The following is a 51,391-nucleotide window of genomic DNA, read 5'->3' as shown; positions in this document are numbered from 1 at the left end:
CGCACCCACGGCATGGTCACCAAATCCAACCTCATCCTGGGCATGGGCGAAACCCGCCAAGAGATCAGCGAAGCCCTCCAAGACCTCCACGACGCCGGCTGCGACCTGATCACCATCACCCAATACCTCCGACCCTCCGAACGCCACCTCCCCGTGGACCGCTGGGTCAAACCCCAGGAATTCGTCGACCTCGCCGACGAAGCCGAAGCCATCGGCTTCCTCGGCGTCATGTCCGGACCCCTGGTCCGCTCCTCCTACCGCGCCGGACGCCTCTGGGCCACCGCCATGCGCAAAAAAGGCCGCGACATCCCCGAAAACCTCGCCCACATCGCCGACAGCATCCAAGACTCCGGCACCACCCGCCAAGAAGCCCGCACCCTCATCACCACCCACAGCTGAGGTTCATCCGCTTCCGACGCCGGACGGCGGCACACGGCATTCTCCGTGTGCCGCCGTCCGGCGTTTCAGTACGCCCTCTCTGCTGGCTAGAATGGAGACACTATGGCTAAATCCACCGATTCCACCGTCACGAACGACGACGGCTCCACCAAGCGCGGCCTCTTCAATCGCAAGCCCCGGGCCAAGAAGAAAGGCCCCAGCCGACTGAAGCAGATCGGCGAGGTCTTCACCATGACCCGCCGCCACGACCCCCTGGTGGTCTGGCTCATGCTGCTCGCCTTCCTCGTGGTGGTCGGCGTCGGCGTCGGAATCGGCGCCCTCTTCAACAACTGGATCACCGGCCTGATCCTGGGCATCATGCTCGGTCTGCTGGCCGCGACCTTCATCCTGTCCCGCCGCGCCGAGCGCGCGGCGTTCGCGCAGATCGAAGGACAGCCGGGTGCCGTGGGAGCCGCTCTCGGCACCCTGCGCCGCGGCTGGATCGTGGAGCAGCAGCCGGTCGCCGCGAACCCGCGCACGCAGGACTTCGTGTTCCGCGCCGTGGGCCGCGCCGGCGTCGTGCTGGTCACCGAAGGCCCGCAGAGCCGCGTCCGCACCCTGGCTGACGGTGAGCGGAAGCGGCTGTCCCGCATCCTGCCGAACGTTCCGATCCACGTGATCCACGCCGGCAAAGAGGAGGGCCAGGTCCCGATCGCCAAGATCGGCGGCGCCCTCCGCAAGCTCAAGCCCACCCTGACCAAGGTGGAGGTGGGTGCCGTGTCCAAGCGCATCGCGTCCCTGGGCACCAAGCTCCCCATCCCGAAGGGCATCGACCCGTACAAGGCCCGCCCGGACCGCCGCGCGATGCGCGGCCGCTGAGCCCCGAACGCCGACCGGCCGCCGTCGTTCTCCAGAACATGGAGACGACGGCGGCCGGTTCCGTTTAAGCGCTGATCCCGCGTGCGCGTGAATCAGGCAAGCAAGCCTTCGGTGTCGCCGCCTGCGGTCAGTGCCGTTTCGATCTTGCGCCGGTGGGAGAGCTCCCAGTCGTCCAGCGGCTGACCGGTTTCCGCGGACTCGCGTTCCGCCGCCGACTGCAGAAGACCGGAGGCCCGGGCGGCTTCCAGCACCACGATCCCTTCCTCATCCGCCACCACGATGTCGCCGGTGCTGACGGTCACGCCACCGACCACGGTCTCACCCTGCGGCAGCACGACGTTCTTGCCGCCCGGCTTCGGGAAGACTCCCCGGGCGAACACGGGGAATCCCATCTCCCGGACCTCTTCCAGGTCGCGGATGTATCCGTCGACGACGAACGCCGCGATCCCGCGCCGCTGGGCGACGGCGCAGACGTTGCCGCCGGCCACCGCGAGGCGGGTGCCGCCGGAGTCGACGACGATCACGGAGCCGGGAGCCGCGCGGTAGATCGCGGTGTGCATCATCAGATTGTCACCGGGCGCGCACTGCACCACATGCGCGGGACCGGAGACGCGGGGCATGCCGTCCCAGAGCGGACGGATGGCGGGGTCCATGATCCGGTCCTCGGCCACCAGATCCGCGAGGGAGGTGGGCGAGACATCGGGGATGGGGTCGATCATCGGGTTCTCTCCTCCAGGGGCATCGGGACAGGCCGGCGCGGCCGCACGGACGATTCAGCGGCGGACCAGAACGGTCTTCATCGCCTTATCATGCAGACCGCGCTGATCGGGGTCGAAGATGATGGCGGGGATGACGAGGCAGAGCAGCGCGGCACGGACCAGCGCGGCGGGAATGCCTGCCGGGGATCCATCCAGGCGGACGACGTGGATGTTGGAGACCCGGTGGCCGATGCTGTAGCCCAGGGTGCCGACCAGGACAGCCTGCTCCGCGAAGAACACGGCCAGAGTGGCCCAGGAGTTGCCGTCGAAGAAGAAGTTGCTGATCAGCAGGCACAGGGCCCAGTCGATGCAGATCGCCAGGATCCGGCGCCCCGCACGGGCCAGCGAGCCGGGTCCGGATTCCGGCAGTCCGAGCCGCTCCCCCGGGTACTTGCTGATATGCGTCGTGTCGGGGCCTTCCAGCCAGGAACCTAGATCTCGTCGAGTCACCACCACTCAAGGGTATCCGCTGGGGCACTCCGACCGTGGCGGGCGCCTTTTCCGCCGGTCTGTCCACATCCCGGAGAGCCTGCCTCCGAGCGGCGGCGCTGTCGGTAGAGTGAGGAAGGTACGACCGGGAGCCACCAGGCCCCAGCGACCACCCGTCACATCTCCGTTGTAACCTCCCGGAAACAATGCAGACATTCCCGGGTAATGCCCGCCGCCTAGGCTGTTCACCAGTAGATGGCAGGGCGATCCGCTGGGTGAGGCCTGGCCGGAACCCGGTGCCGTCGCCTTCAGGCCACCGGCCCAATTCTGTTAGGAGCATGCATGTTCACCAGTGCGGACGAAGTCCTCAAGTTCATCAAGGATGAGGACGTCAAGTTCGTCGACATCCGTTTCACCGATCTTCCGGGCGTGCAGCAGCACTTCAACGTTCCCGCCAAGACGGTCGACGCGGACTTCTTCGTCAACGGCCAGCTCTTCGACGGCTCCTCCATCCGGGGCTTCCAGGGCATCGCCGAATCCGATATGCAGCTCATCCCCGATGTGACCTCCGCGTTCATCGACACCTTCCGCATCGAGAAGACCCTTGCGCTGAACTTCTCCATCGTGAACCCGCGCACCGGCGAGCCGTACCACCGTGACCCCCGTGGCGTCGCCGAGAAGGCCGAGGCCTACCTCGCTTCCACCGGCATCGCGGACACCGCGTTCTTCGCCCCCGAGGCCGAATTCTTCGTCTTCGACAACGTCCAGTACCAGTCCTCCCCGCAGGGCAGCTTCTACAAGATCGATTCCGAGGAAGCCCACTGGAACTCCGGTCGTGAGGAAGAGGGCGGCAACCTCGGCTACAAGACCCCGGTCAAGGGTGGCTACTTCCCCGTCGCTCCGACCGACAAGCAGGCCGACCTCCGTGACGCTATGTGCGTGGAGCTGGACAAGGCGGGCCTCGAGGTCGAGCGTTCGCACCACGAGGTCGGTTCCGCCGGCCAGGCCGAGATCAACTACAAGTTCACCACGCTGACCGCGGCGGCCGATGACCTGCAGAAGTTCAAGTACGTCATCAAGAACACCGCCGACGCCTGGGGCAAGTCCGTCACCTTCATGCCGAAGCCGGTCTTCGGTGACAACGGCTCGGGCATGCACTGCCACCAGTCGCTGTGGGCCGACGGTTCCCCGCTGTTCTACGACGAGAAGGGCTACGCCGGCCTGTCCGACACGGCCCGCTGGTACATCGGCGGCCTGCTGAAGCACGCCTCCGCCGTGCTGGCCTTCACCAACCCGACGGTGAACTCCTACCGCCGCCTGGTCAAGGGCTACGAGGCACCGGTCAACATGGTGTACTCGCAGGGCAACCGCTCCGCCGGCATCCGTATCCCGGTCACGGGTTCCAACCCGAAGGCCAAGCGCATCGAGTTCCGCGCTCCGGACCCGTCCTCCAACCCGTACCTGGCGTTCGCCGCCCAGCTGATGGCCGGCATCGACGGCATCCGCAACCGCATCGAGCCGCCGGCGCCGATCGACAAGGACCTCTACGAGCTGCCCGCCGAGGAGGCCAAGGACATCCCCAAGGCTCCGGGCTCCCTCGAGGAAGCTCTGGAAGCCCTTGAGGCCGACAACGAGTTCCTGCAGGCCGGTGGCGTGTTCACCCAGGACCTGATCGACACCTGGATCGCCTACAAGCGCGAGAACGAGATCCTCCCGCTGTCGCTGCGCCCGAACCCCTACGAGTTCGAGCTCTACTACGGCGTCTAGCAGAACGGCGCGGCTGACCAGCGCATAGCCCGCACACAGGCCGCGATCGCCACGCACGGAGAAGGCAGGGCCCGGAATTCAGTTTCCGAGGCCCTGCCTTCTCCGTGTTCCGGCCCACACGACGATGGTCAAGTCCTACGGGTCCAATCCGTGGTTTCCAGGTGGAGATCCCGGCGGATCGTGTCCACCAGACCGTGGGAGCCGCTGATCTTCGTGCCCTGGAGGTCGGCATCAGTCATCACGAACCACGAACGGTCCACAGGCCACCAGTTCGTGGGGGTGTTGTAGTAATCCTGGTCCTCGCGATCCAGAAGGGTCGGGAGATCGCCGAGTGCGCCCCTCCACAGGTGATACGGATCGTCCGGGTCCATGTGAACGGCCAGACAACCCATGAACGCGAAGCACTCCGTGTCGGCGCCCGCAGGTTCATGGGATGCGATGACGTCGATGAGGTCGGTGAACGTCTCGAAATCCATCGAACCTTCCGGCGGCGGCTGAATGGCCAGCGGAAAAGAAAACGCAGTGAACCACCGGAAGCACGGAGGAACCCCGAAAGGATCGCTCAGGCCGCGCCCTTCACGCGCCAGAAGGTCCGCCCAGGTCAATCGTGACCACCCGGGCCCGGGGTGCCCCACGTAGCCGAGCGGGATGCCGGTGTCGGTGGTCACGGCGTCCAGGTCGATGGCGCCCACCATCTCGCTTTCGCCCGTGGCGACCCTGAGCAGCCTCACGTCGTCGTAAGTGCCGGTGCCGTTGCGCTGCTGGTTCTCGTACATCGCATGGAGCACCCAGGTCGAGTCCTCCCATCCGACGGGGTCAAGTCCGGTGACGACGTCCATGCCCGGCTGCTCCAGCAGCCAGGCGAGCTCCCGCTCCTGATCGGGTACTCGGCGCATCCCCGCGAACGACCCGGCGTCCTCGCTCATTCGTCAGCCCCCATCCCCGACAGCTCGGGTGAACGTCGTCCGGGACTCTCCTCCCCCACGGGCCGGTCGGCCTGGGCGTCCTGCGACTGCTCCAGCATCCGGCCGAGCCGCGCCACCTCGGCGTGCAAGCGGTCCAGCTGGCCCCGGAGATCGGCGTCGGCCTGTTCCACGGCCACGGTGGCGGTCGCCGAGACCCGTTCCACCAGCCACGAGCCGATCGACGCGGTGACGACGCCCAGAACCGCGATCCCGGAGACCATGAGGGCAGCGGCCACCGCGCGGCCGATCAGGGTCACCGGGTAGTGGTCCCCGTACCCGACCGTGCTGATCGTGGTGAGGGACCACCAGATGGCATCACCGAATGACAGGATGTTCGCGCCCTCGGCGTGCTGCTCGGCGTCGAGCACCGCGAGGGAGGCGCAGTAGGTCAGGAAGACGGCGGAGACCACCACGAACGTCACGATCCTGCCGCGCAGCGCCTTGCCGGCCGTTCCATACAGGACCTTCAGGAGCGTCACCAGCCGCAGAAGCCGCAACGGTCGCAGCACCGGCAGCACCACCATCGCCAGATCCGGCAGATGTCCCGCGAACCAGCGCCAGCGCTGCGGAGCCAGGATCAGCCGCGCCACGTAGTCCACGGTGAAGGCACCCCAGGTGATCCACTGAATGAGTTCCAGCATCTGCGCCTGACGTTCCGAGACGTCCCCGATGACCTGCACCGAGTACGCCGCCAGGAAGACGAGCGCCGCGACCATGAGCGGCCATTCCGTGGCCTGCCGCCACCGTTCCGAAGTCATGGAGACAGACTATGCGCCCGCGGTCCGTCGCGGGAGGTCTCCGGCCTCTCCCTCCTGGCCCGCACTTGCTAGGCTCGGGGCATGTCCGAACTCAGCCCGGAAAGCATCGAATACTTCCGCACACTCCCCCGCCGACGCGTCGCCGCGGGTCTGGTGATCCGGGACGGCGAGGGCAGGGTCCTCGCCGTCGAACCGAACTATAAGGAAGGCTGGCTCCTGCCCGGAGGCACCGTGGACGCCGGGGAGGCGCCTCGAGCCGCCGCCCGCCGGGAGGGCCGGGAGGAGCTCGGCCTGGACATCGTGCCCGGCGCGCTCCTCATCATCGGCCACTCGGCCTTCCCGGATCCGGTGGGTGACGGCCTCAACTTCCTCTACGACGGCGGCGTCCTGCCCGAGGGCACCGACATCTCACTGCAGGAGGAGGAACTGCTCAGCTGGCGCTTCGTCGCCGAGCAGGACCTCCCCGAGTACTTCGGCGTGCACGGCGCACTGCACGTCTCCTCCGCCCTGAGGGCGCTCCGGGAGGAACGCGTCATCGAACTTCAGGACCGCGAAGAGATCCTCTGACAGACCCTCGCCAACAGCCTGGACGACGACGGCGGCCGCCTCCCTGTGCTGGGAGGCGGCCGCCGTCGTCGTCGATCAGGTCCGCACGCCTCGCGCGCGGACGCCCACGGCTCAGAGGACCTTGGAAAGGAAGTCCTTGGTCCGCTGCTGCTGAGGGTTGCCGAACAGCTCGTCGGGCGTGCCCTGTTCGCAGATGAACCCGTCCGCCATGAAGATGACCCGGTCGGCCACCTCACGGGCGAAGCCCATCTCGTGGGTCACCATGACCATCGTCATACCTTCGGCGGCCAGGTCCTTGATGACCTGAAGGACCTCCCCGACCATTTCGGGGTCGAGGGCCGAAGTGGCCTCGTCGAAGAGCATGATGTCCGGGCTCATCGCCAGCGCGCGGGCGATCGCCACACGCTGCTTCTGGCCGCCGGAGAGGGACACCGGGCGGGCGTCGGCCTTGGCTGCCAGACCCACGCGGTCCAGCAGCTCCAGGCCACGCGCCCGCGCCGCCGCCTTGTCCAGCTTCCCGGTCTCCACCGGCGCCAGCATGATGTTCTCGATGACGGTCATGTGCGGGAACAGGTTGAAGTGCTGGAACACCATGCCGATCTGGCGGCGGACCTGGTTGATGTCCACGTTCGCGCCGGTGAGGTCATAGCCGTTCACCTGCACTGTGCCGCCGGAGATGTCCTCCAGCTTGTTCAGGCAGCGCAGGAAGGTGGACTTGCCCGAGCCCGAAGGGCCGATGACGGCGACCACCTCGCCCTCATGGATGACCGCGTCGATGCCCTTGAGCACCTCGTTGCTGCCGAAGGACTTCTTCAGGCCCGTGACCGTGACCTTCTCGGCCCGGTCGTCGCGGACCGTTTCTGCACCCGTGCTCATTTGTTGAACTTCCTGTCCGCGTAGTTGGCCAGTTGCGTCAGCAGCATGATCACCACGAAGTACAGCGCCGCCACGATCACCAGAGTCTCGGTGATGCGGAAGTTGCCCGCGTAGATCTGCTGACCCTGGTACAGCAGCTCGGCGAAGCCGATGGCCAGGAGCAAGGACGAATCCTTCAGCATGATGATCAGCTGATTGATGAGGGACGGTGTCATGAGCTTGAACGCCTGCGGCACCACGACCTTCTGCATCGACTTGCCGTAGCCCATACCCAGGCTCCGGGCCGCTTCGAGCTGTCCCGGATCCACCGACTGGACGGCGCCGCGCACGATCTCCGTGATGTAGGCGCCCGAGTTGAGGCTCAGCGTCAGGACGCCGGCCACCCAGATGTTGATCGGCTGCCCCGTCAGCTGGGGGATGCCGAAGTAGAAGAAGAACGCCCAGACCAGCAGCGGCGTGCCGCGGAAGACGTTGACGAACGTGGTCGCCACCCCGCGAGCGACCACGTTCCTGGAGATCTTCAGGAAACCGAAGAACAGACCCAGGACCATCGCCACCGCGAAGGAGATGATGGTGACCAGCACGGTGTTCCGCAAGCCGCTCATGAGCGCCGGGAAGCTCTGGACGAGCAGGTCCCAGAAGCTGCTCGATGCCGCGGCCTCCGGCGCCTTGAGGTACTTGTCCAGCAGCTTCTGGTACTCACCGTCGGCCTTCATCTCGGACAGGCCCTTGTTGAAGGCCGCGAGAAGCTCCGGGTTCTTGCCCTTGTTGACGGCGAAGCCGTAGCTGCCGCCGGCGATCTTGTCCGTGACGGTCTTGAGCCCGTTGTTCTGGCTGATGCCGTACGCCAGCACGGGGTAGTCGTCGAACACGCCCACCGCGTTGCCGGACTTCACCAGTTCATACATCGTGGCCGACTGGTCCAGGGACTTCACCGTGAAGCCGTACTTGCCGGACAGTTCCTTGGCCGCCGTCTCCCCTTCGGAGCCGGTCTTGGCGGTGACCGTCTTGCCCTTGAGGTCCTCGTAACCCTTGATGTCGGTGTTGCTCTTGGCCACGGCCATCTGAACACCGGATTCGAAGTACGGATCGGAGAAGTCGTAGACCTGCTTGCGCTTGTCCGTGATGGACATGCCCGCGATCACACCGTCCACCTGGTTGGAGGACAGCGCCTGGAGCGCCGCGTTGAAGCCGAGTGACTTGATCTCCACTTCGAAACCACCGCGCTTGGCGATGTCCCGGATGAGATCCATGTCGATGCCGGTGAGCTCACCGGAGGGGTCACGGAACTCGAACGGTGCGAACGTGGTGTCCGTGCCGATCACGAACTTCTTGCCGCTCACGTCGTGCGGCGCTGCAGCGGAGGCTGCGGGCACGGCGAGCCCGACGACGGCGAGACATGCCGTCAGCAGTGCCACTCCGGCCCGTGCCAGGACGGTCAGCCCGGGCCGGGAGGTGTGGCGGGCCCGACCGCGTCGTGACCCACCCCCCTCTTTCTGCCGCGAGGTTTCCCACGGTGGACGATTCATCCCTTGATCCTTTCGTCGCGGACAGAGCGTTCAGCGCTGTCCGTAGAACTCCCGGTCGAAAACCGCCCGAGCGCGTCGCGTCAGGCGCAGGTACTGCTCCTCGAATTCGGCGGCGTGGGAAGCCGGGTGCCCGCACCAGCGGGACACGGCTTCAAGGTCCCGCCGTGCGGACGGCAGGAGGTCTGAGGCCTTTCCGGACCAGATGACATTGGCACTCCGGACGCGACTGGCGAGGCGCCAGGCATCGGCCAGCAGCGCGGCATCCTCCTCGGCCATCAGCCCCAGCCGGGCCAGCTGCGTGAGGGCCTCCAGAGTGGAGGTGGTCCTCAATTCCGGATGCCGGTGTGCGTGCTCCAGCTGGCGGAGCTGCACCAGCCACTCGACATCGCTCAGACCGCCGCGGCCCAGCTTGACGTGCCGCGAGGGGTCGGCGCCGCGCGGCAGCCGTTCCGTCTCCACCCGGGCCTTGATGCGCCGGATCTCCCGCTCCTCCTGGGGTGAGAGGTGTTCCGGGTAGCGGATCGGGTTGATCAGTTCCAGGAACGCCTCGCCCAGCAGATCGTCCCCGGCGATGGGCCGCGCCCGGAGCAGGGCCTGGGCCTCCCAGACGAGCGACCAGCGCTCGTAGTAGGCCCGGAAGGCGTCGAGCGAACGGACCATGGGCCCGTTCTTGCCCTCGGGGCGCAGATCGGCGTCCAGCGAGAGCACCCGTTCGGCCAGGATGGCGGGTTTGAGCGGCTGGGTGAGCAGACTGGAGATCTGGCCCACGATCTGAAGCGCCTGTTTCTGGGCGTCTTCGTCGGCGACGCCGGGGAGGGCCTGGTGCACGTACATGACGTCCGCGTCGGAGCCGTAGCCGATCTCACGGCCGCCCTGCCGTCCCATGGCCACCACGAGCACCCGGGTCAGGAGACCGCCCTGCGCCTCCGCCTGACGTTCGGCCACATGCAGCGCCCCGAGGATGGCGGCCCGGTCCGCGTCGGCCAGGGCGTGGGACACACCGTTCTGGTCGAGGATCCCCGCCGCGTCGGCGATCGCCGTGCGCAGGATCTCGCGGCGGCGGATCAGCCGGATGAGCCGCATGGCGCTGGAGGGGTCCTGATGCCGGGCCATCTTGGACCGGATCTCCTGCCACTGCGCCTCGAACGGCACCGGGGCGAGTTCCTTGTTGTTGCCCAGCCAGGCCACGGACTCCGGAGACACCTCCAGGAGGTCCGCGATCAGCCGGGAATCCGACAGGACGTGGCACAGCCGTTCGGCTGCCGCCTGGGAGTCCCGCAGGAGTCCTAGGTACCAGTGGGTGGCGCCGAGGGCCTCGCTGACCCGGCGGAACGCGAGCAGGCCGGCGTCGGGATCCAGGCCTTCGGCGAGCCAGCCCAGCAGCACCGGCAGGAGCTGCCGCTGGAGGGCGGCCCGACGGCTCACACCACTCGTCAGCGCGGCGATATGGCGCATGGCGCCCTCGGGGTCGCGGTAGCCGAGGGCCGCCAGGCGGGCGGAGGCGGCTTCGGGACTCAGGCGGGCCTCGTCCGAGCTCAGCGACGCGGCCGTGCCGAGGAGCGGGCGGTAGAAGATCTGCTCATGAAGCTCCCGGACACGCCGCTTCGTCTTCTGCCAGGACGTCAGGAGGCTGTCCGCCGTCGGGCGTGCGGTGCCGAGTGAGCCTTCGACGGCGCGCGCCAGGGCACGGAGCTCCTCCGGCTTCTCCGGCATGAGGTGGGTCCGGCGCATCCGCACCATCTGGATCCGGTGCTCGATCACACGCAGCTGCCGGTAAGCCCGATCGAATTCTGAAGCATCGGACCGGCCGATGTACCCGCCGTGCGACAGAGCCGCGATGGCAGAGGTGGTGTCGCGGACGCGGAGTGAGGGATCCGCCTTGCCGTGGACCAGCTGGAGCAGCTGGACCGTGAATTCGACGTCCCGCAGCCCTCCGGGACCGAGCTTGATCTGACGGGCCAGCTCGGCGGCGGGGATGTTATCCGTGACCCGGCGGCGCATGGCCTGCACCGATTCGACGAATCCCTCGCGTCCTGCGGAGGACCAGACCAGGGGCTCCACCATGTCCTCGTAACGCCGGCCCAGCTCCGGGTCGCCGGCCATGGCCCGGGCCTTCAGCAGGGCCTGGAACTCCCAGCTCTGCGCCCAGCGGGCGTAGTACTGCCGGTGCGATTCGAGCGTGCGGACCAGCGGACCGTCCTTGCCTTCCGGCCGGAGGTTGGCATCCACCTCCCACAGGCCGGGCTCCCGCCCGGGATGGGAGATGATCCGGGAGAGTGCCCCGGCCAGAAAGGTCCCGATCTCCACACCACGGACCTCGTCCAGTCCGTCGGAGTCGAGGACGTAGATGACGTCGACGTCGGAGATGTAGTTGAGTTCGCGGGCGCCGCATTTGCCCATGCCCACGATCGCGAGCCGGACGGCCTCCACCTCCAGGGGCGAGAACTTCTCGGCGGCCTCGGCCCGGGCGACCGCCAGCGCGGCGTCCAGCGCGGCGGCGGCCAGATCGGCCAGCTCCGCCCCCACCAGAGGCATGTAGTCCCGGGGGTCGGCGGCGCCGAGGTCCCGGATGGCCAGGTCGGTCAGGTGCCTGCGGTACCGGACCCGCAGCGCGCTCTGGGCCTGCTCTCCGCTCAGAGTGGCGACCGGCGTGGCCGCCCGGGGGTCTGCCCCGACGGAGGCCAGCAGGGAGGTGCGCAGCTCGTCACCCGGGATCCGGACCGGCTCGGGGCTGACCCGCACCCCGAGGAGACTCTTCTCCTCGGGGTTCCGGATCAGGAAATCGGCCAGCGCCACGGAGCTGCCGAGCAGCCGGTACATCGCCTCGGCGTCCTCCGGGTCCCCGGTCAGCAGCCGCCCCACGGGCCCCGGCCCGGGCTTCTCCTTCTCCAGGAGCCGGACCAGGGACAGGAGCGCCTCATCGGGGTTGGCGGACTGAACCAGCCCGCTGAACAGGAGATCACGGTCCACGCCGTCCAGCTCGGGAGCCGCCAGGAAACGCTCGGCCCGTTCCACATCGCTGAATCCCGCCGCGATGAGACGACGGGCGACACTCATCGCCACAGCGTTAGAGGATCCCCAGGTTGCGCTGGAGTTCGTACGGCGTCACCTGCAGACGGTAGTCGTTCCACTCGGCGCGCTTGTTCCGCAGGAAGTGCTGGAACACCTGCTCGCCCAGGATCTCCGCCATGAACTCGGAGTTCTCCATGGCGTTGATCGCGTCATGCAGGCTGGCGGGCAGCGGATCGTGGCCCAGGGCCCGGCGTTCGGCCGTGGACAGCGAGGCGATGTCCTCCTCGGACGGCGAGGTGAGGTCGTAGCCCTCCTCGATCCCCTTCAGACCCGCGCCCAGCAGGGCCGCATAGGCAAGGTACGGATTGGCCGCGGAGTCGATGCCCCGGTACTCCACCCGGGCGGAATTGCCCTTGCCCGGCTTGTAGAGGGGCACCCGGACCAGCGCGGAACGGTTGTTGTGGCCCCAGGAGACGTAGCTGGGGGCCTCTCCCCCGCCCCAGAGACGCTTGTAGGAGTTCACGAACTGGTTGGTGATGGCCGTGAACTCGGGCGCGTGGCGCAGGATGCCGGCGATGAACTGGCGCGCGGTGCGGGACAGTTCGTACTCGGCTCCGGCCTCGTGGAAGGCATTGGTGTCGCCTTCGAAGAGCGAGAAGTGCGTGTGCATCCCGGAACCCGGGTGCTGCGTGAACGGCTTCGGCATGAAGGTGGCGTAGCTGCCCTGCTGGAGCGCCACCTCCTTGATGATGGTGCGGAACGTCATGATGTTGTCCGCGGTCTGCAGGGCGTCCGCGTAGCGCAGATCGATCTCGTTCTGGCCCGGGCCGGCCTCATGGTGGCTGAATTCCACGGAGATGCCCACCGACTCCAGCATGGTGACCGCGGTGCGGCGGAAGTCCTGCGCCACGCCACCGGGGACGTGGTCGAAATAGCCGCCCTCGTCCACGGGCACGGGCAGACCGTCCGGACCCGGCTTGTCCGACTTGAGCAGGTAGAACTCGATCTCCGGGTGCGTGTAACAGGTGAACCCCATGTCCGCGGCCTTCGCGAGCGTCCGCTTGAGGACGTTGCGGGGATCCGCCGCGCTGGCCTGGCCGTCCGGGGTGAGGATGTCGCAGAACATGCGGCTCGTCTGCTCGGTCTCACCGCGCCAGGGCAGGATCTGGAACGTGGAAGGGTCCGGCTGGGCCAGCATGTCGGACTCGTAGACACGGGCCAGCCCCTCGATCGAGGAGCCGTCGAAGCCGAGGCCCTCGGCGAACGCGCCCTCCACCTCAGCGGGAGCCAGCGCCACCGACTTCAGAGAGCCCACCACGTCTGTGAACCAGAGCCGGACGAACCGGACGTCGCGCTCCTCAATGGTCCGGAGCACGAATTCCTGTTGGCGGTCCATGCTGCCCTCGCTTCCCTCTGGATCCCGGCACCGGCCGGGGCTGTACTGTGCTGCATGCAACTCTACCCAGGGCGGGCGCTCCGTGGGCCGTCATTCCCACGGCGTCCCGCAATTCGGCGCCTCCTGCGGTTCAGCATTAAGCTCGGTTGCATGACGCACAGTGAATCCGCCAGCTCAAGCACCCCGGGCGAGACGAGCGCCCCGTACGGCAGCGGCCCCGCGTCGTCGTCCGCCCCGGCCGGACGAGTGCGCCTGCACCATCTGCAGGCCGCCAAGGCGGAAGGCCGTCACTTCGCCATGCTGACCGCCTATGAGCAGTACACGGCCGAGATCTTCGACGAAGCCGGGATCGAGGTGCTGCTGATCGGTGATTCCGCGTCGAACAACGTCTTCGGCAATGAGACCAGCCTCCCGGTCACCGTGGACGAACTGCTCCCCCTGACCCGCGCTGTCGCCCGGGCCGCCAAGCGCGCCCTGGTGCTCGCGGATCTGCCGTTCGGCTCCTATGAGGCCTCGATCGAGCAGGCCGTCACCACGGGGGTCCGTTTCCTGAAGGAGGGCCTCGCTCACGCCGTCAAGATGGAGGGCGGCGCCTACTACGCGGACACCGTGCGCGCCATGGTCCAGGCCGGGATCCCGGTCATGGGCCACATCGGATTCACCCCGCAGAGCGAGCACGCCCTGGGCGGCTACCGGGTGCAGGGCCGGGGCGACGACGCCGCTCGGCTCGTGGAGGACGCCCTGGCACTTCAGGAGGCCGGCGCCTTCGCCGTGCTGATGGAGATGGTGCCTGCGGACACCGCCGCGCAGGTGGACGCCGCCCTCACGATCCCCACCGTCGGCATCGGCGCCGGCAACGTCACCACGGGACAGGTCCTGGTCTGGCAGGATGCCATGGGCCTGCGCGGCGGGCGCATGGCACGTTTCGTCAAGCAGTACGCCCAGCTCCGGCAGACCCTTCTCGAGGGGGCGCGGAACTATGGCGAGGAGGTCCGGGACGGGTCCTTCCCCGGCCCGGAACACTCCTTCTAGGTCCTTTTACAGGACCGAGGACGGCTCAGTCCTCGTCGCCCTTTTCCCAGGCTTCGTTGTGCCGCTGCACGCTCTCCGGGGCCTTCTCGGCCTCTTCACGCGTCTCGTAGGGGCCCAGGAGCTGGCTCCAATCACTCATGGCATCCTCTTCCACCTGGTGGGTGACCATGTTGTACCAGTACTGCGGCATGATTCCATTCCTCCTCGTGAGTGACGACTACTATCAAACGTATGCCACCAGTAGCTGAAACCGCACCTCTGGGTAAGCTCACCCCCGGAATCGTGAGCCCGCGTCGTCCTGTGCCGCCGAACATCGAGCGGCCCGAATATGTGGACCGGCCGGCTCCCGCCAAGTTCACCGGCAGCGCCGTGAAGACGCCGGAGACCATCGAGAAGATGCGGATCGCCAGCCGGATCGCGGCCCAGGCGATCGTGGAAGTGGGCAAGCACATCAAGCCAGGCGTCACCACGGACGAACTGGACGCCGTGGGCCACGAATTCCTGCTGGACCACGGGGCGTACCCGTCCACGCTGGGATACCGCGGCTTCCCGAAGTCCCTCTGCTCCTCCCTCAACGAGGTCATCTGCCACGGCATCCCCGACTGCACGGTGGTCGAGGACGGGGACATCCTCAACATCGACATCACGGCCTACATCCACGGCGTGCACGGCGACACCAATTACACCTTCCTGGTCGGCGACGTCGATGAAGAATCCCGTCTGCTGGTCGAACGGACCGAGGAGAGCCTGCGCCGCGCCATCAAAGCCGTGGCCCCCGGACGCGAGATCAACGTCATCGGACGCACCATCCAGTCCTACGCCAAGCGCTTCGGCTACGGCGTGGTCCGCGACTTCACCGGCCACGGGGTGGGCGAGGCGTTTCACACGGGCTTAATAATTCCGCACTACGACGCCGCACCGGCCTACAACACTGTGATCGAGCCGGGCATGACGTTTACGATTGAACCCATGCTCACGCTCGGCACCATCGAGTGGGATATGTGGCCGGACGACTGGACCGTATTGACCCGGGACCGCAAACGGACCGCGCAATTTGAGCACACCCTGGTGGTGACCGACACCGGCGCTGAGATTCTCACAGTGCCGTAGGCGCCTGCCTGCCCCCTGCAACCGTCCGCAGCACCGAAGGATCAGCGTGAGCAAGAACGAGAACACCGGTAAGAAGCACCCGGCCATGATCGGCGTCGACATCGGCGGCACCGGGATCAAAGGTGGAATCGTCAGCCTGAAGAACGGCAAGCTGGTGGGTGAGCGCTTCCGCATCCCCACGCCCCAGCCCGCCACTCCCGAAGCCGTCTCCGAAGTGGTCGCGCAGATCGTGGACGAGCTCTGCTCCCGTGAGGACGCTCCGGACGTCAAGGCGCCCGTGGGTGTCACCTTCCCGGGCATCATCCAGCACGGCGTGTGCCGCCTCGCGGCCAATGTGGACAAGTCCTGGATCGGCGTCGACATCAACGCGCTGCTCTCGGAGCGCCTGCAACGCCCCGTCGAGGTCATCAACGACGCCGACGCCGCCGGCCTGGCCGAGGTGCGCTACGGCGCGGGCGAGGACGTGGACGGCACCGTCCTGGTGATCACCCTGGGCACGGGCATCGGCTCGGCGTTCATCTTCGACGGCAAGCTGGTCCCGAATGCGGAACTGGGTCACCTGGAACTGGACGGTTTCGACGCCGAGTCCAAGGCCTCCGCGGTGGCCCGTGAGCGCGACGGCCTGAGCTGGGAGGAGTACTCGGTCAAGCTGCAGCGTTACTTCAGCCACGTCGAGATGCTGTTCTCCCCCGAGCTGTTCATCGTGGGCGGCGGGATCTCCAAGCGTGCGGACGAGTACCTTCCGCGGCTTGATCTGCGCACCCCCATCATCCCGGCCAAGCTCAAGAACGAGGCGGGCATCGTGGGGTCAGCCAGTGGCTGACAGGCCCTCTCCGTTGGGACCCGGTGCGGACGGCTTCCCCTCCGCCGGCACCGGGAGCTCTGTGGCCCCTCCTTTTCGGGGTTCAGTCCTTCTGGGACCTGAGCCGCGCGATCGCCTTCTCGAAATCGTCCAGCGAATCGAAGTCCTGGTACACGCTCGCGAAGCGCAGATAGGCGACCTCATCCAGGCGCCGCAACGGCTCCAGGATCGCCAGTCCCACTTCATGGGCCTTGATCTCGGCCGCACCGCTGGCGCGGACCGACTCCTCGACCTCCTGCGCCAGGACGGCCAGGTCGTCCTCGGTCACCGGCCGGCCCTGACAGGCCTTCCGGGCGCCGTTGATGACCTTGCTGCGGCTGAACGGTTCCGCCACGCCGGAGCGCTTGAGCACCGAGAGGCTGGTGGTCTCCACCGTGGTAAAGCGCCGCGAGCAATTGGTGCACTGGCGGCGCCGTCGGATGGACGAGCCGTCCTCGGTGACCCGGCTGTCCACCACCCGGGAGTCGGCGTTACGGCAAAACGGACAGTACACTACGCCTCCTCTATGGCTGAAGTCAGTTTAGAACTACATCTTGTAAAAATACAAGGATGTAATTACCACATCTTGTGGTTTCCGGCGTTCCAGCCACTCAGCGGAAGCGGATGGAGACCGCTTCCCCGTGCGAGGGCAGGTTCTCGGCCTCGGCGAGCTCCTCGATGTGTGTGCGGACCTCGGACAGGCCCTCCCGCGAGTACTCGATCTCCTGGACCGCACGCAGGAACGTGGTCACGTTCAGACCGGACGAGAACAACGCCGTGCCGGACGTGGGCAGCACGTGGTTCGACCCCGCGCAGTAATCGCCCAGGCTCACCGGCGAGTAGTCGCCGACGAAGATCGCCCCGGCATTCCGGATGCGGGCGGCGACCGCCGGGGCGTCCGCCGTCATGATCTCCAGGTGTTCGGCGGCGTAGGCATCGGCGACGGCGATCCCCTGTTCCATATCGTCCACCAGGACCACACCGGACTGGGGACCGGACAGCGCGGTCAGGATCCGTTCAGCGTGGCGTGCGGCGCCCGCCTGCCGGACCAGCTCCTCCCGCACGGCCTGGGCCAGCTCCACCGAAGTGGTCACCAGCACGCTGGAGGCGCGGGGGTCGTGCTCCGCCTGGCTGATGAGATCCGCGGCCACGAGGGCCGGCTGCGCCGTCGCATCGGCCAGGACGGCGATCTCCGTGGGCCCGGCTTCGGAATCGATGCCCACCACTCCCCTGACGAGCTTCTTGGCGGTGGCCACGTAGACGTTGCCGGGGCCGGTCACCAGGTCCACGGCCTCCAGGGCTTCCTCCTGGCCATCGGCCGGCACACCGTAGGCGAAGGCCACGATCGCCTGGGCGCCTCCGATCGCGTAGACCTCCTCCACGCCGAGCAGTTCGGCGGCCGCGAGGATGGTGGGGTGGGGCAGCCCGCCGAAGTCCTTCTGGGGAGGCGAGGCGAGCGCAACCGACTCCACCCCGGCGGCCAGGGCCGGGACGACGTTCATGATCACGGAGCTTGCCAGCGGTGCCAGGCCTCCCGGGACGTACAGGCCGACGCGGTTCACCGGGATCCAGCGCTGGCGCACGACGGCGCCCTCCGCCAGGACCGTCTCCACGTCCGCCGGCCGCTGAGCTTCCGCGAAGCGCCGGGCCCGGTGGATCGACTCCTCCAGTGCCGCGCGGACCCCGGAGTCGAGCCCGTCCAGGGCCTCCCGGAGCGCCTCCCGCGGGACGTGCACGCTCTCCTGGGCGACTCCGTCGAAACGCTGGGCGAGATCACGGAGCGCGCGGTGACCGCCCGCCCGGACCTCGGCGATGATGCCCCGCACGGCCTCCTCGGCCTTCAGGTTCGATTCCTCGTGCACCCGGGGAACCGCCGCCTTCAGCTCGGTCCGGCTCAGATGGCGACCGCGGAGATCCACGGTGCGGAAGAAGTCGGCTCGGTTCAGGGATGCGTCACGGGTGTCAGTCACCGTTCCAGTTTATCGATCCTGGAGACGGTCGCCGAAAGCGCCCACGTCACACGCCCGCCGCCGGCCCGCACGGGCCCCACGGCGGGCTGCGGCGGAGCGCCTACGCGTCCAGGCAGGCCGGACCCAGCAGCACTTTCAGATCGGCGTACAGGGACGGGTTCGGGTCCACCGTGAAGTTCCGTCCCAGGCGCATGAGCTCGATGCTCCGCGTGCCCTGCAGCTTGAGCCGCACCTCGGCACGCCCACTGTGGCTGCGGAGGACTTCGCCCAGGCGGGAGACCAGATCCTCGGTCGCCTTGTGCGTCGGCAGACTGATGATCAGCTGGCCGTTGCCCTCCGCCTGGCTCAGGTCCGGCACGCTCAGCTCCATGCAGTTGAGCGTCACGGAACCGTCGTCGCGCCGCTGCACACGGCCCTTGACCACCACGATCAGATCCTCCGCGAGGATGGTGGCGATCGGGCCGTAGACCTGGCCGAAGAACATGGTCTCGAGCGAACCGCTCAGATCCTCGATCTCCGCCCGGGCGTAGGCGTTGCCGCTGGACTTCGCCACCCGGCGGCTCAGCGAGGTGATCATGCCCGCGATGGTGACGATCGCGCCGTCGGGCGGGCCGTCGTCGCTCATCACGCTGGCCACGGAGGTGTCCGCGAGGCCGCTCAGCGCGGTCTCCATTCCCTGGAGGGGATGGTCCGAGACGTACAGCCCGAGCATGTCCCGCTCGAAGCTCAGCTTGTCCTTCTTCTCCCACTCCGGCAGATCCGGGATCTCCACGGTGAGCCCGGAGTCGGGCGAGGCGTCATCCAGGGCGCTGAACAGGTCGAACTGGTTGTTCGCCTCGTTGCGCTTCAGGGTGATGACCGAGTCGATGGCCTCTTCATGGATCATGACGAGGGACCGCCGGTTGCCCGGCATCGAGTCGAAGGCGCCGGCCTTGATGAGCGATTCGATGGTGCGCTTGTTGCAGACCACGGCCGGGACCTTCTGGAGGAAGTCCGAGAAAGTGGTGAAGGCGCCCTTCTCCTTGCGGGTCTCCACCATGGCATTGACGACGTTGGCGCCCACGTTCCTGATGGCGCCCATGCCGAAGCGGATGTCGTTGCCCACCGGGGTGAACGTCAGCTCGGACTCATTGACGTCCGGCGGGAGCACCGTGATGCCCATGCGACGGCATTCGTTGAGGTAGATGGCGGACTTGTCCTTGTCGTCCCCGACGCTCGTGAGCAGCGCCGCCATGTACTCCGGCGCGTAGTGCGCCTTGAGGTAGGCGGTCCAGTAGGAGACCACACCGTACGCGGCCGAGTGGGCCTTGTTGAAGGCGTAGTCGGAGAAGGGCAGCAGGATGTCCCAGAGGGTCTTGACCGCTTCCGCGGAGTAGCCGTTGTCCAGCATGCCCTGCTGGAAGCCTGCGAACTGCTTGTCCAGCTCCTCCTTCTTCTTCTTGCCCATGGCGCGGCGGAGGATGTCGGCCTGGCCGAGAGAGTAGCCTGCGAGCTTCTGCGCCACGGCCATGACCTGCTCCTGATACACGATCAGGCCGAAGGTCCCGCCCAGGATGTCCTTGAGCGGCTCCTCGAGCTCCGGGTGGATCGGGACCACCGGCTGCAGGCCGTTCTTGCGGAGCGCGTAATCGGTGTGGGCGTTGGCGCCCATGGGGCCGGGGCGGTACAACGCGAGCACGGCGGAGATGTCTTCGAAGTTGTCAGGCTTCATGAGCTTGAGCAGGGAGCGCATCGGCCCGCCGTCGAGCTGGAAGACGCCGAGCGTGTCACCGCGGGCCAGGAGCTCGTAGGAGGGCTGGTCGTCCAGTTCCAGCTTCTCCAGGTCCAGGTCGATGCCCCGGTTGAGCTTGATGTTCTCGATGGCGTCCGAGATGATCGTCAGATTTCGCAGACCCAGGAAGTCCATCTTGATCAGGCCGAGGCCCTCACAGGTGGGGTAGTCGAACTGGGTGATGACCTGGCCGTCCTGGATGCGGCGCATGATCGGCACGACGTCGATGATCGGGTCCGAGGACATGATCACACCGGCGGCGTGCACACCCCATTGGCGCTTCAGGCCCTCCAGGCCCAGCGCCGTCTCGAAGACCTTGGCCGCCTCCGGATCGGTCTTCAGCAGTTCCCGGAAGTCGCCGGCCTCGCCGTACCGCTTGGCCTTGGGATCCTCGATGTCCTTGAGCGGGATGTCCTTGGCCATGACCGCCGGCGGCAGCGCCTTGGTCAGGGTCTCCCCCATGCTGAACGGGTAGCCCAGAACACGGGAGGAGTCCTTGAGGGCCTGCTTGGTCTTGATCGTGCCGTAGGTGACGATCATGGACACGCGCTCGTCGCCGTACTTCCGGGTCACGTAGTCGATGACCTCCGGACGGCGGCGATCATCGAAGTCGACGTCGAAGTCGGGCATGGAGACGCGGTCCGGGTTCAGGAAGCGTTCGAAGATCAGGCCGTGGCGGAGAGGGTCGAGGTCGGTGATGCGCAGGGCGTAGGCCACCATGGAGCCGGCGCCGGAACCACGGCCCGGACCGACGCGGATGCCGTGGTCCTTGGCCCAGTTGATGAAGTCGGCCACCACGAGGAAGTAGCCGGGGAAGCCCATGCTCGTGATGATGCCGAGTTCGTACTCCGCCTGCTTGCGGACGTCGTCCGGGATGCCCAGGGGGTAGCGGTACTGAAGGCCCTTCTCCACCTCCTTGACCAGCCAGGAGTCCTCATTCTCCCCGGGCGGGCAGGGGAATTTCGGCATGTAGTTGTTGTGGGTGAAACCGACCTCGCAGCGCTCGGCGATCGCGAGGGTGTTGTCACAGGCATCAGGGAGATCGCGGAACAGCTCCCGCATCTCCCGTGGAGACTTCAGGTAGTAGCCCGTGCCGGAGAAGGCGAAGCGGGAGCCGCCCTCGTCGTAGCTCGGCTCCAGCAGCGTGGATCCGGACTGGATGGCCAGCAGGGCCTCATGCGCCTTGGCATCGTGCTGGTGGGTGTAGTGCAGGTCGTTCGTGGCCACGAGCGGAAGGTCCAGGTCCTTCGCCAGCCGCAGCAGGTCCTCACGGATCCTGGTCTCGATGGACAGCCCGTGGTCCATCAGCTCGCAGTAGTAATTCTCCTTGCCGAAGATGTCACGGAACTCCGCCGCGGCCTCAAGCGCCTCGCGGTACTGGCCCAGCCGCAGGCGGGTCTGGACTTCGCCCGACGGGCAGCCCGTGGTGGCGATCAGACCCTCGGCATACGTGTTCAGCAGTTCCCGGTCCAAGCGCGGCCACTTGCCGAACACGGAGTCCAGCGACGCGATCGACGAGGCCCGGAACAGGTTCCTCATGCCGGTGTTGTTGTAGCTCAGGAGCGTCATGTGGGTGTACGCGCCACCACCTGAGACGTCGTCGCTGCGCTGGCTTTCATCGCCCCAGCGCACCCTGCTCTTATCGGTGCGGTGGGTCCCCGGGGCCACATACGCCTCGACGCCGATGATGGGCTTCACCCCGGCGTCCTTGGCCTTCTTCCAGAAGTCATGGGCACCGAAAAGGTAGCCGTGGTCCGTGATGGCCAGGGCGGGCATCTCCAGCCGATTGGTCTCGGCGAAGAGCTCCCCCAGCTTGGCCGCACCGTCCAGCATGGAGTATTCGGTGTGAGTGTGCAGATGGACGAAGGAATCCTGATTTGCCACCCGTCCATCTTACGCGCAGCACCCCACCGGTGCGCGGCGCGACGCAGCCCGGATCAGAGTCCGTCGCGGAGCCGCTCCAGGGCGTAGGCGAGGTCCTGCGGGTACTCGCTGGACACCGTGACCCGTTCCCCGGTGCGGGGGTGGTCGAAGCTGAGCTGCTTCGCGTGCAGCCACTGGCGGGTCAGGCCGAGGTCGGCCGCAAGCCGCGGATCCGCCCCGTACGTCAGGTCCCCAGCGCAAGGGTGCCGGAGGGCCGAGAAGTGCACGCGGATCTGGTGGGTGCGGCCGGTTTCCAGATGGACCTCCAGAAGGCTGGCCCGACCGAAGGCTTCGAGGACTTCGTAGTGCGTCACCGAAGGCCTGCCGTCCTCGATCACGGCGAACCGCCAATCGTGGCCGGGATGACGGCCGATGGGCGCGTCGATGGTGCCCTTCAGTGGGTCGGGCAGCCCCTGGACCACCGTGTGATAGACCTTGTCGACCGTCCGCTCCTTGAAGGCACGCTTGAGCAGCGTGTACGCGTGTTCGGTCTTGGCCACCACCATCACGCCGCTGGTCCCGACGTCCAGACGGTGCACGATGCCTGCCCGCTCCGGAGCGCCCGAGGTGGAGATGCGGTAGCCGGCTCCGGCCAGGCCGCCCACCACGGTCGGACCGACCCACCCGGGTGACGGATGTGCGGCCACGCCCACCGGCTTGTCCACCACCACGAAGTCCTCGTCATCCAGCAGGATGTCCAGTCCGTCCACTTCTTCCACCACCACTTCCAGCGGGTCACGCTTCTCAGAGGGCTGCACCACCACGGTCTGCCCCGCGGACAGCTTGAAGGACTTCGCCGGGACGGCGCCGTCCACGCTCACTCGCCCTTCGGCCACGGCCTGGGCGACAGCCGAACGGGAGAGGCCCAGCAGCGCGGCCAGCCCGGCGTCGGCCCTCTTGCCCGCATATTCCTCCGGCACGACCACGGTCTGCGCCGCCGTCGTCCCCTCCTCCTCCGGCAGGCCGCTCATGAGTGGTCCCCTTCCGCAGAGCCGTCCTGTTTGGCGGCCGAGAGCTTGCGTCCATCCGCGCCGATCCCGCGCAGGGTCAGGATCACGATGATGGAGACGCCGCACACGACGGCCGAGTCGGCGATGTTGAAGATGGCGAAATTGGGCAACTGGATGAAGTCCACCACATGGCCCATGGCGAACGACGGCGGCCGGAACAGCCGGTCGGTCAGGTTGCCGAGTGCCCCGCCGAGCAGGAATCCGAGCGCCAGACCCCACCAGAGCGAGCCCACACGGCGGATGAAGATCAGCACCGCGACGGAGACGCACGCCATGATGATGGTGAACACCCAGGTGAAGTTCTCGCCGATGGAGAAGGCCGCGCCGGAGTTCCGGATGTAGTACCAGTGCAGGACCGGAGGCAGGACCGCGATCCGCTCCCCCTCCTCCATGGTGGTGCTGACCCAGTATTTGCTCAGCTGGTCCAGCACGTAGGCGAACACGGCGGCGGCCGCGAACAGACCGATCACCGCCTTGCTCACGCCGGAGACACCGCGCCGTCCGCCGTCGCGAACAGCGGCAGGGGCCGGCGTCGCCTCGGGTTCCTGGGACTCAGGTCCCTGTTCTTCGGGCCTGGTGCTCATGTGGGTCACATCCTCGGAAGTTCTCGCGTTCCAGGCGGGACCGTGCAGGCCCAGCCCCGGGTGAAGCGGTCCACCCGGTCAAGACACGGCAAGGCCGGTGACCGGAAATCCGGTCACCGGCCTGAATGCCGTGCGAATCAGCTCTCGGAGCTCTGTTCGCTGTTCTCAGCGGCGACCGAGCCACGGGACTCGAGGTCGCGGAGCTGACCCTCGATGTAGGTCTTCAGGCGGCTGCGGTAGTCGCGCTCGAAGCCACGCAGCTGATCCACCTTGCGCTCGAGGACGGAGCGCTGCTGCTCCAGAACACCGAGCACCTGACGGGACTTCTCCTGAGCATCGTTGACCAGAGTGCTCGCTTCGATCTGAGCCTCGGCGATGATCTTGTCACGCTGAGCAGCGCCGTCGGCGACGTGCTTGTCGTGCATCTGCTGCGCCATGGCGAGCAGGCCGGCCGCGGACTCCGCGGACGCCGGAATGGCGGACGTGACAGGAGCGGGCTCTGCGGCGGCTGCCACGGGAGCGGCCTTGGGGGCCTCCTCCTTCACGGGCTCCGGCTTCGGCTTCGGAGCCTCCTCTGCGACGGTCTCCTCCGTCACGGATTCCACCACGACAACGTCGCCGCCCTTGGCGGCGAGCTCCTTGCGGAGCTCCTCGTTCTCCTGGTTCAGACGGCGGAGCTCCACGACGATCTCGTCAAGGAAGTCGTCGACCTCATCCTGGTCGTATCCTTCACGGAACTTCGTCGGCTGAAAGCGCTTGTTGACAACGTCTTCTGGCGTCAAAGCCATCTGGTCACCTCATTGGTTCTTTTCGTCGTAGAGCGAATGGCCCTGACGACTACGTTACCTAAAGTGGGCTCACGGCTCGAATCGTCCATCAGATGGACTGAAGCCGCAGCCCACCCGAACGTCACCGGGGTCACCGGGGACGTTGCCTGGACTGATCTGAAACTACGCGAAACTGCTGGATATTGCCATAGCGATGCTCACCACGATGAACAAGACGATGAAGGCGAGATCCAAAGACACATTACCCAGCCTCAGAGGCGGAATGAGCCTCCGGAGGAACCGCAGAGGCGGGTCCGTGACCGAATACACAATGCTCGCCACCACCAGGGCCGCTCCACGCGGCCGCCAGTGCCGGGCGAACACCTGCACCCAGTCGATGACAAGCCTCACCAGCAGAGCCACCATGAACAGGAGAAAGGCGATGTAGATCAGGGCGAACAACAGGCCCATCAAGCAGCCCCTCCGTCAGGTGTGGTCATCTGGTCGCTTACCCCGCTCAGGGGGTCAGCTCTGGTTGAAGAAGCTGGCCTGGGACTCGGACTTCTTGTCCTCGCCCAGCACCTCCACGAACGACGGGGAGAGCAGGAACACCTTGCTGGTGACACGCTCGATGCTGCCGTGCAGGCCGAACACCAGACCGGCGGAGAAATCCACCAGGCGCTTGGCATCGGACTCGCCCATGTCGGTGACGTTCATGATCACGGGGATTCCATCACGGAAGCTCTCGCCGATGACCTTGGCGTCGTTGTAGGAACGGGGGTGGATGGTGGTGATCTGTCGCAAGTCTGCTGGCTCGTCTCGAACGGGGGCGATACGCTTGATGGGTGTGACGGGCGCGCGATACTCCGTCTCGGCAGGCGCCTCCCGGACTGCCTGCGGCTTCGCGGCGGGCCGTTCTTCGAACGGCGAGCCTTCGCGCTCCTCGGCCTCGTGATGCTGGGATCCTTCTGCGGGACGCGAAGGCAACTTGGCGTGCTCGGCATCGAGATGCTCATCCGCGTCCGTGAGGCCGAGATAAAGCATGGTCTTCTGCATGAAGCTGGCCATGGATCGACTCCGTTCCTAGTATCTGCGTGGCCGGCACTGGAATCCTTGATGGGCCAGAGCCCGGACTCCCCGTCTCTTCGACGCTACCCCATGGAAGGACGCGGACCGAGGACATCTGTGCCAATCCTCAGGTGTGTCGCACCACAGGCGATCGCGTCCTCCAGGTCATGACTCATGCCCGCCGACAGGAGGGCCGCCTCCGGATGGTCCCGGCGCAGCGCGCCGGACAGCTCGTGCAGCCATTCGAAGGCGGGCCGCGGATCCGCACCCAGTGGAGCGACGGCCATGAGGCCCCGCAAACGGAGTCCCTCGAGACCGGCCACCTGATCGGCCAGAGCCGGCAGGCTCGCCGGAAGCGCTCCGCCGCGCCGCGTCTGCTCCTCGGCGGCAGGATCCAGATTCACCTGCAGCAGGACGTCGAGGTCCGGACGGACACCACTCTCCCGCTCGGCCAGCACGGCCCGGGAGAGGGCCGTGGCGATCGAATCCCGATCCACCGAATGGACGGCCGACGCGTAGCGAACCACCGACTTGGCCTTGTTGCTCTGCAGCTGTCCGATGAAGTGCCAGCTGAGCCCGTCAAGACCTGCCAGCTCGGCCGCCTTGGCCGAGGCCTCCTGATCCCGGTTCTCGCCGACTTCGCGAACGCCCAGCGAGTACAGCCGCCGGACATCCTCCGCGGGGTGGAATTTGGTGACCACGATCAGCTCGGGCTTCTCCCGCGCCGCTTTCCGTGACGCTTCCTCGATGCGCTCATGGACCCGCTGGAGGCGGCCCGCCAGCTCGGCGGTCCGCTCGTCCGGCCGCTCATCGCGCTGAGCGCCGGTGACGGGCGATTGGGTGTTCATGCGTTCTCCCACCAGATCAATCCCGCCAGGCGTCCCTCGCCGGGGACCCGCCGGTGCGAGTACAGGTTGTCATTCTCCATCGTGCATTCGCCGCGGTACAGCACGGGGACGCCTGCGGCCGCAAGCTGGGCGCTCACGCCGGCCGGCAGGTCCAGAGCGGGTGTTCCCCAGCTCGTCTCGGCGAACGTCGCGGGCACCAGACCTGCCACGTCGTCCCGCAGCCCGGCCGGCACCTCGTAGCAGCGCCCGCAGACGCTCGGCCCCAGCCAGGCCTTGATGTTCCCTGCGCCCAGCTCACGCATGCGCTCCAGCGCGGCGGGCACCACGCCGGCGGCGAGCCCCGGCCTTCCTGCGTGGACCGCGGCCAGGACGGGGGCGCCGTCGGACTCCCCCGCCAGAAGGATCGGGACACAGTCGGCCACCATCACCGCCAACGGCAGACCACGGGAGACCAGGCCGTCGGCCACCGGGGCGTCGCTCCCCCGGGTGACGTTCTCGACCAGCGCCACCTCGTTGCCGTGCACCTGCGACATGTACTGCACCGGCCCGGTGCCGAGGCGGTCCTCAAGTGCGGCGCGGTGAGCCCGCACGGCGTCCGCGTCGTCGCCGACGTGGAACGCCAGGTTCCCCGCCTGCGTCGAGGTGAAGGCGCCCCGCACGCCCGGGATCAGTTCCGCCTGCCAGGCGAACATCGCTGGTCCTTTCCTCACGGACAGGGACCCGCAAGCCGGTGGCCTGCGGGTCCCTGACCTCGGTTCAGTCTGTCCGGTCTACTTGAGGAAGTCCGGGACGTCCAGTTCGCCGCCGCTGCTGAGGTCGGGCTCGACGACGGTGGGCAGCTCGGCCTGGAAGTCCGGCTCCTTCACGGGGCTGGAGGAGCGCTGGCCCCACGCGCTGAGTCCGGCGGCCGGGGTGGCCGCGGGTGCGGCTGCTGCGGGACGCTGGGCGGGCTGGGCCGGAGCGGGCTCCTGAGCCGGCACGGCGGGCTTGCTCTCCAGCGACGGCGAGGTGGCCTGGACATCGTCGAAGCCTGCGGCGATGACGGTGACACGGGCCTCGTCACCGAGGGCGTCGTCGATGACGGCGCCGAAGATGATGTTCGCCTCGGGGTGCGCGACCTCCTGCACCAGACGTGCGGCCTCGTTGATCTCGAACAGGCCGAGATCGCTGCCGCCCTGGATGGAGAGGAGGACGCCGTGCGCGCCGTCGATGGACGCTTCGAGCAGCGGCGAGGCGATGGCCAGCTCGGCCGCCTTGACCGCGCGGTCATCACCGCGGGCCGAGCCGATGCCCATGAGGGCCGAGCCGGCGCCCTGCATGACCGACTTCACGTCCGCGAAGTCCAGGTTGATCAGACCCGGGGTCGTGATGAGGTCCGTGATGCCCTGGACGCCGGAGAGCAGCACCTGGTCCGCGGAGCGGAAGGCGTCCAGCACGGAGACGTTCCGGTCGCTGATGGACAGCAGCCGGTCGTTCGGGATCACGATCAGCGTGTCGACCTCGTCGCGCAGCGCGTCGATGCCGTTCTCGGCGCTCGTGGCGCGGCGCTTGCCTTCGAAGGTGAACGGACGGGTGACCACACCGATGGTCAGGGCGCCGAGCGAGCGGGCGATCCGGGCGACGACGGGCGCGCCGCCGGTGCCGGTGCCGCCACCCTCGCCGGCGGTCACGAAGACCATGTCCGCGCCGCGGAGCACCTCTTCGATCTCGTCCGAGTGGTCCTCAGCGGCCTGGCGACCCACCTCGGGGTTGGCGCCGGCGCCGAGGCCACGGGTGAGCTCGCGCCCGACGTCGAGCTTGACGTCGGCGTCACTCATCAGGAGCGCCTGGGCATCGGTGTTGATGGCGATGAATTCCACACCGCGCAGACCAACGTCAATCATCCGGTTGACGGCATTCACGCCACCGCCGCCGATGCCGACGACCTTGATGACGGCCAAGTAATTCTGCGGTGCTGCCACGTTACGTGCCCCTTGGTTAGTTTCTTACGATGTCTGCTCTCAACCCAAACCTTAACCCTCTAGTTGAGGGTTATAGTTATGTCAAGTAACTCTGTCTTTGACGGTATGTGCTGCACTGCCCACAATCAATGACCCCGCCGCGCGTGTCGCCCAAGTCCGCCTGGGAAGTCACTTGGTGACCGGGTGCCGCGGTGCGCTCACATCGAAGGTCCGCACCGGATTCTCGGGATCCTCGGGCATCTTGAGCAGCGCCTGGAGAACCTTCGACTTCAGCTCCATGTCCTCCGCATTGCCCCAGATGACCTTGCGCCCGTCCTTCAGGTTGAGGGTGACGGAATCCACCGAGGAGGCCGTCGCATCGGAGAGCAGCGCCAGCACCGAGGGCGGAAGAGTCCCCAGCACCGAGGTGACCGTGGCGAACACGTCCGCGGACATCTTCTTGTCCGTCCCGTCCACGAGAGGCAGCTTCGCCGCCCCCGGATCCTTGACGGCCGCCAGCGGAGTGCCCTCGGAATCCACCAGGCTGAGCCCGCCGGCCTTCTTGAGCACCGCGACCGGGGCCCGTTCGACGACGTCGACCACGAGCGTGTTCGGCGGGCGGAAATGCATGTCCCAGGACTTGATCTGGACCACGGGCTGCAGGAGCCGCTCCACGTCATCGTGACTGATCTGAGGAAGCGGCTTGCCCTGCAGCGGCTTCAGCTTCTCCTGAACCAGCTGGGCGCCCACGATCTTGGTCCCCCGGACCGACACCTCCTTGAGCGCCAGGACCGGGCTGTACACCGCCACGAGCATGACCAGTGCGACGACGACCACGACGGCCCCCAGCGTGATCAGCAGATTGCGGCGCCGGCGGAGACGCGGCGGTTCCGGGAAGGCGAGGACGTCCGCGACGCCCTCTCCCGGCCCTCCGGTGCGCTGCTCAGCCATCGGCGTCCTTCACGGACAGCGCGTCCAGGATCTGCTCGCCATAGGCGGTCACGTCCCCGGCGCCGACAGTCAGGACGATATCGCCCTCCTGCGCGGTCGCGAGCAGCGCCTCAAGGGCTGGCGCTCCCGGAGCGCTCGGCTCGGTGCCCAGCGGGTCGGTGATCAGCCGGCTCGTGACGCCCTCGATGGGATCCTCGCGGGCCGGGTAGATGTCCAGCACGACGGCGGTGTCGGCCAGGCGCAGGCTGTCCGCGAACTCCTGGGCGAACTCCCGGGTGCGGGAGAAGAGGTGGGGCTGGAAGAGGACATGCAGGCGATGCTCCCCCGCCACGCTGCGCGCGGCGCTGAGTGCCGCCCGGACCTCGGTGGGGTGATGGGCGTAGTCGTCGTAGACCTTCACCCCACGCACCTCACCCTTGAACTCGAAGCGGCGCGCCGCGCCACCGAAGCCCTTCAACGCATCCAGCGCATCCTCGGCGTTGATGCCCAGTTCGAGCGCGACGCCGAGAGCGGCCAGGGCGTTCAGCTGATTGTGACGGCCCGGAACGGCGAGCTCGAGCGGGAACTCCTGCTCCCCCACCCGGACGGAGGGCTGCTGATCCGTGCCGAGCAGGCGCAGTTCGGCACGTTCCGATGCCCCGTACCGCAGGACCCGGGTGCTGCCCCGCGCGGTGACCCGCTCGGCCAGGGCGGCTGCGCCGTCGTCGTCCGCGCAGACCACCAGCAGCCCGTCCGCGGGCAGCAGGGCCGTGAAATCGTCGAACGCCTGGTACACGGCGTCGGCGGTGCCGTAGTGATCGAGGTGGTCCGCCTCCACATTCGTCACGACGGCGATGCGTGGCGCGTAGTTCAGGAAGGAGCCGTCCGACTCATCCGCCTCGGCCACGAAGACGTCATCCGCGCCGCTCGCCGCATTCACCCCGAGCGCCGGAACCGCGGCGCCGATCGCGTAACTGGGATCCAGCCCGATGCCCTTGAGGAGCACGGTGATCATCGACGTCGTGGTCGTCTTGCCGTGCGTGCCGGCCACCGTGACCACCCGGTCCTGGCCCATGAGCGCCGCGAGTGCCTGGGAGCGGTGCAGCACGGGAAGCCCGGCCTCGCGTGCGGCCAGGAGCTCCGGGTTGTCCGCACGGATGGCCGATCCGGCCACCACGGTCCGGGCGCCGCCCAGGTTCTCCGCGGCGTAACCGACGGCGATCCGCGCCCCCTGATCCGCCAGGTCCCGCATCACGGGAAGATCCTTGGCATCCGAGCCGGACACCTCGACACCACGCGCCACCATGATGCGCGCGACGGCGGACATGCCGACGCCGCCGATGCCGATGAAATGCACCGGCTGCTCCACCGGGATGCCCGCATAGGCCAGGTCAGGGGTACTCATACTCGTGCTGCCTCCAGAATCATGTCCGTCACGCGTTCGTCCGCATCGCGGATGCCCTGCTCTCGTGCCACCGCGGACATCGTCCGCAGCGCCTCCGCATCCTGCACGAGCGGAATGACCGTCCGTTCGAGATACAGAGCGTCCAGCTCGGCGTCCTTCACCAGCAGCGCACCGCCCGCCGAGACGAGCCCGGCCGCGTTGAGAGCCTGTTCGCCGTTGCCGATGGGGAGCGGGACGAACACCGCCGGCACTCCGACCGCGGACACTTCGCACACCGTTCCGGCGCCGCTGCGGCACAGCAGCAGATCGGCCGCGGCGTAGACGTTCTCCATGCCGTCCACGTACTCCACCTGGTGGTACCCCTCGGCGGCGAGGGGCGCCCCCGAGGCATCCAGGACGGTCTTCCCCCTGCCGGTGATGTGCAGGGTCTGGATCCCGGCCGCGGCCAGCGCCGGCAGGCTCCGGGAGATGACCGTGTTGATGCTCTGCGCACCGGAGGAACCACCCGTCACGATCAAGGCGGGGCGGTCCTGTTCCAGGCCGAGCGCTTCACGGGCGGCAGGGCGTGCCGATGACCGGTCCAGCTCGGCGATCCGGCGGCGCATCGGCATGCCGACGTGCCGCGAGCCCTTGAGCCGGGTCTCGGCGAAGGCGGTTCCCGTGGATGCGGCGGACATCGCACCCACGCGGTTCGCCAGGCCCGGGCGCACATTGGCCTCATGGACCACCACGGGAACGCCCAGCTGACGCGCGGCCAGGTACATCGGGGTGCAGACATAGCCGCCGACGCCGAAGAGCACGTCCGCCTCCGCCTCACGCAGGATGGCGCGCGCCTGCTTCACCGCGCCGAGCAGGCGCCCGGGGAGCCGCAACATGTCGAGGGAAGGCCTGCGGGGCAACGGCACACGGTCGATGGTCCTGAGCTCGTAGCCCGCCTCCGGGACGAGCCGGGTCTCCATGCCGCTCGCCGTTCCGACCGCCACCACCCGGGCCTCCGGGTGACGGGCTTTCAGAGCGTCCGCCACGGCGAGCATGGGGCTGATGTGCCCCGTGGTGCCGCCGCCGGCGATGACCACTGACAAAGACGGGCTGTTCACGATCGGGAGACTCTTTCCTGTGTGCGGGACGCGCGTGGCGTGGTGGGCTTCTTGCTGGTGCGGGCCCCGGGCTTCCCGGGACGGGACGGCAGGCGGAGGCCCTTCGCGCCCTTGACCCCCTTGCCGGAACCGCCTCCGGAAGCGGCACGGGACGGATCGGAATCGCGGGCCAGGGACAGGACCACTCCGATCGCGATCAGGGTCATCAGCAGGGCCGAACCACCATAGGAGATCAACGGGAGGGGCACACCGATCACCGGCAGCAGACCGGTGACCATGGCCATGTTCACGGTCGCCTGTCCCAGGATCCAGACCATGATGGAGCCACCGAGCACACGGTGGAACAGCTGTTCCTGGCGGATCACCACGCGGTAGATGTTGATGCCCAGAACGGCGAAGAGGACTAGCACCACGATCGCGCCGACCAGACCCAGTTCCTCGCCGATGATGGCGAAGATGAAGTCGTTGTGTGCCTCCGGGATCCAGGAGTACTTCTGACGGCTCTGACCGAGGCCGGTGCCCAGCAGGCCGCCGGAGGCCAGACCGTAGAGGCCGCCGGTGCTCTGGTACGCGGAGTCGTAGTCGTCGCTGCAGGCCTGGCCCGTGACCCAGGTGGTGACACGGCACATGCGGTTGCCGCTGGTCAGGGCGGCCATGCCGGCGAGGCCGATCAGGAGCAGCCCGAAGCCGCCGAGGATCCGGTAGTTCACCCCGGCGAAGAACAGGGCTGAGAAGAGGATGGACATGAGGATCAGCGCGGTGCCCAGGTCATGCTGGACCATCACGATGCCCACGATGACCCCACCGAAGATCACCGCCGGGATGTACACGTGTTTCCACTGATCCAGCAGCTTCTCCTTGCGGAAGAGCACGTGGGCCAGCCACACGGCCATGGCGAGCTTGGCCGCCTCCGACGGCTGCAGGGAGAATCCGCCGACGTTGATCCAGTTCAGGTTGCCGTTCACCTTCGTGCCGATCACGAAGAGCGCCAGCAGGAGGGCGACGGCCAGGAAGTACGCCGGCCACGCGATCCGGTGCCAGAACCGCACGTTGCTGCGCGAGATCAGCATCATCACCACGAAACCGAGCACCGCCACGACGCCCTGCTTGAGGCCGTTCGCGTAGGGCGACTCCCCCGCCGCGATCGACTCCACACTGGATGCCGAGACCACCATCAGGACGCCGATGGCCGTCAGTGCGACGGTCGATCCGAGGATCAGGTAGTACGCCGAATTGCCGGCGGCGCCGCGCCCTTCGATCCGGCGGAACAGGGAGTCCAGACCGTTCCGTAGACGGGGCCACCACCCACTGGCTTGCTGAGGCGTGTTCTGCACGGCCTACTCCTCGGTTTCGCCCGCCTGACCGAGAACGACGTCGCGGACCGCGTCGATGAAGGCCTGGCCGCGGTGGGCATAGGAAACGAATTGGTCCATGGATGCGGCGGCAGGCGCCAGAAGTACGGTGTCCCCCGAGGCCGCCTGGCCCCGCGCCATCGTGACGGCACGGCGCATGGCTGAGTCGCCGTCGTCGGCCGAGCCCTGGTCCAGGGTGTCCAGCACCGGGGTGTCCGGGGTCTGCCGTGCGAGGGCTTCGCGCAGTTCACGGCTTTCGGCGCCGATCAGCACCACGGCCTTGAGCCGGTCGCGATGGGCCAGCACGAGCTCGTCGTACTGGACCCCCTTGGCCAGACCGCCGGCGATCCAGATGACGTTCTTGAAGGAGGAGAGCGCGGCGTCGGCGGCGTGCGGATTGGTCGCCTTGGAATCATTGATCCAGAGGATCCCGTCCTGCTTGGCCACGGCCTGAATGCGGTGGCTGCCCGGCAGGTAGTCCTGCAGTCCCTTGCGCACCGCTTCTGGCGAGACACCGGCCGCACGGGCCAGCGCGGCCGCCGCCAGGGCGTTGGCCACCATGTGCCGGGGGGCCACAGGACCCAGATCGGCCAGCGAGGCCAGTTCCTGGGCAGAGCTGCGGCGCTCCTCGATGAACGCGCGGTCCACCAGGAGGTCCTCCACCACGCCGACCATGCTGAGACCCGGCGACCCGGTGGTGAAGGCGATCGCGCGGCATCCCTCGACCACGTCGGCGTCCTCGACCATCGATTCGGTCTCCCGCTGTTCGGCGTTGTAGACCGCTGCCACCTTCGTGTTGCGGTAGATCTTGGCCTTGTCGGCCAGGTAGGAATCGTAGGAGCCGTGCCAGTCCACGTGGTCTTCCGCCACGTTCAGGCAGACGCTCGCCAGCGGTGAGAGCGACTCGCTCCAGTGCAGCTGGAAGCTGGAGAGCTCGACGGCGAACACGTCGTACTCCACCGGGTCACGCAAGGCGTCCAGCACCGGCGTCCCCACGTTGCCCACTGCGATGGCTTTGAGCCCCGCGGCCTGGAGGATCGACTCGGTCATGCCCACCGTGGTCGTCTTGCCGTTCGTCCCGGTGATGGCGAGCCATTCCGGGGTCTTCCGGCCTTCACGCACCGAGACGCGCCAGGCCAGTTCGATGTCGCCCCACACCGCCACGTGACGGCGTGCGGCTTCGGCCAGAAGTGACTGATCGGGCCGCCAGCCGGGCGAGGTCACGACGAGTTCGGCGGGCTCACCGTTGACGAGCGGCAGGTGCTCCACGGCGTCCGGGCCGAGCAGCACGTCCGCCGCGCCGACGATCTTGAGCGTATCCGCCTGGGCGCGCGCGGTGTCCGAGGTGGCCGAATCGACCACCACCACCTGAGCCCCGAGTTCGATGAGCGTGTCGGCGGCCGCGAAACCGGAGACCCCGATGCCGGTCACGACCACGCGCAGCCCGGACCAGTCGGCATCCCAGGAACGCAGCGAATCGAGCCGCTCGGCCAAGGCTTCCCGCTGTGCGGCGGTCACGGGGCACTCAGCCAATCCGCGTAGAACACGCACAGGCCCAGGCCCACGAAGAGCCCGGCAAGGATCCAGAACCGGACCACCACGGTGGTCTCCTGCCAGCCCTTGAGTTCGAAGTGGTGCTGCAACGGGGCCATCTTGAAGATGCGCTTACCGCCGCTGAGCTTGAAGTAGCCCACCTGGAGGATGACCGAGAGGGAGATGATCACGAACAGGCCGCCGATCAGGGCCAGCAGCAGTTCGGTGCGCGTGAGGATGGCGAAGCCTGCGACGGCGGCGCCGATCGCGAGGGAGCCGGTGTCGCCCATGAAGATCTTGGCGGGCTTGGTGTTCCACCAGAGGAAGCCCACCAGGGCGGCGCTCATGATGGCGGCCAGGATGCTCAGATCCAGCGGGTCACGCACCTCGTAGCAGGGCACGCCGGGATCGATCACCGGGCAGGCGTACTTGCGCTGCCAGATGCCGATGAGGATGTACGCGCCGAACACCATGATCGCGGCGCCGGACGCCAGGCCGTCGAGCCCATCCGTGAGGTTCACACCGTTGGACGCGGCGGTGACCAGGAAGTTGGACCAGATCACGAACAGCACCGCGCCCACCACAGTCCCGCCGAACGCGAGGTTCAGCCACGGGATGTCCCGCACCAGGGAGATGTTGTAGGACGCGGGGGTCAGGCCGTTCTCATCCGGGAACGCGAGGGCGAGCAGCGCGAAGCTGATGCCCACCACGCCCTGCAGGAGGAGCTTGCCCTTGGCGGTCAAACCCAGGCTCTGCTGCTTGGAGATCTTCTTGAAGTCATCCAAGAAGCCCACCAGGCCCATGCCCACCGTCAGGCCGAGCAGGAGCAGGCCGGAGGCGGACGGTCCACTGGTGTGGGGGTTCATCAGCCACATCAGGAGATGGGTGAGGAAGTAGGCGACCACCACGGAACAGACCCACACGGCGCCGCCCATGGTGGGAGTGCCGCGTTTGGTGTGATGGGAGGTGGGTCCATCGTCGCGGATGATCTGGCCGTAGCCGCGCTTCACAAGGAGGCGGATGAAGGCCGGAGTCCCCACCAGGGAGAACAGCAGCGCCATTCCAGCGCCGGTCAACAGTGCAATCACAGCTGTTCGCTCCCTTCCCCGCCGAGCGTCGGTCCATGCGTCGAGGAGGACGCGGGCGCAGCGGAAGTCGCCTGTCCCCGTAATGCTATCCGATCACCCAGATGCCTCAGGCCAACGCCATTCGATGATTTGAAGAGGACCAGATCACCCGGGAGCAACTGCTCCTCCAGGATCTCCGCGGCCTCGTCCAGGTCCGCGGCGAAGAGCGCCTCGCTCCCCCACGAACCCTCGTTGATGGCCGAGATGTAGAGGGCTCGCGCCTCCTGGCCCACCACCAGCAGCTGGTCGATGTTCAGGCGCACCACCTGCGTGCCGACCGCCGTGTGCTCGCGGATGGAGTCCTCGCCGAGTTCAAGCATGGCGCCCAGCACGGCCCAGGTCCGGCGCTCCCGGCCCAGCTGGGCCAGCGTCTTGAGGGCGGCCCGCATCGATTCGGGATTGGCGTTGTACGCGTCATTGATGACCGTGACACCGTCGGGACGTTCGGTGCGCTCCATACGCCAGCGGCTCGAGGCCTTCTGGGCGCTCAGGGAAGCGGCGATGTCCTCGGGACGGACTCCCAGGGCATAGGCGGCGGCCGCTGCGGCCAGGAGATTGTTCACGTGGTGCAGGCCGATCAGGCGGGAGGCCACGGGGTGCGAGGAGCCGTCCGGGAAGTGCGCGTCGAAGACCGGCTGACCGGCCTCGTCCAGCGTGAGGTTCTCCGCTCGCACGCCGGCGTCCGCCGAGCCGTCCGCGCTGAAGCCCAGGACGGGCGCGACGGCGCGCTCCCGCATGGCGGCCACGCGGTGGTCGTCGAGGTTCAGGATGACGGTGCCGTCGGCCGGGATGGCCTCGGCGAGCTCACCCTTGGCGATGGCGATGTTCTCCACGCCGCCGAATTCGCCGGCGTGGGCGGTGCCGACGCACAAGACCACGCCGACCTCCGGGCGGACCATGCCGCACAGGTATTCAATGTGGCCGATGCCCGTGGCGCCCATCTCGATCACCAGGTACCGGGTGTCGGCGGTGGCCTGGAAGACGGTCAGCGGGACGCCCACCTCGCCGTTGTAGGAACCCTGCGGCGCCACGGTGGGGCCCTGCCCTGCCAGGATGCCGGCCAGGAGGTCCTTGGTGGTGGTCTTGCCTGCGGAGCCGGTGATGCCGACCACCGAGAACGCGTCTCCCCGCTGCGCGCGCGTCTCGCGGATGCGCTCGACGGCGGCCGCGGCCAGTGCGCCCATGGCGAGCACGGCGTCCGGGACGATCACGCTCGGGTAGGGCAGGCCGTCGTCGTCCGTCACGAGGCGTTCGGCGAGCGTCAGCACGGCGCCCGCGGCGAACGCGGAGGCGATGAAGTCATGTCCATCGGCCTGCTCTCCGGCCTTCGCCACGTACAGCGAACCGGGGCCCGCCTCCCGAGAGTCGGTGACGACGGATGCCGGTGTCAGATGGGGATTGGCGGCCAGTTCGCCGCCCGTGATCTGGGCGATTTCAGCCGCTGTGAAGTCAATCATCTCGTGTAGGAGCCTAGTCGTTCGTCGTCGAATCATGGAATCCACGCGCCGCCAGAGCGGCCCGGAGTTCCTCCCGGTCATCGAGCGCGATATTCACGCCCTTGACCTCCTGCCAGACCTCGTGGCCCCGTCCCGCCACCAGGATCGTGTCCTGAGGACCTGCGAGCTTCACGGCACGGCGGATGGCCTCATCCCGGGGGAAGGACTCCTCCACCAGGACCTCGGGACGCTCCTGATCCCGGGCCTGGAACGCACCGGCGATGACCTCGGCGCGGATGCCGGCCGGGTCTTCGTCGTGGGGATCATCATCGGTGACGATGACGACGTCCGCGCCGCGCACTGCGGTGGCGCCCATGATGGGTCGCTTGCCGGCGTCGCGCTCACCCGTCGCGCCGAAGACGACGATCACCTTGCCCGTGCCGTCGGGCGAGCGGACCGCCTGCAGGGCGCGCTCGAGAGCGTCCGGATTGTGGGCGAAGTCGACGATCGCGCGAGGCTCCGTCGCCACCACCTGCATCCGGCCCGGGACCTGCACGGTGAGAGGGTCGCCGCCCGCGAGCACTCCGGCCATCTCCTCCACGGAGACTCCGGAGGTCAGCACCATCACGATCGCCAGCGCGGCGTTGGCCACGTTGAAACCGCCGGGCAACGGGACCCGGGCCTGGAGCACGGCCCCGTCCGGCCCGTGCAGGGCGAACTCCGAGCCCAGCGCGCCGTGGCTGACGACGTCCCGCACGCTCCACTCGGCATCGGTGGCGTCCGTGGCGACATCGGGGCTGACGGCGAGGCGCGTCACGGGGATGCGGCTCGCGTCGGCGAAGCGCCGGCCCCAGTCGTCATCCACGATCACCACACCGGCGGAAGCGTGTTCGGGGGTGAAGAGCAGGCCCTTGGTGGCGAAGTACTCCTCCATGCTGCCGTGCAGGTCCAGATGGTCCTGGGTCAGGTTGGTGAACCCCACCACGTCGAAGAGCACGCCATCCACCCGATGGAACTGCAGAGCGTGGGAGGACACCTCCATGGTCACCGCGCCGAGGCCGTGCTGCCGCATGCGCGCCATGAGCGCCTGCACATCACTGGATTCGGGCGTGGTCAGCACGCTCGGGATCGCCTCGTCACCCGCGAGGATCTCGATGGTCCCGATCAGCCCGGGCAGAACGCCGAGGCCTCGCAGCAGCGCGTTGACGAAGTAGCTCGTGGTCGTCTTGCCGTTCGTGCCGGTGACACCGAAGCGCCGCAGGCCGTCCTCCGGCCCGTTCCCGTAGATCGTGGCGGCCAGCTGCCCGACGACGGCGCGCGGCTCAGGATGGATCAGCACCGGAACGCTCTCGATCCCGCTGTCCCAGGCGAGCAGGCGGGCGCCCTCCTGGTCTGTGAGCACGGCGACGGCGCCGTCCGCGACGGCCTGCGCCGAGAAATCAGCGCCATGCCGATGCGCGCCCGGAAGGGCGACGTACAGATCGCCGGGCAGGATGCTCCGCGAGTCGTTGGTGATCCCGGAGACCACCACGTCCGCCTGCAGCCCGGCGTCCAGGCCGAGGCTCTCCGCCAGCCGCCCCAGCGCTACGGCAGGGGGCGTCTGCGGCCGGAAGACCCGGGCCTTGCGTTCCTGCCCGGCACCGGACGGGTCCGCGGGGTTGGCTTCATGCTCTGACACGTATCTGCTCCAAAAGATCTGCTGCGGTGGGTCCGGTTCGAGCCGGAGGTCCGGAAAAGGTCGGGGTCACTTGCCGTTGCCGGAGGAGCCTCCGGGACCGTACTGGTCCATGTGCACGGGCTTGCCGGTCGACGGCGGGACATTGTTCGTGCGGAGCGTCTGGCTCATGACCGAGCGGAAGATGTCGGCGCCGTCGATGCCGAAGATCTTGTCCTTCGGACGCTGCACGAGGACTTCCACGATGTACTGGGGATTGTCCATGGGAGCCATGCCGACGATCGACGCGGTGTACCCGCAGAAGCCCGGCCGGCCATTATCACAGGGCGATTCGGAGGTGCCGGTCTTGGCGCCCACGCGGTACCCGGGGATGGCCGCGTCCTTCCACTCACCTTCCGTGGTGACGCTCTCGAGCATGTCCCGTGTCTGCTTCGCCGTGGACTTGGAGATCACCTGGCGGGAGGGACCCATGGGGGCCTTCTCCTCCGTGCCGTCCTCGTTGATGTAGCCGTCGATGAGGCGCGGCTCCAGCATGACGCCGTCGTTGGCGATGCTCTGATACGCCATGACCGTCTGCAGCACCGACTGGGAGACGCCCTGGCCGAACAGGACGGTGAACTCCTGGCGGCCGTCCCACTTGTCCGGAGTGCTCAGGATGCCGCCGGCCACGCCGGGCAGTGGCAGGTTGGGCGCCTGGCCGATGCCGAAGCGGCGGAGCCAGTCGTAACGCTGCTGCTTGTCCAGGCGCTGACCGACCATGACGGTGCCGGTGTTCAGCGACCAGCCGAGGATGCCAGCCAGGGTCCGGTTGAAGGTCTCGTGACCGAAGGAGTCCTCGAACGTCTGACCGTTCACCGTGTAGCTTCCGGGAATGGAGAACTGCTCCATCGGCTTGGACTTGCCCTCTTCGATCAGCGCAGCCGCCACAAGGGGCTTCTCCACCGAACCGGGCTCGAGCGCGGCCGTGACCGACCGGACGCCGCGGTCCTCGGGCGCCACACCACCGGGGTTGTTCGGATCCGGGGTGTTGGTGTCCGCCATGGCCACGATCTTGCCGGTCTTCACTTCCTGCACCACGACGCTGCCCCATTCGGCGCCGAGATTGTTGACCTGGGTCTGGATGACCTGCTGGGCGTAGTACTGCAGATCGCTGTCGAGGGTCAGTTTGACCGTCTTGCCGTTCTTGGCCGGGGTGATGTGATCCGGCGCCACGGGGATCACCAGTCCGTCGGCGCCCATTTCGAAGCTGCGGGAACCGGGGGTGCCCGTCAGCACCGAGTTCTGGGTCTGCTCGATCCCGGCGATGCCGTCCTTGCCGTCCTTGAGGAAACCGATGATCCCGCCGGCCACGGCCCCGTTCGGGTAGACGCGCTGGCTGGTGCCCTGGGTGACGATGCCGGGCACGGAGAGTGCCAGGATCGCGTCAGCGGTCTCGGGCTTCACACCCTTGGCGAGGAGCTTGTACCGGCTCGTTCCGGTGGCGGCCTTCTTGACGTCCTCGAAGTCCAGCTTCAGCAGTCCGGCGAGATCCCGGAGACCCTGGTCGCGGCTGATCTTGATGACCTTCTTGGGGTCCTTGGGATCGGTGCGCCAGTAGCTGTCCGTGCCGGTGTTCTGCTGGGGGTCGATCACCACGTCGTAACGGATGATCGAATTCGCCAGCACGGTGCCCTTGGAGTCGACGATCGCGCCGCGCTGGGCGGGCAGTTCGATGGTCCGGGACCGCTTGGCCTGGGCCGCCTCCGCCAGGCCTCCGACGTCGAAGCCCTGGATGAGGACGAGCTGCCCTCCCACCACGAGCAGGAGGGTCAGCATGATGCCCAGGCCGATGCGGAGCCGGAGCTGAACACGCCGCGCGGTCCCCCGCTGTTTCGTCTTGCCTGTCCTCACCACGACTCGCCCTCTCACTGCCTACCGGTGAGGTAGGTCTTGTCCTCTGTCGATCAGTTGCCGGGGGTCCGCTGCGCAGGCGCAGGAACCGTTCCCCCGTTCAATTGAACCTTAGGAACCTGAGGAACCACCGGAGCCTGCGCCGTGGTCTTGCTCTCGGCAGGCTTCTTCTGGGTGGTCTCCGTGGTGGGCTGGTCGCCGGTCGCGGAGGGCACGACGGTCAGCTGTCCCGCGATGGCGGGCGCTGCGATGATGGCGGACTTGGCCTTCGCGTCCTTGGTGGCCGCGACGGCCTTGCCGCTGACGGCCGAACGGTCCAGGTCGATCTGCCCCTGGCCCGCGGACGGGACCATGCCCATCGCCGTGGCCTTCGCCGCCAGGTTCTGAGGCGCGTTGAAGTTCTGGACCTCCTGGGAGAGCTCCTGGTTCTTCTTGGTCAGCGACGACTGCTGCGCCTTGAGCGCCACCATGTCGTACTGGCCCTGGGAAAGCTGGATGTTGAGCAGCAGGACACCCACCAGCGCTGCCGCGAGCACCGCGAAGCAGGACGCCACGAACAGGACCGACTTCCGCCGGGGCGCCGAGGGCACGACGACGAGCGGCGTCCGCTTCCGGGGCGTCTCCTGCGGTGCCGGGGTGGCGAGCTTCCGGGCCGTGTTGCCGACGGTCCGGAGGGCCGGGCGGGTGGTGACGCTGCTCATGCCGTCCTCCTGTCCTTGATGCGTTCGGCCGCGCGAAGGCGGGCCGAGGCCGCACGGGGGTTTTCCGCGATCTCTGCTTCGGTGGGCTGTTCGGTGCCCTTGGTGATGGTTTTGAGTTCCGGCTTGTGCTGCTCGAGTTCCACGGGGAATCCATGCGGCGCCGAGGAGGTGGAGCGGGACTGGAAGGTCCGCTTGACGATCTTGTCCTCCAGCGAGTGGTACGACATCACGACGACGCGCCCTCCGAGTGCGATGGCGTCCACCGCGGCCGGGACGGCTCGTTCGAGAACGTCCAGTTCCTCGTTCACCTCGATGCGCAACGCCTGGAAGGTGCGCTTGGCGGGGTGCCCGCTGGTGCGCGCCGCGGCGGCCGGCACCACGGCCCGGATGGCCTCGACCAGTTCCCCGGTGGTGGTGAACGGATGGTCCGCCCGGCGGGTGACGATGCTGCGGGCGATCCTGCCCGCGAACTTCTCCTCACCCCAGGTGCGGATCAGCCGGACGAGATCCTGCTCGTCGTAGTCATTGACCACGTCGGCGGCGGTCTGTCCACGGCTGGTGTCCATCCGCATGTCCAGCGGCGCGTCATAGGAGTAGGCGAAACCGCGTCCCCGCTCATCGAGCTGCAGCGAGGAGACGCCCAGGTCCATGAGCACGCCGTGGACTTCCGGGACGCCGAGTTCGTCGAGAACCTCGGGGATCTCGTCGTAGACGGCGTGCACCAGGCTCGTGCGGTCTTTGAAAGGGCTGAGCCTTTCGCCGGCCAGCGCCAGGGCCTCCTCATCACGGTCGATGCCGATCAGGTGGAGGTCCTCATGGCGCTGGAGCAGCGCTTCGGAATGGCCTCCCATTCCCAGGGTGGCGTCGATGACGACGGGACGCTCCCCGCGTCCACGTGCGGCATCGAAGCCGGGGGCCAGCAGCATGAGGCAACGTTCTTTGAGGACAGGGATGTGACGTTCGGAGGTGGGCCTTGACCCGCTCATCTCCGCCATGTGCTCTCCTGCCGTGGTGGTGTCGCCTACGTTCCTGCCTGCCGTGCGCCGCGCTTCCTGTGACGTGATCCCCATCCGCGCCGCGGGTCGGTCCGCCTGGCTCCGGGGAAGGTGAGCCAGGATGACCAGCCTTGGGCGGCTGGAGATCACGTCCAGGAAACGACCTGGAATCTTCGTCAGAAGATCCCGGGGATCGCGTCTTCGTCCGTGTCGGAGAAGGAATTCTCCTGCTCCTCGAGGTACTGGTTCCAGGCCTGGGCGTCCCAGATCTCGGCCCGGGTGCCTGCGCCGATCACGGCCAGCTCCCGTCCCAGACCCGCGTACTCCCGGAGCGCCGACGGAATCGTCACGCGCCCCTGCTTGTCAGGCACCTCGTCAGAGGCCCCAGACAGAAAGACACGCATGTAATCGCGGGCTTGGCGGCTGGACAGTGGAGCCTGCCGCATCTGCTCGTGAATACGTTCGAATTCCTTCTGGCTGAAGACGTAGATGCAGCGCTCCTGGCCCCGAGTCAGAACCAGCCCGTTGGCCAGTTCGTCGCGGAATTTGGCCGGCAGGATGATGCGGCCTTTTTCGTCCAGACGCGGCGAGTGAGTGCCAAGGAACACTGCTCACCGCCGATCCGTCGAAAGCTGCCGTACTACCCCAAGTGCCGCCACTACCCTCTTACTGCCTCCACTGTACTCCACTTCCAACCACGGTCAAGGTCAAAACACGTTTCCTCCAGCGTGTTGCGTTTCGAAAATCCGCGCCAGCACTGGGATCCAGGGGCGTGGTGGGAAGTGGAGGGAAAATCAGGCCGCCGAGGGCCCGGGAGTGCCGCGAGTCGACCGGAATGCCGCCGCACCCCCGGAAAACGCCTCAGAACGCGGCGTGTGGAGGGAAAGGGAGGAGTCGGTGGAGCGAAGTGGTGGGCCTCCAGGACGGGCCGGGAACAACGACGGCGGGCGCCCGGGAGCGGAGTGGAGGGCACCGGGTGGCACGCCCTCGCGCCAGGCACTCCGGACACGAAAAAAGCCCGCCGAAGCGGGCTCCCGAAAAGCGGTGCCCCGCCGTCGTCGGGCGCGGTCAAACGCGCCGGAGTGACAGGGCGATGCCGCCTGACGGAGGTTCCGTCAGGCGGTGAGGATCAGGGCTCTTCGCGGCGGCGCTGCTCCCAGCGCTGCTCCAGGTCCTCCATGAAACCCGACCGCGGGCGGGATGGCCGCGCGCCGGTATCGCCACGGCCGGCGGTGGAGCTGTAACCCCGGCTCTTGCTGGTGGCGAAATAGACGCCTCCGCCCATGACCAGGAAGCCGAGCACTCCCACCACGATGTTCTGGAGCGTGACCCCGAGCAGGAGGACCAGGATGCCCGCCACGACGGCGAACGCGCCGATCACCAGCCGCTTGGTGGACCACCGGTGAGCGGCGCCCTGTTCCATCTGGCTGGCGAATTTGGGATCGTCTTCATGCAGCTGGCGCTCCAGTTGCTCCAGCAGCCTCTGTTCATGCTCCGAGAGCGGCATGACGACCTCCTCATCTCCGGGCGCCAATCGGCTTGAATCATGGTGCCACTGACTAGTGCAACGGACTCCTCCGCGGGGAAGTTCCCCGTACTACAATTTTAGGCCCCAGGACGCCTGGGTGAAAGTGGAGTTCGCCTCATCCTGCCCTTTCAGGAGGACTTTCGGCACCCGGCCGCCCCCGGTTCCCGGACCCCAGCAGACGGGCAGGGGTCAGACCGGAGCTTCCGAACTTGTCCCGCACCTCGTCCAGGCTCTTTTCCACCTTCCGCCAATTGTCGTCCTGCCGGTCGAAACTCAGCTGCACGGCCCCAGCACCCGGCTCCAGATGGTCGGCTCGCACGCCGATCAGCCGGATCGCCTGCGGCAGAGGGCCCACGGCGTCCAGCAGCATGCGGGACAGGTCGTACAGTTTGGCCCCGGAGTCCGTGGGATAGTCCAGGCGCCGGCTCCGGGTGATGGTGCTGAAGTCCGCATAGCGCAGCTTCAGCGCCACACCGCCCGCGGAGAGTTCACCGGACCGCAGCCGCCGCGCCACGCGGTGGGACAAGGAGAGCAGCGCACGGTGCAGGGCCGCCGTGTCCCGCGTGTCCTCGGCGAACGTGGTCTCCGCGCTCATGCTCTTGTCCACTCTCTCCGGGGTCACGGGACGCGAATCCCTCCCCCAGGCCAGGGCGTGGATGTGCTCACCCATGGCGCCGAAGGCCTTCCGCAGCACGGGAAGCGGCGTGGCGGCCACGTCCGCCACCGTGCTCAGGCCGAGCCGGGCGAGCTGCTGTTCGGACTTGCCGCCCACTCCCCACAGGGCCTTCACCGGCAAGGCGTGCAGGTACTCCAGCTGTCTCTCAGGCTCGATCACCAGCAGTCCGTCCGGCTTCGACCGGGTGGAGGCGATCTTGGCCAGGAATTTGGTGCCGGCGATCCCGACCGAGGCGGACACCCCCAGCTCCCTGCGGACGCGCTGCCGGATGTCCTGCGCGATCTCCACGGGTGATCCCACCCGGCGGAGCGCTCCGGACACGTCGAGGAACGCCTCATCCACGCTCAGCTGCTCCACCGCATCCGTGTAGGAACGGAACAGCTCCATCAGGCGAGCCGACACCTCGTAATAGAGCTCGTGCCGGGGAGGGACGATCACGGCTTGCGGGCACCGGGCGTAGGCCTGGGACATGGGCATGGCCGACCGCACCCCGAAGGCCCGCGCCTCATAGGAGGCGGAGAGCACCACCGACCGGTCGGCGGGGAATCCGACGATCACCGGGCGCCCGAGGAGCGCAGGATTCTCGCGCTGCTCCACCGAGACGAAGAACGCATCCATGTCCACGTGGAGGATGCTGCATCTCCTCCACCTCTCCAGCTCGTGCGCCTCCATACCCACCATGCTAGCCAGAGCCACCGACACCGCCACCGGCACTCGGCCTCCACCATCACGGACCCGGCATGGACCTCCACGTCAGGGCCTCTAAAATGGAAGTGCCCCCGCCGCCATCGAGGCCCGGCCGGGCCCTGCCGCCGCCCCCGCCGCAGGATCGATCCACCGGAGGAGTTCTGATTGGTCAAGCATCCGACAGCGCGGCGACGCGCCGGTCTCGCCGTGGCTCTGTGTGTGGGGATCGGCCTCACCGCCTGCACCCCGGAGGCGGGAAGTCCCGTCTCCGCAGCCTCCCCGACGCCGGCCTCCTCCACCACGCAGTCCGCTCCCACACCGGCCTCACTGCCGTCCAGCTTCCCGACGGGCCTCATCCCCGCCATGCCGAAGGTCACCCAGGCGTCCGGAACGGTGAGCCCGCGCGGCGACGTCACCGACGTCGCCTACACCGGCACCGTGCCGGTGGCTCCGACCGCCGTGGACACCTATTACACCGCGCACTTCCGGAAGCTCGGCTTCACCTCTTCCACGGCGACGACCGTGGACGGCGTCCTCAATAAGACGTTCGTCCGCCACAACGGGGAAGAGACCATCAGCCTGAATGCCGCGCCGGTCTCCGGCAGGAGCACTCTGACCATCGGAGCCACCGTGAGGACGGCCAACGCGAAATGACCACTGAATCGCAGCCGGAACTGAACGCGGACGCAGCCTCCGAGCAGACCCTTTTCGTCACCGCGGTGAACCGTCGCCTGGACGATTTCCTCGACCGCCAGCGCCATCTGGTTTCAGGCATCTCCGAGGACGTCGCGCCCCTGCTGGAGTCGATCCGCACCCTGGTGAGCGGTGGCAAGCGGATGCGGGCCCTGCTGGCGTACTGGGGATTCCGTGCGGCCGGCGGTGCGGCTCAGGCGGAGGAGGCGGTGCAGGCGGGTGTGGCGCTGGAGCTGTTCCAGGGGGCCGCCTTGATCCATGACGACATCATCGACCGCTCGGCCACCCGACGGGGCCGCCCGAGTGTCCATCAGTCGTTCGCCGATCTCCACCAGCAAGCCGGCTGGATGCTGGATCCGGAACGCTTCGGTCATGCGGCGGGCATCCTCACGGGCGACCTCTGCCTGTCCTTCAGCGAGGAGGCCTTCGCGGAGATCGGGCCGGCCACCACCGCCGGGACCGTGGCGCGCGGCATCTTCAACCGCATGCGTGCCGAGGTCATGGCGGGTCAGTACCTCGACATCCTGGAAGAGGTGGCGGGGCCGCAGCGCACCGTGGAGGGCGCCGTCGAACGGGCCCGCACGGTGATCCGCTTCAAGTCGGCCAAGTACTCGACCGAGCATCCCCTGGCGCTCGGCGGCGCGATCGCCGGGGCGCCTCAGGAACTGCTGGAAGGCTTCTCACGCTTCTCGCTGCCGCTGGGCGAGGCGTTCCAGCTGCGGGACGACGTGCTCGGCGTCTTCGGAGATCCGCTCACCACCGGCAAGCCGGCGGGCGATGACCTGCGCGAAGGCAAGCGCACCCTGCTGGTCGCCTTCATGCGCGAACTGGGCTCTCCCGAGCAGGTCGCCTCGCTGGAGGCGGTCCTCGGCCATGCGGACCTGACGGACGACGACGTGGCCCGGGTCCGTGCGGACATGACGGCGTGCGGTGCGCTCGGCGCCGTCGAATCGGAGATCGCCTCGCTCAGCACCGCGAGCTTCACAGCACTCGAGGAGCTCGCCATTCCGGCCTTGCCGCGCCAGGCGCTGCGTTCCCTGGCCGAGTCGGCGGTGCAGCGCACGTCCTGAAGGTCGCGCATCCCGGCCAGGTGACGGAATGATGAAGGGCAGGTCACGGATCCGTGACCTGCCCTTCATCATTCTCGTGCGGTATTGACGCCGAGCGCGGTTACCAGGCCAGCGCGGAGGCCCTGCGCCGGATCTCGGTCTTGCGCCCGGCCCGCAACGCATCCACGGGGCGGCCCGGCAGGGACTCATCCTCCGTGAAGAGCCAAGTGATCAGTTCCTCATCGGTGAACCCCGAGTCCTTCAGGACCGCGATCGTCCCCTTGAGGGCATCCAGGACCTCGCCGTCCTTCACGAAGTCCGCGGGGACGCTGCGGATCTTCCGGTCGCCCACCTTCAGCGCCACCAGGGCGCGTTCGTCGATCAGCCCGTGGACCCCGGAGATCTTCACATCAAGGATTTCGGCCACATCCGGCAACGGCAGCCATTCGCCCACCAGGGCTTCTACATTGCTCACCCGTTAAGGGTGCCACGCCGGGCCGTCTCTCACCTAGCCCGGACCCTCGACGCCCTGCGACCCCCTCCTGACCAGGGTGTCCAGGACACGCCGGGGCGGTGCCCAGCTAAACCCACTCTTCTTGTGCTAGCCGCATTTTCATGAGAGATTCACATTGGTCACATTTTCAACACGACCATCAACTTTCACATACGCACCACAGGTCACACGCTGAAATCTCCCCTTTCATGCGGATGACCCTGACGCCAAGGACGACACTGAATGACGAGCCTCACATCGCCAACGAACCGTTCACGGGCCACCGCAGCAGTGGCGACGGCCGCCCTTCCCGCAGTCGTCCTTTCCTCGCTCGCGCTGGCACAGCCGGCCGAGGCGTCGGTGCCCCACAACGTGACCCCCGCCAAGCGACTCCCCCAGGGCCTCGAAGCGGCCATCGCCGGCCGCGCCTCCGCCGGTCTTCTCCCGGTGAGCAAGGTGGCGACGTCGCTGCCGGCCAACCTGCAGATCGCCCTCAAGGCCGTGCCCAACACGTACCGGATCGTCTCGGGTGACACGATGAGCGGCATCGCCCATCGCTACGGCCTGAGCCTGAACGCCCTGCTGAAGCTCAACAACATCCGGGCGAACCAGATCATCTACCCCGGTCAGACCATCAAACTGAAGGCCGGCGTCTCGGCTCCGTCGTCGGGCGGCCAGGTCTCCCGGCCCGCGACGCCCCAGGGCGGCTCCACCTACACGGTCCGCTCCGGCGACACCCTGGGCGCCATCGCGATGCGTCACCGTGTCAGCCTGAGCTCGATCCTGTCCTGGAACGGCCTGCGCGCGACGTCGATCATCTATCCCGGCCAGAAGATCAAGGTGTCCGCGGGCGGGGCCGTGGTGCCGCAGTCCACCGGCGGGTCCGGCAAGCCGTCGGGCGGCGCAGCCGTCTCGGGCGGCAGCTACATGGTCCGTGCAGGTGACACCCTCGGCGCCATCGCCTCGCGGCAGCGCGTGTCCCTCAGCTCGCTCCTGAACGCGAACCGGCTGAAGATGACCTCGATCATCTACCCCGGCCAGAAGCTCGTGATCCCGGGCGCCGGCCAGACCACGTCCCCCACCGCGCCGTCCACTCCGGGCGACCTGGTGCCGGATTCCTTCCTCGGTTACAAGTACCCGAAGGCCGTGGTCAACTCCGCGAACCGCAACAAGGCGCTGCTGAACGCGTCGCCGGTGCCGACCCGCGCTGAGATGCGCCAGATCGTGGCCGACACCGCACGCCGCATGGGCGTCGAGCCGGCCCTGGCCATGGCTTTCGCCTACCAGGAGTCCGGTTTCAGCCAGCGCGCCGTGTCCCCCGCCAACGCCATCGGCACCATGCAGGTGATCCCCAGCTCCGGCGAATGGGCCTCCCAGATGGTCGGCCGTCAGCTGAACCTGCTGGATCCGTATGACAACGCCACGGCGGGCATCGCGATCATCCGCTCCCTGCTCAGCACGAGCCGCAACACGGATTACGCGATCGCCGGGTACTACCAGGGTCAGTACTCGGTGGAGCACCACGGCATGTACTCGGACACCAAGGCCTACGTCGCCGCCATCAAGGCCCACCGCGCGACGTTCCGCTGAGCACATCCCACCTGTCGACAAGGGTCCGGTACGCGTCGTACCGGACCCTGCGCGTGAACGCTTAGGATCATAGGGTGCAACACCGCTCTGAAGACCCGCTTCTCGGCACGGTCGTCGACAACCGCTACCGCGTGCTGGAACGCATCGCCGATGGTGGCATGTCCACCGTGTACAAGGCGCTGCATGTCACGCTGGAGCGCCCTGTGGCCTTGAAAGTCCTCCATCCGCAGCTGGCCTCCGACGAGGTCTTCGTGGAGCGCTTCGCCCGGGAGGCCCGCGCCTCCGCGCGGCTCTCCCATCCCCATGTCGTCTCCGTGCTCGACCATGGACGGCATGGCCGCCTGACCTATCTGGTCATGGAGTACATCGAAGGGCGCACGCTCCGTGACGTCATCCGGAGCGAAGGCGCCCTGACACCGCGCGTGGCCATCAGTTATCTGGCCCCCGCCCTCGAAGGTCTGGCGGCCGCCCATGAGGCCGGGCTGATCCACCGTGACGTCAAACCCGAGAACGTGCTCATCTCCCGCGAGGGCGCCGTGAAGATCGGCGACTTCGGTCTGGCCCGTCAGGCGACGGCGCAGACCAGCACGGGCGAACTCCTCGGCACCGTGGCGTATCTCTCCCCCGAACTGTTCCAGCGCCACGACGCCGACGCGCGCAGCGACGTCTACTCCTGCGGCATCATGCTCTACGAGCTGCTCACCGGGGGCGTGCCGTTCACCGGCGACATGCCCATCCAGGTCGCCTACCAGCACGTCAATGACCAGGTCCCGCCGCCCTCCCTGAAGCGGCCGGGCCTGGCCCAGGACTTCGACGAACTCGTCCAGTGGGCCACGGCCAAGGCTCCCGATGAGCGGCCCGTCGACGCGCGGGCCTTCCTCGGTGAGCTGCGCCATGTGGCGGCGACACTGCCCGCCGCCGATCTGGACCTGCCCGCTCCGGGTGCGCCGGCGTCGTCGCCGTTCGAGCCGCGCCCGGTCGCTTCCGCAGAACACCCGACGACGCCGCATCCGCCTCTCGCCGGCGGCGCCACCGAAGTCATCGCAGCCCAGGGCGGCCACACCACCGTGCTGCCGGCAGGCGACCAGCGCACCACGGTGCTCGGCCAGCTCGACCCCCTGGCCACTTCGGTGCTTCCCTACCCGGGACACTCGACCACCGTCCTGCCCTCCGCTCCCCCGCCCGGCGCACCGCTGAGCAAACGACAGCAGAGGAAAGAGGACAAGGAACGTGCCCGCCAGGAGGCCAAGGCCCTGGCCACCCCCACGCGGCAGGTGCGGCAGGGCAATCCGCGCCGCAAGGGAGTCATCTGGGTGATCATCCTGGTGCTGCTCGCCGTTCTGGCGTCCGGCGCGGGATGGTTCTTCGGCATGGGACCCGGAGCTCAGGTCACCCTGCCGGATCTCAAGAGCCAGCCCGCGGAACAGGCCGCGTCCATCCTGGGCGGGTACGGAGTCAAGGCGGAACAGCAGGAAGTGTTCGACGAGAAGGTCGGCCGCGGGCTGGTGGTGGCCACTGAGCCCCCGGCGGGCACCGTGATCCGCAAGTTCGAGGGCGTGCAGCTGCTGGTCTCCAAAGGCCCGCAGCTGTTTCCCGTTCCAGGCCTGGTGAAGAAGACACTGGACGACGCCCGCACCGCGCTCACGGGCGCGAACCTCTCGGCGGGAAGCGTCACGGAGAAGTACAGCGAGACAGCACCGGTCGGCGAAGTGATCGCACAGTCCCCCGGCAGCGGCGCCCAGGTGCGGCGCGGCACGGCCGTGAACCTCACGGTCTCCAAGGGGCGCGAACCCGTTCCCGTGCCGAGCGTGCTGGGGCTCGGTGAGGACGATGCGACGCAGAAGCTCGCCTCCGCGGGCTTCGAGGTGAAGACCGCCAAGGAGCAGGTGTTCAGCAAGGACATCCCGGCCGGCAGGGTCGCCGCGCAGGTCCCGGCCAACGGCACCCTGTTCAAGGGCGAGACCGTGACGCTGACACTGTCGAAGGGACCGCGGCCCGTGGAGGTGCCCGACTTCGTGGGCAAGCAGGCTTCGGTGGCGAAGGCCGAGCTGGAGAAGCTGGGCTTCACCGTGGTCATCGACGAGGTGCTGGGTGGGTTCTTCGGAACCGTGCGCTCTCAGGATCCCCGGGACGGCACGGCGCCCGAGGGCTCCACCATCACGCTGACGGTGGTGTAGCGCCGCCCTTCGGCGGCCGCCACCCCTCCTCGGGACGGGGGTGGGCCTCCAGCAGGATCCCGAGCAGCCGGGCCAGCTCCGCCCGGTCCTCAGCTCCCAGGGTGGCGAAGTACTCGTCTCCCCGCTGAGAGCGGACCGCGTGGACCTTCCTCTCCAGCTCGAGCCCCTCGCTCGTGGCG

General features: G+C 67.7%; 46 protein-coding genes and 1 pseudogene (1 of these 47 cut by a window edge). 11 read left to right on the top strand and 36 right to left on the bottom strand.

The window, feature by feature from the left end:
- Nucleotides 1-399 (top strand): annotated as a pseudogene (locus tag AB4Y75_RS16315) (lipoyl synthase); the annotation flags it as partial.
- Nucleotides 400-501: 102 nt separating this feature from the next.
- On the top strand, nucleotides 502-1,257 hold the full coding sequence (locus tag AB4Y75_RS16310) for a DUF4191 domain-containing protein (protein WP_441436928.1): 756 nt from the start codon (nucleotides 502-504) through the stop codon (nucleotides 1,255-1,257).
- A gap of 92 nt (nucleotides 1,258-1,349) precedes the next feature.
- Here AB4Y75_RS16310 and AB4Y75_RS16305 read toward each other — a convergent pair whose 3' ends face one another.
- Together AB4Y75_RS16305 and AB4Y75_RS16300 are read right to left on the bottom strand one after the other, a co-directional pair.
- Entirely contained in the window at nucleotides 1,350-1,976 is a 627-nt protein-coding gene (locus tag AB4Y75_RS16305; RefSeq protein WP_441436927.1) for an RraA family protein, read from the bottom strand.
- A 54-nt stretch (nucleotides 1,977-2,030) separates the two neighbouring features.
- Nucleotides 2,031-2,468: an RDD family protein gene (locus AB4Y75_RS16300; protein WP_441436926.1), complete on the bottom strand. Its 438-nt coding sequence runs from the start codon at nucleotides 2,466-2,468 to the stop codon at nucleotides 2,031-2,033.
- Nucleotides 2,469-2,786: 318 nt separating this feature from the next.
- Here AB4Y75_RS16300 and glnA (AB4Y75_RS16295) point away from each other — a divergent pair, with 318 nt between their 5' ends.
- Nucleotides 2,787-4,211, top strand: coding sequence for a type I glutamate--ammonia ligase (gene glnA / locus AB4Y75_RS16295; RefSeq protein ID WP_441436925.1), 1,425 nt, complete (start codon nucleotides 2,787-2,789; stop codon nucleotides 4,209-4,211).
- Between the two features lie 128 nt (nucleotides 4,212-4,339).
- On the opposite strand, the gene AB4Y75_RS16290 is transcribed toward glnA (AB4Y75_RS16295), so the two are convergent.
- A complete protein-coding gene (locus AB4Y75_RS16290) occupies nucleotides 4,340-5,137 on the bottom strand; it encodes a hypothetical protein (RefSeq protein WP_441436924.1) in 798 nt (265 codons plus the stop codon).
- Nucleotides 5,134-5,934, bottom strand: a complete 801-nt coding sequence (locus AB4Y75_RS16285; protein ID WP_441436923.1) for a potassium channel family protein — start codon at nucleotides 5,932-5,934, stop codon at nucleotides 5,134-5,136. Before AB4Y75_RS16285 ends, AB4Y75_RS16290 begins: the two co-directional genes overlap by 4 nt.
- Before the next feature lie 81 nt (nucleotides 5,935-6,015).
- On the opposite strand from AB4Y75_RS16285, the gene AB4Y75_RS16280 reads away from it, so the two are divergent.
- Nucleotides 6,016-6,501: an NUDIX domain-containing protein gene (locus AB4Y75_RS16280; protein ID WP_441436922.1), complete on the top strand. Its 486-nt coding sequence runs from the start codon at nucleotides 6,016-6,018 to the stop codon at nucleotides 6,499-6,501.
- A gap of 111 nt (nucleotides 6,502-6,612) precedes the next feature.
- Here AB4Y75_RS16280 and AB4Y75_RS16275 read toward each other — a convergent pair whose 3' ends face one another.
- Genes AB4Y75_RS16275 through glnA (AB4Y75_RS16260) form a run of 4 tightly spaced genes read right to left on the bottom strand, consistent with a single transcriptional unit; the run spans nucleotide 6,613 to nucleotide 13,314 of the window.
- A complete protein-coding gene (locus AB4Y75_RS16275) occupies nucleotides 6,613-7,377 on the bottom strand; it encodes an amino acid ABC transporter ATP-binding protein (protein WP_441436921.1) in 765 nt (254 codons plus the stop codon).
- Nucleotides 7,374-8,906, bottom strand: coding sequence for an amino acid ABC transporter substrate-binding protein/permease (locus AB4Y75_RS16270; protein WP_441436920.1), 1,533 nt, complete (start codon nucleotides 8,904-8,906; stop codon nucleotides 7,374-7,376). The genes AB4Y75_RS16275 and AB4Y75_RS16270 overlap by 4 nt, the downstream gene beginning before the upstream one ends.
- Before the next feature lie 30 nt (nucleotides 8,907-8,936).
- Nucleotides 8,937-11,963, bottom strand: a complete 3,027-nt coding sequence (locus tag AB4Y75_RS16265) for a bifunctional [glutamine synthetase] adenylyltransferase/[glutamine synthetase]-adenylyl-L-tyrosine phosphorylase (protein WP_441436919.1) — start codon at nucleotides 11,961-11,963, stop codon at nucleotides 8,937-8,939.
- A 10-nt stretch (nucleotides 11,964-11,973) separates the two neighbouring features.
- Nucleotides 11,974-13,314, bottom strand: a complete 1,341-nt coding sequence (gene glnA, locus AB4Y75_RS16260) for a type I glutamate--ammonia ligase (protein ID WP_441436918.1) — start codon at nucleotides 13,312-13,314, stop codon at nucleotides 11,974-11,976.
- A 150-nt stretch (nucleotides 13,315-13,464) separates the two neighbouring features.
- Between glnA (AB4Y75_RS16260) and panB the strand changes: the two genes are divergently transcribed.
- Nucleotides 13,465-14,346: a 3-methyl-2-oxobutanoate hydroxymethyltransferase gene (gene panB, locus AB4Y75_RS16255; protein WP_441436917.1), complete on the top strand. Its 882-nt coding sequence runs from the start codon at nucleotides 13,465-13,467 to the stop codon at nucleotides 14,344-14,346.
- A gap of 25 nt (nucleotides 14,347-14,371) precedes the next feature.
- Here panB and AB4Y75_RS16250 read toward each other — a convergent pair whose 3' ends face one another.
- Nucleotides 14,372-14,536, bottom strand: coding sequence for an SPOR domain-containing protein (locus tag AB4Y75_RS16250; protein ID WP_441436916.1), 165 nt, complete (start codon nucleotides 14,534-14,536; stop codon nucleotides 14,372-14,374).
- A 41-nt stretch (nucleotides 14,537-14,577) separates the two neighbouring features.
- Here AB4Y75_RS16250 and map point away from each other — a divergent pair, with 41 nt between their 5' ends.
- Both map and ppgK read left to right on the top strand, forming a co-directional pair.
- Nucleotides 14,578-15,456: a type I methionyl aminopeptidase gene (gene map, locus AB4Y75_RS16245; RefSeq protein ID WP_441436915.1), complete on the top strand. Its 879-nt coding sequence runs from the start codon at nucleotides 14,578-14,580 to the stop codon at nucleotides 15,454-15,456.
- Nucleotides 15,457-15,541: 85 nt separating this feature from the next.
- Nucleotides 15,542-16,279, top strand: coding sequence for a polyphosphate--glucose phosphotransferase (gene ppgK / locus AB4Y75_RS16240; RefSeq protein WP_441436934.1), 738 nt, complete (start codon nucleotides 15,542-15,544; stop codon nucleotides 16,277-16,279).
- Nucleotides 16,280-16,361: 82 nt separating this feature from the next.
- Here ppgK and nrdR read toward each other — a convergent pair whose 3' ends face one another.
- The 25 genes from nrdR to dinB all read right to left on the bottom strand — a co-directional run bounded on the left by nrdR (nucleotide 16,362) and on the right by dinB (nucleotide 45,195).
- Nucleotides 16,362-16,811 carry a transcriptional regulator NrdR gene (nrdR, locus tag AB4Y75_RS16235; RefSeq protein WP_441436914.1) on the bottom strand — a complete coding sequence of 150 codons (450 nt, stop codon included), beginning with the start codon at nucleotides 16,809-16,811 and terminating at the stop codon, nucleotides 16,362-16,364.
- 97 nt (nucleotides 16,812-16,908) lie between these two features.
- Complete coding sequence (hisD, locus tag AB4Y75_RS16230; RefSeq protein WP_441436913.1) at nucleotides 16,909-18,267, bottom strand: histidinol dehydrogenase; 1,359 nt, start codon at nucleotides 18,265-18,267, stop codon at nucleotides 16,909-16,911.
- A gap of 100 nt (nucleotides 18,268-18,367) precedes the next feature.
- Nucleotides 18,368-21,871 (bottom strand): DNA polymerase III subunit alpha, encoded by a 3,504-nt coding sequence (dnaE, locus tag AB4Y75_RS16225; RefSeq protein ID WP_441436933.1) that lies wholly within the window; start codon nucleotides 21,869-21,871, stop codon nucleotides 18,368-18,370.
- A 104-nt stretch (nucleotides 21,872-21,975) separates the two neighbouring features.
- Complete coding sequence (locus AB4Y75_RS16220) at nucleotides 21,976-22,932, bottom strand: RluA family pseudouridine synthase (protein WP_441436912.1); 957 nt, start codon at nucleotides 22,930-22,932, stop codon at nucleotides 21,976-21,978.
- Complete coding sequence (gene lspA / locus AB4Y75_RS16215; protein WP_441436911.1) at nucleotides 22,929-23,555, bottom strand: signal peptidase II; 627 nt, start codon at nucleotides 23,553-23,555, stop codon at nucleotides 22,929-22,931. The genes AB4Y75_RS16220 and lspA overlap by 4 nt, the downstream gene beginning before the upstream one ends.
- A 137-nt stretch (nucleotides 23,556-23,692) precedes the next feature.
- Entirely contained in the window at nucleotides 23,693-24,343 is a 651-nt protein-coding gene (locus AB4Y75_RS16210) for a DivIVA domain-containing protein (protein ID WP_441436910.1), read from the bottom strand.
- Between the two features lie 162 nt (nucleotides 24,344-24,505).
- Nucleotides 24,506-24,793: a YggT family protein gene (locus AB4Y75_RS16205; RefSeq protein WP_441436909.1), complete on the bottom strand. Its 288-nt coding sequence runs from the start codon at nucleotides 24,791-24,793 to the stop codon at nucleotides 24,506-24,508.
- A gap of 54 nt (nucleotides 24,794-24,847) precedes the next feature.
- Nucleotides 24,848-25,390: a cell division protein SepF gene (locus AB4Y75_RS16200; protein ID WP_441436908.1), complete on the bottom strand. Its 543-nt coding sequence runs from the start codon at nucleotides 25,388-25,390 to the stop codon at nucleotides 24,848-24,850.
- An 83-nt stretch (nucleotides 25,391-25,473) separates the two neighbouring features.
- A complete protein-coding gene (locus AB4Y75_RS16195) occupies nucleotides 25,474-26,238 on the bottom strand; it encodes a YggS family pyridoxal phosphate-dependent enzyme (protein ID WP_441436907.1) in 765 nt (254 codons plus the stop codon).
- A complete protein-coding gene (locus AB4Y75_RS16190) occupies nucleotides 26,235-26,930 on the bottom strand; it encodes a polyphenol oxidase family protein (protein WP_441436906.1) in 696 nt (231 codons plus the stop codon). The genes AB4Y75_RS16195 and AB4Y75_RS16190 overlap by 4 nt, the downstream gene beginning before the upstream one ends.
- Nucleotides 26,931-27,008: 78 nt before the next feature.
- Entirely contained in the window at nucleotides 27,009-28,199 is a 1,191-nt protein-coding gene (gene ftsZ / locus AB4Y75_RS16185) for a cell division protein FtsZ (RefSeq protein WP_441436905.1), read from the bottom strand.
- A gap of 168 nt (nucleotides 28,200-28,367) precedes the next feature.
- Nucleotides 28,368-29,129 (bottom strand): cell division protein FtsQ/DivIB, encoded by a 762-nt coding sequence (locus AB4Y75_RS16180; RefSeq protein ID WP_441436904.1) that lies wholly within the window; start codon nucleotides 29,127-29,129, stop codon nucleotides 28,368-28,370.
- Nucleotides 29,122-30,513, bottom strand: coding sequence for a UDP-N-acetylmuramate--L-alanine ligase (murC, locus tag AB4Y75_RS16175; RefSeq protein WP_441436903.1), 1,392 nt, complete (start codon nucleotides 30,511-30,513; stop codon nucleotides 29,122-29,124). The genes AB4Y75_RS16180 and murC overlap by 8 nt, the downstream gene beginning before the upstream one ends.
- A complete protein-coding gene (gene murG / locus AB4Y75_RS16170; protein ID WP_441436902.1) occupies nucleotides 30,510-31,610 on the bottom strand; it encodes an undecaprenyldiphospho-muramoylpentapeptide beta-N-acetylglucosaminyltransferase in 1,101 nt (366 codons plus the stop codon). The genes murC and murG overlap by 4 nt, the downstream gene beginning before the upstream one ends.
- Nucleotides 31,607-32,944 (bottom strand): putative lipid II flippase FtsW, encoded by a 1,338-nt coding sequence (gene ftsW, locus AB4Y75_RS16165; RefSeq protein WP_441436901.1) that lies wholly within the window; start codon nucleotides 32,942-32,944, stop codon nucleotides 31,607-31,609. Before ftsW ends, murG begins: the two co-directional genes overlap by 4 nt.
- A 3-nt stretch (nucleotides 32,945-32,947) precedes the next feature.
- Nucleotides 32,948-34,480 (bottom strand): UDP-N-acetylmuramoyl-L-alanine--D-glutamate ligase, encoded by a 1,533-nt coding sequence (gene murD / locus AB4Y75_RS16160; RefSeq protein WP_441436900.1) that lies wholly within the window; start codon nucleotides 34,478-34,480, stop codon nucleotides 32,948-32,950.
- A complete protein-coding gene (gene mraY / locus AB4Y75_RS16155) occupies nucleotides 34,477-35,583 on the bottom strand; it encodes a phospho-N-acetylmuramoyl-pentapeptide-transferase (RefSeq protein ID WP_441436899.1) in 1,107 nt (368 codons plus the stop codon). Before mraY ends, murD begins: the two co-directional genes overlap by 4 nt.
- Nucleotides 35,580-37,079, bottom strand: coding sequence for a UDP-N-acetylmuramoyl-tripeptide--D-alanyl-D-alanine ligase (locus tag AB4Y75_RS16150; protein ID WP_441436898.1), 1,500 nt, complete (start codon nucleotides 37,077-37,079; stop codon nucleotides 35,580-35,582). Before AB4Y75_RS16150 ends, mraY begins: the two co-directional genes overlap by 4 nt.
- Before the next feature lie 13 nt (nucleotides 37,080-37,092).
- Nucleotides 37,093-38,736 carry a UDP-N-acetylmuramoyl-L-alanyl-D-glutamate--2,6-diaminopimelate ligase gene (locus AB4Y75_RS16145; protein WP_441436897.1) on the bottom strand — a complete coding sequence of 548 codons (1,644 nt, stop codon included), beginning with the start codon at nucleotides 38,734-38,736 and terminating at the stop codon, nucleotides 37,093-37,095.
- A gap of 66 nt (nucleotides 38,737-38,802) precedes the next feature.
- Entirely contained in the window at nucleotides 38,803-40,626 is a 1,824-nt protein-coding gene (locus AB4Y75_RS16140; RefSeq protein ID WP_441436896.1) for a peptidoglycan D,D-transpeptidase FtsI family protein, read from the bottom strand.
- A 50-nt stretch (nucleotides 40,627-40,676) separates the two neighbouring features.
- Complete coding sequence (locus AB4Y75_RS16135) at nucleotides 40,677-41,324, bottom strand: hypothetical protein (protein WP_441436895.1); 648 nt, start codon at nucleotides 41,322-41,324, stop codon at nucleotides 40,677-40,679.
- On the bottom strand, nucleotides 41,321-42,310 hold the full coding sequence (rsmH, locus tag AB4Y75_RS16130) for a 16S rRNA (cytosine(1402)-N(4))-methyltransferase RsmH (protein WP_441436932.1): 990 nt from the start codon (nucleotides 42,308-42,310) through the stop codon (nucleotides 41,321-41,323). The genes AB4Y75_RS16135 and rsmH overlap by 4 nt, the downstream gene beginning before the upstream one ends.
- A 185-nt stretch (nucleotides 42,311-42,495) precedes the next feature.
- Nucleotides 42,496-42,927 (bottom strand): division/cell wall cluster transcriptional repressor MraZ, encoded by a 432-nt coding sequence (mraZ, locus tag AB4Y75_RS16125; RefSeq protein WP_441436894.1) that lies wholly within the window; start codon nucleotides 42,925-42,927, stop codon nucleotides 42,496-42,498.
- A 521-nt stretch (nucleotides 42,928-43,448) separates the two neighbouring features.
- Nucleotides 43,449-43,826, bottom strand: coding sequence for a DUF3040 domain-containing protein (locus AB4Y75_RS16120; protein WP_441436893.1), 378 nt, complete (start codon nucleotides 43,824-43,826; stop codon nucleotides 43,449-43,451).
- Between the two features lie 136 nt (nucleotides 43,827-43,962).
- On the bottom strand, nucleotides 43,963-45,195 hold the full coding sequence (dinB, locus tag AB4Y75_RS16115; protein ID WP_441436892.1) for a DNA polymerase IV: 1,233 nt from the start codon (nucleotides 45,193-45,195) through the stop codon (nucleotides 43,963-43,965).
- Nucleotides 45,196-45,375: 180 nt separating this feature from the next.
- Between dinB and AB4Y75_RS16110 the strand changes: the two genes are divergently transcribed.
- Entirely contained in the window at nucleotides 45,376-45,864 is a 489-nt protein-coding gene (locus tag AB4Y75_RS16110; protein WP_441436891.1) for a hypothetical protein, read from the top strand.
- Entirely contained in the window at nucleotides 45,861-46,973 is a 1,113-nt protein-coding gene (locus AB4Y75_RS16105; protein ID WP_441436890.1) for a polyprenyl synthetase family protein, read from the top strand. The genes AB4Y75_RS16110 and AB4Y75_RS16105 overlap by 4 nt, the downstream gene beginning before the upstream one ends.
- Before the next feature lie 100 nt (nucleotides 46,974-47,073).
- On the opposite strand, the gene AB4Y75_RS16100 is transcribed toward AB4Y75_RS16105, so the two are convergent.
- Entirely contained in the window at nucleotides 47,074-47,427 is a 354-nt protein-coding gene (locus AB4Y75_RS16100; protein ID WP_441436889.1) for an Rv2175c family DNA-binding protein, read from the bottom strand.
- 261 nt (nucleotides 47,428-47,688) lie between these two features.
- Here AB4Y75_RS16100 and AB4Y75_RS16095 point away from each other — a divergent pair, with 261 nt between their 5' ends.
- Both AB4Y75_RS16095 and AB4Y75_RS16090 read left to right on the top strand, forming a co-directional pair.
- Nucleotides 47,689-49,035, top strand: a complete 1,347-nt coding sequence (locus tag AB4Y75_RS16095; RefSeq protein WP_441436888.1) for a LysM peptidoglycan-binding domain-containing protein — start codon at nucleotides 47,689-47,691, stop codon at nucleotides 49,033-49,035.
- Between the two features lie 74 nt (nucleotides 49,036-49,109).
- On the top strand, nucleotides 49,110-51,212 hold the full coding sequence (locus AB4Y75_RS16090) for a protein kinase domain-containing protein (protein ID WP_441436887.1): 2,103 nt from the start codon (nucleotides 49,110-49,112) through the stop codon (nucleotides 51,210-51,212).
- Here AB4Y75_RS16090 and AB4Y75_RS16085 read toward each other — a convergent pair.
- Nucleotides 51,193-51,391: the 3' end of a MarR family winged helix-turn-helix transcriptional regulator gene (locus tag AB4Y75_RS16085; protein WP_441436886.1), read on the bottom strand. 215 nt of this gene lie beyond the right edge of the window; the window shows 199 of its 414 coding nt (coding positions 216-414); its start codon lies off the right edge, out of view; its stop codon occupies nucleotides 51,193-51,195. The genes AB4Y75_RS16090 and AB4Y75_RS16085 overlap by 20 nt on opposite strands.

It is taken from the genome of Arthrobacter sp. RAF14, from assembly GCF_052114185.1.
GTDB lineage: Bacteria > Actinomycetota > Actinomycetes > Actinomycetales > Micrococcaceae > Arthrobacter_E.
This window is presented reverse-complemented; position numbering and strand designations above follow the sequence as displayed.

What these genes read in the sequence shown, in the direction of transcription:
- AB4Y75_RS16310 (WP_441436928.1), top strand. Translation starts at nt 502, where the DNA reads ATGGCTAAATCCACCGATTCCACCGTCACGAACGACGACGGCTCCACC.
- AB4Y75_RS16305 (WP_441436927.1), bottom strand. Translation starts at nt 1,976, where the DNA reads ATGATCGACCCCATCCCCGATGTCTCGCCCACCTCCCTCGCGGATCTG.
- glnA (WP_441436925.1), top strand. Translation starts at nt 2,787, where the DNA reads ATGTTCACCAGTGCGGACGAAGTCCTCAAGTTCATCAAGGATGAGGAC.
- AB4Y75_RS16290 (WP_441436924.1), bottom strand. Translation starts at nt 5,137, where the DNA reads ATGAGCGAGGACGCCGGGTCGTTCGCGGGGATGCGCCGAGTACCCGAT.
- AB4Y75_RS16285 (WP_441436923.1), bottom strand. Translation starts at nt 5,934, where the DNA reads ATGACTTCGGAACGGTGGCGGCAGGCCACGGAATGGCCGCTCATGGTC.
- AB4Y75_RS16280 (WP_441436922.1), top strand. Translation starts at nt 6,016, where the DNA reads ATGTCCGAACTCAGCCCGGAAAGCATCGAATACTTCCGCACACTCCCC.
- AB4Y75_RS16275 (WP_441436921.1), bottom strand. Translation starts at nt 7,377, where the DNA reads ATGAGCACGGGTGCAGAAACGGTCCGCGACGACCGGGCCGAGAAGGTC.
- AB4Y75_RS16270 (WP_441436920.1), bottom strand. Translation starts at nt 8,906, where the DNA reads ATGAATCGTCCACCGTGGGAAACCTCGCGGCAGAAAGAGGGGGGTGGG.
- AB4Y75_RS16265 (WP_441436919.1), bottom strand. Translation starts at nt 11,963, where the DNA reads ATGAGTGTCGCCCGTCGTCTCATCGCGGCGGGATTCAGCGATGTGGAA.
- glnA (WP_441436918.1), bottom strand. Translation starts at nt 13,314, where the DNA reads ATGGACCGCCAACAGGAATTCGTGCTCCGGACCATTGAGGAGCGCGAC.
- panB (WP_441436917.1), top strand. Translation starts at nt 13,465, where the DNA reads ATGACGCACAGTGAATCCGCCAGCTCAAGCACCCCGGGCGAGACGAGC.
- AB4Y75_RS16250 (WP_441436916.1), bottom strand. Translation starts at nt 14,536, where the DNA reads ATGCCGCAGTACTGGTACAACATGGTCACCCACCAGGTGGAAGAGGAT.
- map (WP_441436915.1), top strand. Translation starts at nt 14,578, where the DNA reads ATGCCACCAGTAGCTGAAACCGCACCTCTGGGTAAGCTCACCCCCGGA.
- ppgK (WP_441436934.1), top strand. Translation starts at nt 15,542, where the DNA reads ATGATCGGCGTCGACATCGGCGGCACCGGGATCAAAGGTGGAATCGTC.
- dnaE (WP_441436933.1), bottom strand. Translation starts at nt 21,871, where the DNA reads ATGCTGGACGGTGCGGCCAAGCTGGGGGAGCTCTTCGCCGAGACCAAT.
- AB4Y75_RS16220 (WP_441436912.1), bottom strand. Translation starts at nt 22,932, where the DNA reads ATGAGCGGCCTGCCGGAGGAGGAGGGGACGACGGCGGCGCAGACCGTG.
- lspA (WP_441436911.1), bottom strand. Translation starts at nt 23,555, where the DNA reads ATGAGCACCAGGCCCGAAGAACAGGGACCTGAGTCCCAGGAACCCGAG.
- AB4Y75_RS16210 (WP_441436910.1), bottom strand. Translation starts at nt 24,343, where the DNA reads ATGGCTTTGACGCCAGAAGACGTTGTCAACAAGCGCTTTCAGCCGACG.
- AB4Y75_RS16205 (WP_441436909.1), bottom strand. Translation starts at nt 24,793, where the DNA reads ATGGGCCTGTTGTTCGCCCTGATCTACATCGCCTTTCTCCTGTTCATG.
- AB4Y75_RS16200 (WP_441436908.1), bottom strand. Translation starts at nt 25,390, where the DNA reads ATGGCCAGCTTCATGCAGAAGACCATGCTTTATCTCGGCCTCACGGAC.
- AB4Y75_RS16195 (WP_441436907.1), bottom strand. Translation starts at nt 26,238, where the DNA reads ATGAACACCCAATCGCCCGTCACCGGCGCTCAGCGCGATGAGCGGCCG.
- AB4Y75_RS16190 (WP_441436906.1), bottom strand. Translation starts at nt 26,930, where the DNA reads ATGTTCGCCTGGCAGGCGGAACTGATCCCGGGCGTGCGGGGCGCCTTC.
- AB4Y75_RS16180 (WP_441436904.1), bottom strand. Translation starts at nt 29,129, where the DNA reads ATGGCTGAGCAGCGCACCGGAGGGCCGGGAGAGGGCGTCGCGGACGTC.
- murC (WP_441436903.1), bottom strand. Translation starts at nt 30,513, where the DNA reads ATGAGTACCCCTGACCTGGCCTATGCGGGCATCCCGGTGGAGCAGCCG.
- AB4Y75_RS16150 (WP_441436898.1), bottom strand. Translation starts at nt 37,079, where the DNA reads ATGATTGACTTCACAGCGGCTGAAATCGCCCAGATCACGGGCGGCGAA.
- AB4Y75_RS16135 (WP_441436895.1), bottom strand. Translation starts at nt 41,324, where the DNA reads ATGAGCAGCGTCACCACCCGCCCGGCCCTCCGGACCGTCGGCAACACG.
- rsmH (WP_441436932.1), bottom strand. Translation starts at nt 42,310, where the DNA reads ATGAGCGGGTCAAGGCCCACCTCCGAACGTCACATCCCTGTCCTCAAA.
- AB4Y75_RS16120 (WP_441436893.1), bottom strand. Translation starts at nt 43,826, where the DNA reads ATGCCGCTCTCGGAGCATGAACAGAGGCTGCTGGAGCAACTGGAGCGC.
- dinB (WP_441436892.1), bottom strand. Translation starts at nt 45,195, where the DNA reads ATGGAGGCGCACGAGCTGGAGAGGTGGAGGAGATGCAGCATCCTCCAC.
- AB4Y75_RS16105 (WP_441436890.1), top strand. Translation starts at nt 45,861, where the DNA reads ATGACCACTGAATCGCAGCCGGAACTGAACGCGGACGCAGCCTCCGAG.
- AB4Y75_RS16095 (WP_441436888.1), top strand. Translation starts at nt 47,689, where the DNA reads ATGACGAGCCTCACATCGCCAACGAACCGTTCACGGGCCACCGCAGCA.